We start from the raw sequence: 55,155 nt of genomic DNA, 5'->3' as shown, positions 1-55,155 counted from the left end.
TGGTCGGTGAGGCGGTAGCGGCGGACGATCGTCTCGAAGGTCTCCTCGGCGACCGGCTTGCCCTCCAGGAAGTCGTCGATGTCGTCGTAGGTGACACCGAGGGCGTCCTCGTCGGCCTTGCCCGGGGCGAGGGTCTCCAGGTCGGCGGTCGGGACCTTCCGGACCAGCTCGGCCGGGGCGCCCAGGGCGTCCGCGACGGCGCGCACGCGGCGCTTGGTCAGGCCGGTGAGCGGGACGAGGTCGGCCGCGCCGTCGCCGAACTTGGTGAAGAAACCGGAGACCGCCTCGGCGGCGTGGTCCGTGCCGACGACCAGGCCGTCGTGCGCGCCGGCCACCGCGTACTGGGCGATCATGCGCTGGCGGGCCTTGATGTTGCCGAGCACGAAGTCCTGGTGGCCGGCGTCGCGGAAGGCCACGTCGGCGGCCACGGCGGCGTCGAGCGCGGCGTCGCTGGCGGGCTTGATGTCGACGGTCAGCAGGTGGTCCGGCCGGATGAAGGAGAGCGCGAGCTGGGCGTCGTGCTCGTCGGCCTGGACCCCGTAGGGCAGCCGCATGGCGTAGAACCGCGCCTCGTGCCCGGCGGCCCGGGCGCGCTCGACGGCGAGCTGGCAGAGCCGGCCGGCGGTGGTGGAGTCGACACCGCCGCTGATGCCGAGCACGAGGGCGCGCAGACCGGTGGAGGTCAGCCGCTCGGCGAGGAAGGCCACCCGGCGCTCGATCTCCTTCTCGGCGTGGAAGGTCTCGGCGACCTCCAGCTCCCGGGCGATCTCCTGCTGCAGGGCGATGGACGCCGGCACGCTCACGTCTGCTCCTTGGTCGGGTTCGATGTGCTGTCGCACCCACCCTACTCAGGCCCGATGCCCGGTGGTACGGCCCGCTCGGCCGGTACCGGCGGACGGCCGGGAGGCCGCTCCCGGAGCCGGCGGCCGTGGGAGCCGCCGATTCCCGGCCCGCCCGCTGCCCGCAGGCCCGCTGACGATCCGTCGGGGGCGGTCCGTAGCATGGGCACGCGCTCGGACGGGGGCCCGGTGCCCTCTGGCAGACTGTGCGACCAGTGGGGCTGTTGGGCCGGGGCATGACAGGTGGGGGCAGAGAGCATGAGCAGCCGGGGGACGGTGCTCGGGGGGCGTTACACGCTGACCGAGCGGATCGGCGGCGGGGGCATGGGCTCCGTCTGGCGCGCCGACGACGAGGTGCTCGCGCGGCAGGTCGCCGTGAAGATCCTGCATCCGGGACTGGTCGAGGACGGCGCCTTCGTCAAGCGGTTCCGGCGCGAGGCCCAGCTGCTCGCGGCGCTGAAGCACCCCGGCATCGTAGACGTCCACGACTACGGCGAGAGCGGCGAGGACGCCGGGGACGACCGGGTCGCCTACATCGTGATGGAGCTGATCGACGGGCAGCCGCTGGACAAGGTGCTCGCCGAGAGCGGGCCGATGCCGCCCGAGCGGGCCCTGGGGCTGCTCGCCACCGCGCTGGACGCCCTGCACGCCGCCCACCGGCAGGAGATCGTGCACCGCGACGTCAAACCGTCCAATCTGATGGTCCGGTCCGAGGGCCGGGTGACGGTGACCGACTTCGGCATCGCGCGGGCGGTCGCCAGCACCCGGATCACCGCCTCCCACGCGGTGATCGGGACGGCGCTCTACATGGCCCCCGAACAGGCCGAGGGGCAGGCCATCACCCCGGCCTCGGACCTCTACTCGATCGGCGTGGTCGGCTACGAACTGCTCACCGGACAGCCGCCGTTCGTCGGCGAGAGCGTGCTGGAGGTCGCCCTCAAGCACATCCGGGAGCCCGCTCCGGAGCTGCCGGCGGCCGTTCCGGAGGCGGTGCGCGGGCTGATCGCCACCGCGCTGGCCAAGAAGCCGGAGGACCGCTTCGCCGATGCCGGCGCGATGGCCGCCGCGGCGCGGGCCGCGATCGCCGCCGCTCCCGGCGCCCCCGCGCTGCCGGCACCGCCGGTCGTTCCGGTGATGCCCGCGACGCCCGCCGGAGCCGCGGCCGACGTCGGCAAGGTGGAGTCCCGGGACGCCACCGAACCCGGCACCCGTCGGCGGCGGCGCGGCTTCCTCGTCCCCATCGTCATACCGGTGATCATCACGGCGGGCACCGCGACCGTCCTGCTGATCGACCGCACGCCCTTCACCTCCGAGGCGAAGACGCCCGGGGCGCAGCCGTCCGTCACGGTCTCCGGCCCGGCGAACCCCGGCGGCCCGGCAACGTCGGCCGAGAACGCGACGACCCCGCCGCCGACCACCCCCGCGCCGACCGGCACCCCGACCGCGCCCGGCGCCACCGCGACCCCCGGCGCCCAGCAGTCCACGCCTGCGCCGGGCGGCACCGGTGCGGCGAACGGCGGCGGCGCGACCGGAGCGGGCGGCACCCCGCGCGCGACCCAGCCGCCGGCCGGCGTCCCGGCCCCGGCGGCCGGCACGGCCGGGGCCGGGACCCAGCCCGCTCCCGGAACGCAGCCCGGCACCCAGCCCAATCCCCAGCCGGCGGCCACCAGCGCCCCGCCGCAGACGCCCGTCACGCCGCCGGGCTGCGGCGGCACCAAGTGGGGGCCGATCGTCAGCGTGGCCTCCGGCCTCAAGCTCGGCCTGTCCAAGGACACCCCGTCGGCCGGCCAGTCCGTGATCATGGGCGGCAACACCGCCTACGGCTGGGTGCGTTCGGACCCGGACCCGGGCGGCTGGTACCACCTCTACCCGTGCAACCTGAGCGGCGCGCCGCTCGTCCAGGAGACCGACGGGCGGGTGACGCTCTCGGGCGGCTTCAGCGTCCTGAGCAACTGGAAGGTGAGTGCCGGGAGCACGCCGGGCGCCTTCCGTCTCGCGGACTACATGGGCTCCGCGTGCATGACCGACAACGGCGCGGGCAACCAGGTCACCATGGTCACCTGCACCGCCGGGAACAAGTCCCAGGAGTTCAGGATCCCCTGATCGGAGCCGAAGGGGCGGCGGGCCGGTGGACCGGTGGACCTACGGAGCCGCCGCCCCGGTCACGGTCGGGTCCAGAGGTTGCGGGCGGCGAGCAGCGGCAGCACGCCCTCGCCGAACCAGTACGCCTCCTCCAGGTGCGGGATCCCGGAGAGCACGAACTCGTCGATGCCCAGCTCGTGGTACTCGGTGATGAGGTCCGCGACCTCCCGGTGGCTGCCGACCAGGGCCGTGCCCGCGCCGCCCCGCAGCAGGCCGATGCCGGCCCAGAGCCCGGGGTGGATCTCCAGCCGCTCGGCCGAGCCGCCGTGCAGCGCGAGCATCCGGCGCTGGCCCTCCGACTCGCTCTCGGCGAGGGCGCGCTGGGTCTCCCGGACGCGCGCCGGGTCCATCGACGCCAGCAGCCGCTCGGTCTCCGCCCAGGCCTGGGCGGAGGTGTCCCGGGTGATCACGTGCAGCCGGATGCCGAAGCGGACCACCCGGCCCTGGGCGGCGGCCAGTTCGCGGATCCAGGCGATCTTCTCGCGGACCTGCGCGGGCGGTTCGCCCCAGGTCAGGTAGACGTCGGCGTACCGGGCGGCGACGTCGCCCGCCGCCGGGGAGGACCCGCCGAAGTACACCGGCGGCACCTGGTCCGGGAGCCGGTTCAGGGTGGCCCGCTCGACCCGCAGATGGACGCCGTCGTGGTCGACGGTCTCCCCGGCCCAGAGCCGGCGGGTGATGGACAGGAACTCGCCCGTCCTGGCGTAACGGGCGTCCTTGTCCAGGAAGTCCCCGTACGCGCGCTGCTCGGCCGACTCCCCGCCGGTCACCACGTTGAGCAACAGCCGTCCGCCGGACTGCCGCTGGTAGCTCGCCGCCATCTGCGCGGCCAGGGTCGGACTGATCTGCCCGGGCCGGAACGCCACCAGGTACTTCAGCCGCTCGGTCACCTGGGTCAGCATCGCCGTGGTCAGCCAGGCGTCCTCGCACCACGCGCCGGTCGGGGTCAGCGCCCCCTCGAAGCCCAACTGCTCCGCGGTGCGGGCGATCTGGCCGAGGTAGGCGATGCTCGGCGGCCGGTCGGAGCCGGCCGCGCCGGGCGTCGAGCCGTGCCCGCCGCCGACGATCTGCCGGCTGTCGCCGTTGGTGGGGAGGAACCAGTGAAAGGTGAGGGACATGGACGGACACGCTCCTGGCGGTGGTTGCCGGCTGCTGGTGGACCTGGTTCGCGTCAGCGGCGACAGCCGGCCGTGCACACCCGTCCCAGGTCGACGTGCAGTCGCCGTACAGGGAGGAAGGGGGCCGGAGCGGTCATGGCCCGATTCTCCGGGACTCCCACCCCGCTGGACAAGACATCCGCGTCAGAACACCCGTGCCAGAACACCCACATCAGCCCACCGGGGCCAGAACACCGGGGCCGGAACACCCACGGAACACCCACGCCAGTACTCCCCCGCGACCGCACCGGGAAGGGCCCCCGCCGGACGGCGGACGGCGAACGGCCGCCGGGCCTCCCCTCGGCAGCGGAGGGGAGGCCCGGCGGTTGGTGCGGCAGGGGGGAGGCGGCTCAGACGAGGCCGGCCTTCTCCAGGGCGGCGCAGCAGGTGTTGACCAGGAGGCGGGTCACCACGTACGGGTCCACGTTGGCGTTCGGGCGACGGTCCTCGATGTAGCCCTTCTGGTCGACCTCGACCTGCCACGGGATACGGACCGAGGCGCCGCGGTCGGAGACGCCGTAGCTGTAGACGTTCCACGGAGCGGTCTCGTGCTTGCCGGTCAGGCGCGACTCGATGTCGGCGCCGTACTGGGTGACGTGCTCCAGGACGATCTCCTGCGAGGCGCCGAGCGACTCGCAGGCGGTGATGATCGCGTCGTAGTTCTCGCGCATCGCCTTGGTGGAGAAGTTGGTGTGCGCGCCGGCACCGTTCCAGTCGCCGCGCGCGGGCTTGGCGTCGAGGGTGGCGTCGATGCCGAACTCCTCGGCGGTGCGGTAGAGCAGGTAGCGGGCGACCCACATGTGGTCGGAGGCGGTCAGCGCGTCGACCGGGCCGATCTGGAACTCCCACTGGCCGGGCATGACCTCGGCGTTGATGCCGCAGAGCGAGAGGCCGGCGGCGAGGCAGCGGTCCATGTGCAGCTCGACGATCTCGCGGCCGAAGACCTCCTCGGCACCGACACCGCAGTAGTAGCCGCCCTGCGGGGCCGGGAAGCCGCCCTCGGGGAAGCCGAGCGGGCGGGAGCCCTTGAAGAAGGTGTACTCCTGCTCGATGCCGAAGATCGACTCCTGAGCGGCGAACTGCTCGGCGATCGGGCGCAGCAGCGCACGGGTGTTGCTCTCGTGCGGGGTGCCGTCGATCTCGTTGACCTCGCACAGGACGAGGATGTTGTCGCCGCCGCGGATCGGGTCCGGGAAGGTGGCAACCGGCTCAAGGACGCGGTCCGAGGCGTGACCCTCGGCCTGGTTGGTGGAGGAGCCGTCGAAGCCCCAGGTGGGGATCTTGTCCGCGTTGGCCAGGATCCGAGTCTTGGAGCGGAGCTTGGCGGTCGGCTTCGTGCCGTCGATCCAGATGTACTCGGCCTTGATTGCCACGGGGGTGAACCTCGCAAACTGGGTGGTGGGTGCCCGCGTAGCGTTGCAAGCCGCCGTTTCCCGGTTGTTCCTCCTATGTAACACCCAGGTGAACCAACCGTCCGCGTTGGCACGGTCACGGTGCGGGAGTGCCGTGGATGGCACCCCGCACCGATCGGCGCACCGCGACGGGTGTCCGCCCTTCACCGCGGCGGGCGTGGGCCCTTCACCGCGGCGGGCGTGGGCCCTTCACCGCGGCGGGCGTGGGCCCTTCACCGCGGCGGGTGTCAGTGCTTACGGGCGTGCGCCGCCCGGCGGCGGGTGACCCAGAGCGCGCCGCCGCCGACCGCGACCAGGGCGGCGGCTCCGGCGGCGAGCGGACCGGTCGCGTCACTGCCGCCGGTCGCGGCGAGGTTGCCGCCGGCGGCGGTGGCGGTGGCCTGCGGCCGGGCGGTTCGGCCGGGCGGCGTGGTGGTCGCGTCGACCGCGGGCTGGACGGCCGGGGCGGTGCCGGGCGCCGTCGGCGTGACCGAGGGGGTCGGCGTGACCGGTGCGGTCGGCTTCTCGCAGCTCACCGAGGCGACGGTGATCTTCCCGGTCACCTTGGCGACGTTGAGGTTGAGCGGGTTCACCTCGATCTGCACCTCCAGGGCCGAGGCGGCGGCTGTGGTCGAGGTGGTGGCCCGCTTGGAGAACTCCACCGAGACCCTGCCGACCAGCGGCACGTCCACGTCGGTCGGCCCGTACAGGCTGAGGGTGACCGGCTTGCCGAGCACGGTGAGCTTGGCGGGGGCGGTGACGTCGGCGGTGGGCGGCCCGTCGACCGGGCAGGTCACCGAGGAGCTGAGCGCCTCCAGGCCGAGCAGGGTGGTGGCCGGGAGACCGGGCGCGTGCACGTCGGCGTTGACCAGCTTGACCGAGGCGGCGGTGCCCTTGGCGTCCGACTTCACCACCGAGGTGCCGACGTCGGCCTTGACCAGGGTGACCGGGCCCTGCTGGTCGACGCCGTCGACCTTGGCCGTCAGCAGCGAGCCTTCGCGCTGGGCCGGGCTCTCGACCTTGTTGAGCGCGAGGTTCACCGGCACGTCGACCTTGCTCAACAGCTGCACGTCCAGCGCGAGTTCGGCGGTGACGGCGCGCGCCCTGCCCGCCGTGGCGGTCGGCGCGGCGGCCGCGGCGGTCGAACCGGCGGCCGCGGTGGCGGGCGCGGGAGTGGGGCCGGTCGCGTGCGCCACCGGCGTCACGACCAGCGCCGACGCCACCGCGGCGGCGACGGCGGAGCCGGCGAAGGACGTGGAACGGGAAGAAGACATGGCGGTACCCCCACAGGTGGTGATCTCGGTAGAGCGCGCCTCCGACATCACCCGCGAGGCGGGGCAAGGGGCCGGTGCTCCGTACGACGAGTCGCCAGTCTTCATCGAACAGTGCGTCACATGAGCCACACAGAACGTCATTTCACTCATTCGGGTGAGGTTGACGCCCAAAGCTGCCCGGCGAAGCACTGCGGCAGGACACCTCCGGCAGGACTCCTCCGGCAGGCCCCCTACCGCAGGAGCCCTACGGCAGGAGCCCTACGGCAGTCGCCAGTCCACCGGCTGTGCCCCCTGCCGCACCAGCAGCTCGTTGGCCCGGCTGAACGGCCGCGAGCCGAAGAAGCCGCCGTTCGCCGAGTACGGGCTCGGGTGGGCGGACTCGATCGCCGGCACCTCGCCCAGCAGCGGGCGCAGGTTGCGGGCGTCGCGCCCCCAGAGGATCGCCACCAGCGGGCCGCCGCGCGCCGCCAGGGCCTTGATCGCCTGCTCGGTGACCTCTTCCCAGCCCTTGCCGCGGTGCGCGGCGGGCTTGCGCGGGGCGGTGGTCAGGGCCCGGTTCAGCAGCAGCACGCCCTGCCGCGTCCACGGTGTGAGGTCGCCGTTGGAGGGCTGCGGCAGGCCGAGGTCGGTCCCGTACTCCTGGAAGATGTTGATCAGACTCGCCGGGATCGGCCGCACCTCGGCCCCTACCGAGAAGCTGAGCCCGACGGCGTGGCCGGGCGTCGGGTACGGATCCTGCCCGACGATCAGCACCCGCACGTCGGCGAGGGGCTGTTGGAAGGCGCGCAGGACGTTCGGCCCCGAGGGCAGGTACGTGCGGCCGGCGGCCAGCTCGGCGCGGAGGAAGTCGCCCATGGCGGCGACCCGGCCGGCGACCGGCTCCAGCGCGGTGGCCCAGCCGGGCTCGACGATCTCGTTCAGTGGACGCGGTGCCATGGTCGCCACCCTATCGGCCTACTCGGACAGGCCGTTCACCCGGATGATCACCAAAGCGACCATCGGCCGCACGGCCCCCGGGGTGGACCGCTCAGCCCACCGGCCGCCCGCGCAGCACCACCAGCCGCGGATCGGCGAGCACCCGGACGTCCGCCCGCGGGTCCTCGTCGTACACCACGAAGTCCGCCGACGCCCCCTCCTCCAGGCCCGGTCGGCCGAGCCACCGGCGCGCCCCCCAGGTGGCCGCCGACAGCGCCTCGGCGGGAGCGAGCCCGGCCTTGACCAGCTCGGCCACCTCCTCGGCGACCAGCCCGTGGGCGAGCGAACCGCCCGCGTCCGTCCCGACGAAGACCGGGATGCCCGCGTCGTGCGCGGCCCCGACGGTGTCGTAGCGGCGCTCGTGCAGCCGGCGCATGTGCGCGGACCAGGCCGGGAACTTGGCCTCGCCGCCGGCCGCGAGGGTCGGGAAGGTGGCGATGTTGACGAGGGTCGGGACGATCGCGACGCCGCGCTCGGCGAAGGCCGGGATCAGCTCCTCGGTCAGCCCGGTGGCGTGCTCGACGCAGTCGATCCCGGCCGCCAGCAGGTCCGGCAGCGAATCGGCGGCGAAGCAGTGCGCGGTGACCCGCGCGCCCTCCTCGTGCGCCGCCGCGATCGCCTCGGCCAGCGCGTCGCCGGGCCAGCAGGCGGCGAGGTCGCCGGTGCCGCGGTCGATCCAGTCACCGACCAGCTTGACCCAGCCGTCCCCGCGCCGGGCCTCGGCCCGGACGTAGGCGGCGAGGTCACCGGGCTCGATCTCGTGCGCGTAGTTGCGGATGTAGCGCCGGGTACGGGCGATGTGCCGGCCGGCCCGGATGATCCGGGGCAGGTCGTCCCGGTCGTCGATCCACCGGGTGTCGGCGGCCGAACCGGCGTCGCGGATCAGCAGGGTGCCGGCGTCCCGGTCGGTCACCGCCTGCTTCTCACTGGTCGCGGCGTCGACGGCGCCGTGCGCGTCCAGCCCGACGTGGCAGTGCGCGTCCACCAGCCCGGGCAGCACCCAGCCGGTCACCGTGCGCACGTCCGCGGCGGCCGCCGGGCGGTCGAACGCCACCCGGCCGTCCACCACCCAGAGTTCGTCCCGGACGTCCTCCGGCCCGACCAGCATCCGGCCCCTGACGTGCAGCACCGCACCATCGCTCATGCCCCGCACTCTACCGAGCGGGGTCCCGCCCGGGCAGGGCCTTCCCGGCGCGCGGGGAGGATGAGGCAGACTCGTCCCTGTCCGAACCGCCTCCCCTCCTCCGTCCCGTTCTCCGTCCCGATGCTCCGTCCCGTTCTCCGTCCCGTTCTCCGTCCCGTTCTCCGTTCCGTTCTCCGAAAGGCCGGCCGCCACCGTGAGCCCGTTCCTCGACCTTCCTCCGCTCAGCGCCGCCGACTTCGCGGCGATCGAGGACAAGGTCGCCGCGCTGCTGCACACCTCCGCCGATGTGATCGTCACCCAGGGTGAGGCGCTGCTGCCGCTGGAGGCCGCGATCCGCAGCGCCGCGCGGCCGGGCTCCACCGCGCTGAACATCGTCACCGGCCCGTACGGCCAGACCTTCGGCAACTGGCTGCGCGACTGCGGGGCGACGGTCGTGGACCTCGCGGTGCCGTTCGACACCGCCGTCACCGCCGCGCAGGTCGCCGAGGCGCTGGCGGCCCACCCGGCGATCGACTTCGTCTCGCTGGTCCACGCCGAGGCCGCCACCGGCAACACCAACCCGGTCGCCGAGATCGCCGCCGTGGTCCGCGCGCACGGTGCGCTGCTGATGGTGGACGCCGTCGCCTCGGTGGCCGCCGAACCGCTGCTCACCGATGCCTGGGGCATCGACCTCTGCGTGATCGGCGGGCAGAAGGCGATGGGCGGCCCGGCCGGGGTCTCCGCCGTCTCGGTCTCCGAGCGCGCCTGGGAGCGGATCGCCGCCAACCCGGCCGCGCCGCGCCGCTCCTACCTCTCGCTGCTGGACTGGAAGGAGCGCTGGACGGACGCCGGGCGCACCGCACTCCCGCACGCTCCGGCCCAGTTGGAGATGCTGGCGCTCGGCGCCTGCCTGGACCGGATCGCCGCGGCCGGCCTGCCCGCCGTGATCGCCCGCCACCGCGCCGCCGCCGCGGCGGTCCGGGCGGGCGTCCGCGCCCTGGGCACCGTCGCCCCGTTCGTCCCGGACGACGCCCACGCGGCGCCGGTCGCCACCACCCTGCGCACCCCCGCCGGCCGGTCCGCCGCCGGGCTCGCCGCGGATCTGCTGCGCGTCGACCCGACCCTCCCCGTCCAGCCCGGCGGCGGCGCCCTCGCCGACTCGATGCTGCGGGTCAACCACTACGGCCCGGCGGCCTCGCTCGCCACCGTCCGCGCCTTCCTGACCGCCCTGGCCACCACCCTCGGCGCCGACGGCGGGGCCGACACCGACACCGGGGCGGACGCCGGATCCGCCCTCAAGGCGGCCGACGCCGCCTGGGAGAGCGCCGTCGCCGCCGGCTGAGACCGGTCGCCCGACCACGCCGCGAACCCCTCGGGAGCTCTTGTTCCCGAGGGGTTCACCGTGTGGCCACCCAGATCTCACCGTCTCCCGGCAGGCTCCCGCACGAGGAGAAGTTGGCTATACAACTTCACCAAGCCATCTGCCGACCAGGAGAGACCCATGGCGCTCCCGACCCACCTGCCGCCGTACTGGCTGCGCGACAACTGCCCCTGCGCCGAGTGCCGGGACGGGCGCAGCGGGCAGAAGCTGTTCCAGATCACCGACCTGCCGGCCGACCTCGCCCTCGCCGCCCACGCCGAGGTCGGCGGGAACCTGGAGGTGCTCTGGTCGGACGGCCACCGGTCGCGCTACCCGCTGGAGTGGCTGGCGCGGGACGCCGACGGCGACGGGCGCACCGAGGCGGAGAAGCAGCTCTGGGTCGCGGCCGACTTCCGCCGCGGCATCCCGGAGGCGGCATGGGAGGCCTACCTGGCCGACCCGGCCGAGCAGGCGGCGGTACTCGGGGCCGTCCGGCGCTCCGGGTTCGCGGTGCTGCACGGGGTACCGGCGGTCGAACGGCAGGTACTCGCGGTGGCCCGCTCCTTCGGCCACGTCCGGGTCACCAACTACGGTGAGCTGTTCGACGTCCGGGTCGAGCCGGACCCGAACAACCTGGCCTTCACCAGCGCCGCGATCGCCCCGCACAGCGACAACCCGTACCGGGACCCGGTGCCCACCCTGCAGCTGCTGCACTGCCTGGAGAACTCCGCGACCGGTGGCGACTCCGGGCTGGTGGACGGCTTCAAGGCGGCGGCGCTGCTGCGCGAGGAGTCCCCGGCGGACTTCGTGGTGCTGACCCGTACCCCGGTCCCCTTCGTGTTCCGCGACCGCGGCACCGAACTGCGCGCCGACCGCCCGCTGATCGAGGTGGACGCGCGCGGCCGGATCCGCGAGGTGCGGTTCAACAACCGGTCGATCAGCACCCTGCGCGGGTCCGCCGAGGAGCTGGACGCCTTCTACGCGGCCTACCGCCGGTTCGCCGCGATCACCCTGCGGCCCGAGCTCCGGCTGGACTTCCGGCTCGACCGGGGCGATTGCCTGATCTTCGACAACGTCCGTCTGCTGCACGCCCGGACGGCCTTCGAGCAGGACGGCTCGCGTCACCTCCAGGGCTGCTACGCGGACCTCGACTCGCTGCACAGCACCCTCGCGGTGCTGCACCGGCGCACCGCCGCGCTGGAGACGATCGCCGCGCTGTTCGCGGGCGAGGGCGCCGGCGAGTACCTGGGCGAGGCGGTCACCATGGCCGAGCACATGCTGCAGGCCGGGGCGCTGGCGCAGGCCGCCGGGGCCGCGCCGGAGCTGGTCGCGGCCGCGCTGCTGCACGACATCGGGCACTTCTTCGACAAGCACGGCCATGGAACGTCGCACGGGCGCGACCTGATGAACGGCCAGGACAACCGGCACAGCGACACCGGCGCCGCCTGGCTGGCCCAGTGGTTCGGCCCGGAGGTCACCGAGCCGGTCCGGCTGCACGTGGCCGCCAAGCGGTACCTGTGCACGGCCGAGCCCGGCTACCGCGAGCGGCTCTCCGCGGCCTCGGAGTACACGCTCCAGGTGCAGGGCGGCCCGATGGGCGCGGAGCAGGCCGCCGCCTTCGCGGCCCTGCCCGGCGCGGCCGACGCCGTCGCCGTGCGCCGCTGGGACGAGCAGGCCAAGGACCCGGACGCCGAGACCCCGGGGTTCGAGCACTTCCGCCCGCTGCTGGCCGCCCTCATGCGCTAGGGGGAGTGGGGCGTCGGCCGGTCCGACTCCCCACTCCGGCGCCGGAGTTCAGTCACCCTCCCGGGCGTGCCGCGAAAGGGCCGAGGTGGCCAGCGAGTTGTGGATGCTGAAGGCCACCGTGCCGGGCAGGTAGCGGTCCTGGGACCACTCCACCGGCATCCCGGTCGGGTCGGTGGTCCGGCGCCGCTCGCGCAGCAGCGGGCTGCCCCGGCGGCAGCCGAGCAGCCGGGCGTCCTCCGCGTTGGCGGCGACTATGTCGATGGTGTGGTCGGCGTCCGTGAACAGGATGCCGTGCTCGCGCAGGACTTCGGTGTGCGAGACCACGTCGGCCGGCAGCTGGGCGACGATCTCGCCGACCCGGGGCGGGTAGACCGTCCGCTCCACCATCACCGCCGCGCCGGAGAGCGTGCGCAGCCGGACGGTGACGTACACCTCGGAGCCGGCCTCCAGGCGCAGCTGCTCGCGCTCGGCGGCGTCGGCCGGCCGGCGCACCAGCGAGTCCAGGATGCCGCCGGGCTCCTCGCCCATCGAGTAGGCCCAGTGCGTGAAGCTCAGCAGTTCGGAGAAGCTCTGCACCCGGGCGGTGCCCAGCACCACCCGCCGGGTGCCGCGCCGGGAGGTGACCAGGCCGTCCGAGCGCAGCACGGCGAGCGCCTGGCGGACGGTGCCGCGGGAGACCCCGTACTGCTCGGCCAGCGTGCCCTCGGCGGGCAGCCGGCCGGCCTCGCCGAACGCGCCGGTGGTGATCGCCTCGCGCAGATCGGCGGCGACCTTGCGGTAGAGCGCACCGGCGGCGCGCTCCTGGCCCGGCGCGGCAGGGGCCACGGGGGCAGCGGGGGCCGCGGGTGCCGCAGGGACCGCGGGGCGGTCGGGCTCCAGTGCCACGTCAGTCAATGTCCCTCCTGGGGCGGTGTCCTGCGCAGCCGTACCGGCCCGGACAGCCCGACTTTATCCCGCTGCGCCTTCGAAGCATCGCATTCGGTCGATCACTGACCGAGGCCCTGATTCGACCGTTCCCGTAGCCGCCCCCGGTTCTGGGCCATCCGTTCACCTTCCCGTCACCGGACTCCGGCGTACTTACCTCCGTCAGGCGAAGTTGGCTAGTCAACTCGGACGGTTCCGAACGACTGATCGCCTGGCCCGCCCTTGTGAAGAAGCACCTCTCAGCGAGACGCACCCCCGCGAAACGCACCCCTCGCAGTACGCCCCTGATCAGGAGACTGACCCGTGACCGTGCACCGTGCCCGCGCCGCCGCCTTCGCGGCCGTACTGACCGCCGCCGCGCTCTCCCTCACCGCCTGCGGCTCCGCCGGTTCGACCGCCCCGAAGTCCGGTGACGCCGCCAAGGCCGGCGCGAAGGACGCCAAGGACGCCACCTCGCTCGCCGACTTCGGCGGTCTGGACGGCCTCGTCGCCGCCGCCAAGAAGGAGGGCAAGCTGCACGTCATCACGCTGCCCAGGGACTGGGCCAACTACGGCAAGATCATGGACTCGTTCAAGGCCAAGTACGGCATCGAGATCGAGGACGAGAACCCGGACGGCTCCAGCCAGGACGAGATCAACGCGATCACCTCCCGCAAGGGCCAGGACCGCGCCCCCGACGTCGTCGACCTCGGCAGCGCGTTCGCGCTCCAGGCGGTCAAGGACGGCCTGCTCGCCCCCTACAAGGTGGCCACCTTCGACAAGGTGCCGGACACCATGAAGGACGCGAACGGCGCCGCCGTCAACGACTACGGCGGCTACGTCTCCATCGGCTGCGACGCCAAGAAGATCCCGAACTGCCCGAAGACCTTCGCGGACCTGCTCAAGCCCGAGTACAAGGGCCAGGTCGCCTTGAACGGCAACCCGACCAAGTCCGGCTCCGCGTTCGGCGGCGTCTACGCGGCCGCACTCGCCAACGGCGGTTCGCTGGACAACATCCAGCCCGGCATCGACTTCTTCGGCAAGCTGAAGGCCACGGGCAACTTCAACCCCGTCGAGTCCACCCCGGCCACCATCGAGAAGGGCGAGACCCCGATCTCGATCGACTGGTCGTACCTGAACGCCGGCTACACCGACGAGTTCAAGGAGAAGGGCGTCGACTGGAAGGTCTCCGTCCCCTCCGACGGCAGCTACGCCCAGTTCTACAACCAGGCCGTCAACAAGTGGGCCCCGCACCCGGCGGCCGCCCGCCTGTGGCAGGAGTACCTGTTCAGCGCCGAGGGCCAGAACCTCTTCCTCGGCGGCTACGCCACCCCCTCCACCTTCGAGGCCCTGAAGAAGGACGGCACCCTCGACACCGCGGCCGCCGCCAAGCTGCCCGCCGTCGAGAAGCCGTTCACCACCTTCCCGACCCAGGACCAGATCACGGCCGCCAAGAAGGTCGTCACCGAGAACTGGACCAAGGCCATCGCAGGCTGACACCCGGCCGCAGCAACCCGAAACGGGCTGATCCCACTCATGACCACGGCTCCCGCCCCGGTGCCGACCACCCCCGCCGCCACCGTTCACGGTGGCGGCGCGGGGGCGTCCGCCACCGCTCCCACCCCCACCCCCGCCCGGCCCACCCGCCGGCGCCCGCGCGGCGGATCCTGGCTCGCCACGGTGCCGCTCTTCCTCTTCTTCCTGATCGGCTTCGGCCTCCCCGCCGTCGCCATCGTGATCGGCGCGTTCACCACCTCCAGCGACGCGGAGGGCGGGGGCGGCCAGTTCACCCTCGACAACGTCAGGGACTCCGTCCAGGGCGCGTACTGGACGGCGATGCTCAGCAGCCTCAAGCTGTCCGCGCTGACCGCGCTGCTCGCCACCCTGATCGGCCTGCCGATCGCGCAGGCCGTGGTGACCTCCCGGCAGACCTGGCTGCGCCAGGCGGTGCTGACCGCCTCCGGCGTGCTCGCCAACTTCGGCGGCCTGCCGCTCGCCTTCGCGTTCGTCGCCACCCTCGGCAACGCGGGCGAGGTCACCAAGCTGCTCCACCTGACGGACCACGGCTGGTCGCTCTACTCCTTCACCGGCCTGACCATCGTCTACCTGTACTTCCTCATCCCGCTGATGGTGCTCACCATCACCCCGGCCCTGGACGGCCTCCGGGTGCAGTGGCGCGAGGCGGCCCACAACAACCGGGCCACCACCGTCCAGTACTGGCTGCACGTCGCGCTGCCGATCCTGCTGCCCTCCCTGCTGGGCGGCTTCGTGCTGCTGTTCGGCAGCGCCTTCGCCGCGTACGCCACCGCCGCGGCCATGGTCGGCGCGACCGTGCCGCTGGTCAGCCGCTCGATCGCGGACGCGCTCTCCGGCAACGTGCTGGTCGGCCAGGGCAACCTCGCGCTCGCCCTCAGCCTCAACATGATCGTGGTGGCCGTCCTGGTGATGGCCGTGTACCTCCCCCTCCAGCGCCGGAGTGCCCGATGGCTCAGCTGACCTCCGCCCGCCCCTCCTCGCCGCGCCGCAAGGTGCGCTGGTGGCGCGGTGCCGTCCTGCTGCTCGCGGGCGTCTACTTCGTCGTCCCGCTGGCCGCCGCCGGCTACTTCTCGATCGACGACCCGAAGGGCTACTCCTTCGAGGCGTACACCGGACTGCTCAGCGCCCCCGGCTTCCTGGACAGCCTCTGGCTCACCCTGGGCCTGGCCGTGGTCACCGTCCTGGTGCTGCTGCTCCTGCTGGTACCGGCGCTGATCGCGGTGCGGCTCGGCTCGCCGAGGCTGCGCCCGGTGATCGACGTGCTCTGCACCCTGCCGCTGGTCGTCCCGCCGGTCGCGCTGACCGCCGGCCTGATCGGCGTGCTGCGCTGGGGCCCGGACTACCTGATGGACACGCCGTTCTTCCAGACCTTCGTGTTCATCCAGGACCCGGACTTCCCGCTGGTGCTGGTCATCGCCTACGTGCTGATGTCGCTCCCGCTCGCCTACCGGGCGCTGGACGCCGGTCTGCGCGCGGTGGACCTGCGCACCCTGGTCGAGGCCGCCCGCAACTGCGGCGCGAGCTGGCCGCGCGCGGTGTTCACCGTGGTGCTGCCCAACCTGCGCGGCGCGCTGCTGAACGCCTCCTTCCTCACCCTGGCCCTGGTCCTCGGCGAGTTCACCGCCGCCTCGATCCTCGGCTACCAGCCCTTCCCGGTGTGGATCTACTCGGTCGGCAACAGCCAGGCCCACATGTCGGTCGCGGTCTCCATCCTGAGCCTGCTGATCACCTGGCTGCTGCTGCTCCTGCTGGCCACCGTCGGCCGCGAGCGCCGCCACAAGACCACCACTTCCTGAAGCCCCCGGAGCGATCCCCATCATGACCACGGTTACCGCCCCCGTCGCCGGCACCCACCTCGCACCCGGCGGCGCGACCGTCGAATTCCTCGGCCTCCGCCGCTCGTTCGGTGCCACCACCGCGCTGGACGGCCTCGACCTGACCGTCCGGCCCGGCGAGCTCCTCGCCCTGCTCGGCCCGTCCGGCTGCGGCAAGACGACCGCGCTGCGCATCCTGGCCGGCTTCGAGCAGCACGACTCCGGCCAGGTGCTGGTGGACGGCGAGGACATCACCCGCATCCCCGCGCACCGGCGCGACGCGGGCATGGTGTTCCAGTCCTACAGCCTGTTCCCGCACCTGACCGCCGCCGACAACGTGGCCTTCGGCATGCGGATGCGCGGCACCGGCAAGGCCGAACGCCGCAGGCGCGCCCAGGAGCTGCTGGAGCTGGTCGGTCTGCCGCAGCACGCCGACCGCTACCCGCACCAGATGTCCGGCGGCCAGCAGCAGCGCATCGCGCTCGCCCGCGCGCTCGCCCTGCGGCCGCGCGTGCTGCTGCTCGACGAGCCGCTCTCCGCCCTGGACGCCAAGGTCCGCCTCTCGCTGCGCGAGGAGATCCGCCGCCTCCAGCAGGAGCTGGGGATCACCACCCTGTTCGTCACCCACGACCAGGAGGAGGCGCTCTCGATGGCCGACCGGGTCGCGGTGCTGCGCGCGGGCCGGCTGGAGCAGTGCGCCACACCGTCCGAGCTGTACGCCCGCCCGGCCACCGCCTTCGTCGCCGAGTTCGTCGGCACCATGAGCCGCATCCCCTGCACCCGCACCGCCGACGGCGTCGAGGTGCTCGGCCGCCGCCACGCGGTGGACGGGGCCGCGCCGGCGGACGGCTCGCTCGACGTGCTGGTCCGGCCGGAGAACGTGTCGCTGGTCCCGGCCCCGAACGGCCAGGCGCTGGTGGTCTCCGCGTCCTTCCTGGGCGCCGTCACCCGCCTCACCGTCCGGCTCGACGACGGCACCGAGGTCAAGGCCGACCTGCCGACCGACGCCGCCGCCCTCCTGCCGGTCGGCTCGCGCGCCGCGCTGTCGCTGCCGGAGCGCCCGGTCCTGGTCGACCGTCGTACGGTCTGACCTGTCCGCTCGTCCGACGAACCACCGAAGGTACCGCCATGCCTGATACCGCTCAGCCCGATTCCGCACAGCCGGGTTCCGCACTGCCCGATTCCGCACAGCCCGACACCGCGAAGGCCGACCCCACGAAGGCCGACCCGGCGAAGCCCGGGTCCGCCGCGCCCGCCGCCGTCCTGTTCGACATGGACGGCACCCTCGTCGACACCGAGCACCTCTGGTGGCAGGCCGCCGCCGAACTCGCCGACGAGCTGCGCCATCCGCTCACCGACCAGGACGCGCCCGAGGTGCTCGGCCAGGCCATCGAGCACACCGCCGCCCATCTGCACCGGGTCAGCGGCACCAGCCTCAGCGAGGCCGAACTCGCCGACCGCCTCGGCGAGTCCTTCGCCGGCAAGGTCGCCGCGCAGACCGTCCCGCGGCCGGGGGCGCTCGCCCTGCTCGCCGAGCTCCGGGACGCCCGGGTGCCCACCGCGCTGGTGTCGGCCTCCCCGCGCCGGGTGGTCGACCTCGTGCTGTCCACCATCGGCCGCGACTGGTTCGCCGTGACGCTGGCCGCCGAGGACACCCCGCGCACCAAGCCCGCGCCCGACCCCTACCTCGCCGCCGCCGAGCGGCTGGGCCTCGACCCGACGGACTGCGTGGCCGTCGAGGACACCCCGACCGGCGTCGCCTCGGCCGCCGCCGCGGGCTGCGCGGTGCTCGCCGTCCCCTCGACCGCCACGCCCATCCCCCGGGGATCGCGCGTCACCCTGCTGGACAGCCTGGTGAACGCCGACCTCGCGCTGCTGGGGAAGCTCGGCGCCGCACCCGCGGTGTGACCGGCCATGCCCTATCTCCTGCTCGCCCTCGCCATCGTCAGTGAGGTCTGCGCCACCAGCGCCCTCAAGCTCACCGAGGGCTTCACCCGCCTCTGGCCGAGCCTCGGCGTCGCCGTCGGCTACGTGCTCTCCTTCGCCCTGCTCGGCAGGGCCCTGAAGCACATACCGGTCTCGGTCGCCTACGCCGTCTGGTCCGGCGCCGGTACGGCCGCCGTGGCGGGCATCGGCGTGATCGCCTTCGGCGAGTCGCTGGGCCGGCTCCAGTGGCTCGGCCTGGCCCTGATCATCGTCGGCGTGGTGGTGCTCAACCTGAAGGGCACCCACTGAGCCGCCCGCCCGCCCCGCGCGCACGGCGGCGGGGCGGGCGCCGTGGCTCTTCGCCGTAGCCGCGACGCGTGTGCCGGGCGCGCCGGATGCGACTCCCCCGCCCGTCAACGGCCAGCAATCAACGGCGAGTTGTGCCCCTTCCCGACAGCGTCCACCCCGACACCGTGTACGCCTTCGCCGGCCCGCCCTCCACCGTCGCCCCCGGCGCCACCCGTACCCGCACCTGGAGCGCCGCCGCCACCGACGGCCGGTACGACTTCACCGTCCACGGCCCCGACGGCTTCGTCCGCCGCCACGACCTCGCCGTCACCGCACCCACCGGCACCCGCTTCACCCAGCGCTACGCGGGCACCCTGCACTGACCCGCCCCCCCGGGCGAAGGCGCCCCCTATCCTGCGGGGATGATCAAGCCGATAGAACTGGTGATTTTCGACTGCGACGGCGTGCTGGTCGACAGCGAGCGCATCGCGGCCCGCGTCCAGGTCGCCCTGGGCGCGGAGCTGGGCTGGCCGCTCACCGAGGCGGAGGTGGTCGAGCGGTTCATCGGGCGCTCCCACGCCTCGATCGGCGAGCAGGTCGCCGCCCGGCTCGGGGAGGCCACCGCGGCGCTCTGGAGCAGTCGTTTCGAGCAGCTCCACCGCGAGCAGGTGGACGCCGGGCTGGCCCCGGTCGACGGGCTCCCCGAGGCGCTGGCCGCCCTCACCCTGCCGACCTGCGTCGCCTCCAGCGGCTCGCACGAGAAGATGCGTCACACCCTGGGCCGCACCGGCCTCTACGAGCACTTCGCGGGCCGGATCTTCAGTGCCACCGAGGTCGACCGCGGCAAGCCCGCGCCGGACCTCTTCCTGCACGCCGCCCGGCGGTCGGGCGTCGACCCGGCCGCCTGCGCGGTGGTCGAGGACAGCCGCCCCGGTGTCGAGGCCGCCCGCGCCGCCGGCATGCGCGCCTTCGGCTACGCCGGCGGCCTGACCCCCGCCGAGCGGCTCGCGGGTCCCGGCACCGTCGTCTTCCACGACATGCGCGAACTGCCCGGCCTGCTCGCCGCCCCCTGAGCCCGGGCCGACCGCGGGATCACCCCGAGGAGAAGCCGGCCGGGCGGGTCGGCGCACCCCGCCCGGCCGTCGCACGCTCAGCCCGCGAGGACGCCCGGTAGGTCGGCGATCGACTTCAGGACGTGCGTCGCGCCGTCGGCCCGCAGCCGGGCCTCGTCGTGGGCCCCGGTCAGCACACCGGCCACCACCGAGGCGCCGGCCCGGGTGCCGGTCAGCATGTCGTAGCCGGTGTCCCCGGCGACGGCCATCTGGCGGACGGAGTCCGTGGAGGTCCGCAGCAGGGCGGTGAGCGCCAGGTCCGGGTACGGGCGGCCGCGGCCGGCCTCGGCCGGGCAGAGGGTGAGGTCGGCGATCGACTCCCAGCCGAGTGCCCGCAGGATCCGGTCCTGGGTGGCCCGGGAGAAGCCGGTGGTGAGGACCACCTTGCGGCCCTGGCCCCGGAGTTCGGCGATGGCCTCGGCCGCGCCCGGCAGCGCGGCGCAGTGCCCCGCGTCGACGAGGTCGTGGTAGGCGGCCTCGAAGGCGGTGTTGGCGGCCTGCGCGTTCTCCTCCGCGCCGAACAGGTGGCGGAAGACGGAGATCTTGGACTCGCCCATGGTGAGCCGGACGTGCTGCAGCATGCGGGCGTGCTCGGGGCTGCCGGCCTCGACGCCGAGCGAACCGGCGGCGGCCCGGAAGGCCTGCTCGACCAGGCCGTCGTCGGCGACGGTGGTGCCGGCCATGTCGAGGACGACCAGGCGGATGTCAGCGGACATGTTCACATTCCTTACAGGTTGGCGAGTTCGGCGGTGGTCTCGGCGATGGCCGGCGAGCAGGTCATGCCGCGGCCACCGGGACCGGTGACCAGCCAGACGGCGTCCCGGACCCGCTCCCGGTGGACCACCCGGGTGGTGTCCACGCACTGCGCGTACACCCCGGCCCAGCGGCGGCGCACCCGGGGCAGCGGCCGGCCGAGCAGTTCCTCGGCCACGCCGACCAGGTGGTCGTACGGGTCCTCGACGACGTCGAAGCCGAACGGGTGGTCGTACTCGTGGGTGTCGCCGATGGTGAGGCCGCCGTCCTTGCGCTGGACCATCAGCAGCTGCATCTTGTGCTCGGCGGCGACCGGCGGCTGCGGCTGCGCGGCCTTCAGCCGCTCCAGCGCGTCACCGGCGAAGGCGGGGTAGTAGCGGAAGCTGTCGCCGTCGGCGACCGAGGTGGTGAGCTCCTCGCCGAGCGGGTCGGTCTGCATCATCTGCAGCCGCACCCTGCGGACGGGCAGCTCGGGCGCCAGCTCGCGCACCAGCCCGCCCAGCCAGGCGCCGGTGCAGAGGATCACCAGGTCACCGGTGTGGACGTCGCCGTGGTCGTCGCGGACGGCGTTCTCACCGATCACCTCGCGGACCTCCCGCCCGGGGAGGAAGGTGTACCGGCCGCCGGCCAGCAGTGCGGCGCGCAGCGCGGGCTGGGCGGTGCGCGGCTCGACGGCGGCGTCCCGGTCGCACCGCAGCGCGCCGAGCAGCTTGCCGCGCAGGGCCGGATTGGCGGCTCTGGTCTCGGCCGCGTCGAGCAGCCGGTAGCCGCGCGCGGCGGCGTCCGCCCGGGTCAGCGCCTGTTCGGCGACGGCGAGTTCGACCTCGGTGCGGATCGCGGTGAGCGAGCCGTTGGCCCGGAAGCCGAGCTCGGGCACCCTCGCGCCGATCTCCTCCCACAGTTCGCGGGCCCGCAGCGCGGTGTCCAGTTCCTCACCGCCCGACCGGCCGCTGACCCAGACCAGCCCGAAGTTGCGCACCGAGGCGCCGCGCGCCTCGGACTCGCGCTCCAGGTGGACGACCTCGTGGCCGCGCTCGACGGCCTGCCAGGCGTGCATGCTGCCGAGCACGCCTGCTCCTACGACGATGACTCTCATGCGGCCAGGCTGGTGCCGCGAGGTGGCCGAGGGGAGTCCGAACGGCGGCGCGCAGGTGAACCGACCGAAAAGTTGTACAGCCAACACCGCTCAGGCGGCCGGGCCCGTGCCCGCCCCGGCCGGGGCCGCCGGCGGGAGGCCGGGTCAGCGCACCACGGTCGCCCGCAGGCGGGTGCCCGTCCGAAGGGCCCGCGCCCGGCTCGCCTGCTCTCCCCGCCACCCCGGCCGCACAAGGGCCGGGCAGGTCACGGAACCCGGCGCCGCTGGGTCGCCGGTGACGGCCCGCTGCCGGACGCCGGCGCGACGTCGCCCGCGCCCAGCAGCGGCCGCAGCGCGCCCCGGCGGGCCCGGTCGACCAGCGGTGCGGCCCGGCCGGCGGCCAGCGCGAGCGCGGCCGCCGTCAGAACGCCGACCAGCGCACCGACCAGTACGTCGTGCGGGTAGTGGACGCCGACCCAGACCCGGGAGGCACCCATCAGTGCGGCGGCGGCCACCGCGAACGCGCCCAGCCGCCGGTCCGCGAACCAGAGCGCGGTCGCGGCGGCGAAGGCGATCACGGTGTGGTTGCTCGGGAAGGACCAGTCACCGGCGCCGGGACAGGTCTCCAGCGTGCCGGACACACCCAGCTGGGTGCACGGACGCACCTCCTCGATCACGCTCTTGAACCCGGAGTTGAGGACGAAGGCGACCACCACGATCAGCGGCGAGGCCAGCACCCGCGCCATCACCGCCGGGCCGGCATCGCGGGCCCGCCACCACGCCCGGAGCATGACGACGGCGAACAGCCCCAGCCCCAGCGCGGACCAGATCCGGATCACCTGGTCCAGCCAGGCGGGCGCGGCGTCCGCCCACCCGATCACCCGGCTGTAGAGGCCGCCGTCGATGCCGCTGCCGTCGTAGACGGCCAGCGCACGGGAGGGCGTCACCGGGTGTCACCGCCACGGCGCCGGGCCCTCCGGGCGCGGAACATTTCCAGAACGATCGGGATCACGGAGACAACTACTACCAGACCGATGATGGGGAGGAGGTAACGGTCGATATCAGGCACCGAGGAGCCGAGCGCGTACCCGGCCAGCACCACGCCGACGGTCCAGACCACGCCGCCCACCACCTGCCAGAGGGTGAACGTGCGCACCGGCACCTCCAGCACGCCGCAGAGCGGGTTGAGCACCGTCCGGACCACCGGGATGAAGCGGCCGAGCACGATCGCCTTGCCGTACCCGTACCTGACGAGCAGTTCCTCGGCCCGCTCGGCCCCGTGCCGCAGGCTCTTCCGCTCGGTCCGCCGCAGCAGCGCGCGGCCACCGCGCCGGCCGATCAGGAAGCCGACCTGGGCGCCGATCAGCGCACCGGCCAGGGCGGCCGGCAGGACCTGGGAGAGCTCCAGCCGCGGGCCGTCGGCGCCGCCGGGGGCGCAGAGCAGACCGGCGGTGAACAGCAGCGAGTCGCCGGGCAGGAAGAACCCGACGAGCAGCCCGGTCTCGGCGAAGAGCACGACGGCGATCCCGAGCGCCCCGAAGGCGGCGAGCAGCGACGAGGCGTCCAGCGGGTTCACCGCGAGGGCGTGAACGGCCGGAGTGGCGGACGACTGGAACAAGGCCGGCGGACCTCCCGTACGGGAGGGCGGCGCGGCCGCCCTCGATCGTCTACAGTGCCGTAGACGGTCTACATGACTGTAGACGAATCGGGGAGGAACCGCCGCCATGTCCGACGTACCGCCGGCCCGTCGGCCCGCCGGGGAGCTGGAGGCCGAGGTGCTGGCCGCCCTCTGGGCCGCCCGCGAGCCGCTGACGCCGCAGGACGTCCAGGCGGCCCTCGGCCGCGGCCTCGCGCGGACCACCGTCGCCACGATCCTGGCCCGGCTGCACGACAAGGGCACCGTGGAACGCACCCGGGCGGGGCGCGCCTACGCGTACACCCCGACCGTCCAGGACCGGGCCGGGCTCGCCGCCCGCCGGATGCACACCGAGCTGGGGCGGGAGGCGGACCGGTCCACCGTGCTGGCCCGCTTCGTCTCCGACCTCTCCGGCGAGGACGAGCGGCTGCTGCGCGAGCTCCTCGGCGGCGGCGACGGTACCGGCGCCGGGGCCGACACCGGCGGGGACGGGCCCCCGGACGGGAGCGCGGGCCCGAGGGGCGCCACCGGGCCGGTCACCCCGTGATCCTGACCGTCTGGGTGCCGCTGCCGCTGCCCTTCCTCGCCGTCCGGCCGCCCCGCCGCCCCGCCGCCCCGCATGTGGACATGCGCCCCCCGCGCGCCTCCATGCGCCGAGCGCGCACCGAGGCTGCCCGGGAGACCCGCCGCCCGCACGCCCTCGCGCACCACCTCCGCGCCCCACCTCCGAGCCCTCCGCGTCCGGGCCCGCGCCCTGCCCCACTCCCCCGGACCGCACCGCCCCGGTGGTCGATTTTCGGCCGCGCGGCACTCATAACTTGTTGGCATGTCCACTCTGATACCGGTGACCGGCCCTAGTTGGCCGACCCCGTCCCCAGGACCGGGCGGCCCCCGTACGCTTTCGTCAGCGCGTCGGCCCCGACGCGCCCTCGATCGGCGGCGAGGAGCAAACCGAGTGCGGCAGACCGGACGGCAGAACCGACGGCCAGAGCCCCGAAGTCCGTCGAGCCCGGCGGAGCTCGCCAGGCTGCACGACCGCGCCCTGGCCGAACCCGTCACCCACGGACCGGCCCGGGAGGCCGGCCCGGGAGGCACCGACCCGCTGCCCGGGCCCCGCCCGGAGATCGGCGACTCCTGGGCCCGGCTGCGCCGCCTCGGCCTGGACCCGGACGCCGGCGCCGCCACCGTCCACCTGGGGCCGGCCGAGGTCGAGCACCGCCGCCGCGCCAGCGGCCTCGACATCCTGCTGCCGGTGCTGCGTGACACCCTGCTCGCCCCGGCCGACCACGTCCCGCTGATCCTCGCCATCGCCGACGCCGAGGGCCACATCCTCTGGCAGGAGGGCGAGCGCAGCCTGCGCCGCAGCGCCGACCGGATCGGGTTCCTCACCGGCGCCCGCTGGATCGAGGAGAGCGTCGGCACCAACGGCATCGCCTCCGCCCTGCGCGCCCAGCGGCCGATGCAGGTCCACTCCGCCGAGCACTACCTGCGCAGCCACCACTCCTGGACCTGCGTCGCCGCCCCCGTGCACGACCCGGGCACCGGCCGGCTGGTCGGCGCCATCAACCTCAGCGGCCCGGCCGGCAACGTCCGCCCGTACCTGCTGCAGCTGACCGCCACCGCCGCCCGGCTCGCCGAGACCGAACTGCGCGCCCGCCGCCTGGAGTCGCTGCACCACCTGCGCACCCTGGCCGCCCCGCTCCTGGCCCGGGTGGACGGCCCGGCCCTGGTGGTCGACGCGGCCGGCTGGATCGCCTGCGCGGCCGGCCTGCCGCCCCCGGTCCGGCTGCGGCTGCCCGCCGAGGGCTGGAGCCCGGCCGCGGTGCACTGGCTGCCCGGCATCGGCGAGTGCTCCGTCGAGCCGCTCGCCGACGGCTGGCTGGTCCGGCCGCTGGGAGACGAACGGACGGCCGACGGCGCCGCCGCGGTGACCGCCGAACAGGCCGAGGGGGCCCGGCTCCGGCTCGACCTGCGCCGGCCGGACCGCCCCGAGCTGTCGGTGCGCGGCGCCGCCGGCAGCTGGTCGCACGCGCTCAGCCCGCGCCACGCCGAACTGCTGCTGCTGCTCGCCACCGAGCGCTCCGGGCACAGCGCGGCGCAGCTCGCCGACGCGCTCTTCGGCGACCCGGCGCGGACGGTGACGGTCCGCGCCGAACTCTCCCGGCTGCGGCGCTACTTGGGCGGCCTGCTGGCCCACCGGCCGTACCGGTTCGCCGATTCGGTCCTGGTCACCGTGGACGGACCGGACGACCCGTACGACCTGCTGCCGGTCTCCTCCGCGCCGGCCGTGCGCCGGTTGCGGGCGGCTCTGGCCGCGGGCGCCGTCCGGCTGCCGGGCGGTCCCCCGCTGCCGGCCCCGCGCGCCCCGGGCGACGACGTCGCCCCGGCGTCCCGGCCTCAGCCGCCGGCCAGCAACGCGGACAACTGGGCGTCGGTCGGGCCGTAGGCCTGCTCGGCCTCCTCGGAGACCAGCCCGTACGTCCGGTCCAGCCACGCCTGAACCCTGGGCTTGGAGACCTCCAACAGGGCACTGCCGTGGGGGGATTCGAGGGCCAGGTGCAACGTCGAGCCGTGGCACGGACAGTAGGCCGGCCACAGCTTGACGTCGCCCTGGCCGCTCAGCGAGCGCAGGCCGTCGCGCAGCAGATCACGCGAGAACACCCAATCGGCCTCGTCCGGCCGCCCCAGATGGAACGTCAGCAGTACCTCGTACGGACGCTCGGCATCGAACCGGAATCGCGTCCGCACCTCGCCGACGACTTCCTCGCCCAGCGAGATCCGCAGTGTCAGCACCTCCTCCACCGCCGCCGGAGCGGCGGTGGAGCCTGCCTCATCGCCGCCCGTGGGGGTGGCGGCGAGAGGGGCACTGGAGGGTGCTGACAACGGGTCGGACGGCATGACGGGCTCTCCGGGACGGCGTGGGATTCCCCCACCTTGCGCCACCGGAGCCCGGACCGGCAAGGGTTGCAAGGAGGTTGCAATAATCCGCGCACCGACGGCCCGGGCCGCGCAGGCCTTGTCAGACGGACCGTCAACTTCCGTTCGGGGAAAGGCCGTCCACGGAGTTGATCGATCCCGCACGAGGGCTGGCCAGGGCCCGGGCAGCCGCTGGTACGCTCGTCCCCCTGCCGGCGCGGGCTCCTGCGCGTCCACCGGCGGACCCGCACGAGCGACCCCGGACGAACCCGGGTGAACCGGCGGCAGTCCGCCCATGACGGCGATTCGGGCCTGTCGGCAGCGCATGGGAGAATGCGGCGACTCAGCGACGGCTTCGGGGAGGGAGGGTCGGGTGGCTCTGCGCGAGGAGATCGGGCCGGACGCGCGGCACGAGCGCGACCTGCCGCGCGAGCGGCACGGCCGGCACGGCCGGCCCAAGCCGTTCGGGGGCCGGCTCCGGCTGCCCACCCTGCGGTTCTCCGGCGCCGCGATGGCGATGTCCACCGTGGTCGGCATCAGCATCGCCACCACCTGGCTGCTCCACGAGCAGCAGGGCGTCGGACGCCGCGCCGGAGTGGCCCAGGTCGGGTCGAGCCCGCCGCCCACCCCCGGCGCCGACCGGGCCGACGCCGCCTCCGCGCCCGACTCCTCGCAGGCGCCGGCCGCGCCGCTGCCGTCCGGGCGGCCCACCGTCCGCCCCGCCGGCCCCGCCACGTCCGAGTCGCACGCCTCGCACCCGCCCGTCTCCGGCGTCCCGGCACCCCGCTCGCCCGCCCCGGGCTCGGCCGTGCCGCTCGCCGAGGGCCGGACCGGCGGCCGGAGCGCCTCCGACACCCCGTCGTCCCAGGCCCTCGGCCCCTCCCCGCAGCAGGACGGCCTGACCGCCGCCACCGCGCCGCCGCCCACTGACGGGCCGTCCTACCAGCGGCCCGAGCCCGTGGAGTCCGGCCAACCGCTCGCGGCCCGATCGCCCGAGCCGCCCAAGCCGCTCGCCCCCGCGCCCGGCGCGCAGGACCCGACCACCGTCCCCAAGGACCCGACCGGCGGTACCGCCCCGGGCCCGGGCGACCCCGACGACACGGTCGACCACGCGCTCACCGGCGCCGCACTCGTCCAGTCGCTCGGCCGCGACGGCACCCGGCACGTCCTCACCCTGACCGTCACCGAGCCGCTCACCGCGCTGCAGGCCGAACTCCGGCTCGCGCCGGACGCGGCGGCCCCTGGCGGTCCGGCACCGGACGCCACCGCCGCCACCGCTCCCTCCGGCACCGCCTGGACCGACCTGGCCGGCGCCGTGGTCACCACCCACCACGAACGCGGCACCCTGGTCTACCGCTTCACCACCCCGCCCGGCACCGACGTCCCGCCCGGCCGCTACACCTTCGGCGTCCGGCACACCCGCCCGGCCGCGACGCCGGGCACCGCGGCGCCCGCCACCGGCGCGCCCACCACCGGCGTCCCCGGGGCCGCGCCCGCACCGGCCGCACCGGGGCGCGGGGAGAGCGTGCCCACCGGCCCCGGCAAGGCCGCCCCGGCCGAGAGCTGGAGCGCCTCGGCGTTCGGCATCCACCACCCGCGGGCCGTCGCCGCGCTGGGAGCGTTCGCCGTCGGACCGAACTGACCGACCGTCCGACAACCCGACAGGTCACCGCCTTGATCGGGCTCGTCTCGACAACCCCGTTCGTTACTGTGGGTACCACTCGGCACGGCGCCCCGACTCGGGTCCCGCACGCCGTGCCACCGCATCCGAGGAGGAGTTCGTGTCCACGGTCCTGACCCAAGGCGGCAACGCCCCGCTGACCGCCGCGCGGGTGACCGTCGAGGTCACCGCACCCAAGGCGCTGGACGTCTCCGGCCTGCTGCTGACCGAGGCCGGAAAGGTCCGCTCGGACGCCGACTTCGTGTTCTTCAACGCCCCGCACGGCCCCGGTGTCACCCACCGCCCGGCCTCCGGCGGGACCCCGGACGCGATCACCATCGACACCGCCGCCGTCCCGGCCGGCATCACCAAGATCGTCGTCACGGCGAGCCCCGACGAGGCCGGCGCCACCTTCGCCGGCATCGAGCCGACCGCGACGGTCCGGGACGCCGACTCCGGCCAGGTCCTGGTCACCTTCACCGCTCCCCAGCTGGGCCGCGAGACCGCGCTGATCGTGGTCGAGGTCTACCAGCGCGGCGGCGCCTGGAAGGTCCGGGCGGTCGGCCAGGGCTACGCCAACGGCCTGGCCGGCATCGCCACCGACTTCGGCGTCACCGTGGAGGACGAGCCCGCCCCGGCGGCCGCCATCGCCACCCCGGTCGCCCCGCCGGTCACCGCCCCGGCCCCGGCCCCGGCTCCCGCCCCGGCCCCGGTCGCCCCGGTCGCCCCGCCGCTGCCGCAGAGCGCTCCCCCGATGCCGCCGGCCCCGCCCGCCGGCCCGCCGGCCCTCACCAAGATCACCCTGGACAAGGGCCGGGTGAACCTCACCAAGGGCGGCTCGGTCTCCCTGGAGAAGAACGGCAAGCCCTTCCTCTCCTCCGTCCGGATGGGACTCGGCTGGGAGCCCGCCGGCCGCGGCCGCAACATCGACCTGGACGCCTCCTGCATCGCCTTCGACGCCAAGCGGGAGAAGCTGGACACCGCCTGGTTCATGAAGCTGGGGATCTTCAACGGCGCCGTCGCCCACTCCGGCGACAACCTCACGGGCGCGGGCGGCGGTGACGACGAGTCGATCACCGTCCACCTGGACGGCCTGCCGCCCGAGGTCTGCGGCCTGGTCTTCGTGGTCAACTCCTTCTCCGGCCAGAAGTTCACCGACGTCAAGAACGCCTACTGCCGCCTGGTGGACGCCGGTTCGGACCAGGAGCTGGTCCGCTTCGACCTCACCCAGTCCGAGCCGCACACCGGCGTGGTGATGTGCAAGCTGGTCCGCCAGTACTCCGGCGAGTGGGTGATGACCGCGATCGGCGAGTACGTGGACGCCAAGACCGCCCGCGCCATGGTCAAGCCCGCCGCCTCGATGCTCTGACCCCCCGGGTGCCCGGGCCCGCCGCCCGGGCACCCGAAAACCGCTGGCCGGAGGCCGGTCGGCGTGCCATCCTGTCCGGATGTTGATCAGGGAAGCCACCCCCGAGGACTGGCCGTCCATCTGGCCGTTCTTCCACGTCATCGCCGCCGCGGGCGAGACGTTCACCTACCCGCTCGACCTGACCTTCGAGCAGGGCCGTGAGTGGTGGCTCCTCCCCGCCCCGAGCCGCACCGTGGTCGCGGTCGCCGAGGACGGCACCGTCCTCGGCAGCGCCAAGATGAACCGCAACCACCAGGGCAACGGCTCGCACATCGCGAGCGCCAGCTACATGGTCGACCCGGCGCACTCCGGCCGGGGCGTCGGGCGCGCGCTCACCGAGTACACCCTGGACTGGGCGCGTGCGGCGGGCTACCGCGCCATGCAGTTCAACGCCGTGGTGGCGAGCAACGAGCGCGCGGTGGGGCTGTACCGGTCGCTCGGCTTCGAGATCCTGGGCACCCTCCCCGAGGGCTTCCGCCACCCCGTCCACGGGTACGTCGGCCTGCACGTCATGCACCGCGCGCTCTGAACTCCGGCCCGCCGCCCGCTACTCCTCGATCGCGCCGCCGACCCGCCGCAGGTGCTGCCGGAAGCTGTACGACGGATCGGCGGCCCGCCGCACCAGGTAGTCGTCGAACGCGGTCTGCCGGCGCAGCGTGTCGCCCGAGCGGATCCGCTCGGCCTGCGCGCGCTCCGTCCGCGCGATCCCGCCCGCCACCTCCAGCACCTCGTCGACCCGGGCGGCCGGCACGAACAGCACGCCGTCGGCGTCCCCGAACACCACGTCCCCGGCGCTCACCAGGTGCGTCCCGAACCGGGCGGTGACCAGCGCCTCCGGCTCCCGCTCGTCGAGCCGCAACGGGCCCAGCGGCAGCGCGCCGTAGCTGAACAGCGGCAGCCCGATCTCCACCAGCTCCGGCGTGTCCCGGTGCAGGCCCCACACCACCACCCCGGCCACCCCGGCGGCCTTCGCCTCCAGCACCGCGAGGTCCCCGACGCATGCCTCGTCGACCCGCCCGCCGTTGTCGACGACCAGCACGTCCCCGGGCTCGGCCGCGCCGAACGCCTCCAGGAACACGTCCACGCTCCCGTAGTGCCGCACCGGTAGCACCCGCCCCGCGACCCGCCGCCCCGCCACCACCGGCCCGACCCCCGCCGGAGCCACCCGCAACCCCACCCCCACCCGCACACACGCATCCGCCACCAACGGCGTCGACAACTCCGCGAAGGCCTTCAGCACCTCAGCCACCTGCCCAACTCGACGCGAACCGACCACACTTCACCACCCCCGATCCTAGGCCGCCCCGCCGCCCCCGACGACGGACGACCCGCACCCCCCTTCCACAAGGGGTGCGGGCCGTCCGTACAGCAGGGGCTTCAGCCGCGGGTCGCCATGGCCCGCAGGAAGAAGGTCAGGTTGGCCGGGCGCTCGGCGAGGCGGCGCATGAAGTAGCCGTACCACTCCTCGCCGTACGGCAGGTACACCCGCATGGTGTTGCCCTCGCCGGCCAGGCGCAGCTGCTCCTCGGGGCGGATGCCGAACAGCATCTGGTACTCGAAGGAGTCGCGCTCGCGGCCGTTCCACTGGGCGAGCTGGCCGGCGATCTTGATCATGTTGGGGTCGTGCGAGGCGATCATCGGGTAGCCCTCGCCGGCCATCAGGATCTTCAGCGCGCGGACGTAGGCGAGGTCCACCTCGTGCTTGCCCTGGAAGGCGACCGACTCGGGCTCCTTGTAGGCGCCCTTGCAGAGCCGCACGCGGGAGCCGGGGCCGGAGAACTCGCGGCAGTCGGCCTCGGTGCGGCGCAGGTAGGCCTGGAGCACGACGCCCAGCCAGGGGAAGTCGGCCCGCAGCTCCCGCGCGATGGCGAGGGTGGAGTCCGTGGTGGTGTGGTCCTCCATGTCGAGGGTCACCGTGGTGCCCGCGTCGGCGGCCGCCTCGCAGATCCGGCGGGCGTTCTCCAGCGCGATCTTCTCGCCGTCCACCGGCAGGAACTGGCCGACGGCCGACAGCTTCACCGAGACCTCGGCGCCGGCCGCCAGGCCGGTGTCCTTGAGCGCGGCGAGCAGGTGCTCGTACGCCTCGGCGGTCCCGGCGGCCTGGGCGGCGTCCTTGGTGTCCTCACCGAGGTGGTCCAGGGTGACCTTGCGGCCGGTGGCGACCAGGTCGTCGCAGGCGGTGACGGCGTCGTCGAGGGCCTCGCCGGCGACGAACCGCTCGACTATCGCGTGGGTCGGCGGGAACTTCTCGACGACGGTGCGGACCTGCGGGGAGCGGGAGGCCGCGAGAAGGGCGGAACGGAGCATCGTGACTCCTGGAGCTGGTGCTTCTAAGGGTGGCAGAAGGAGGTGGCGGGGGCGGGCGGCCAGGGGGTGGGGCCGCCCGCCCCCGCGGGGACACCCGGCTGCGGGACCGGGCGTCGGCGGGGCACTCAGCCCATGTGCGGGTAGCGGTAGTCGGTCGGCGGGACGAAGGTCTCCTTGACCGAACGGGTCGAGGTCCAGCGCGCCAGGTTCTGCTTGGCGCCGGCCTTGTCGTTGGTCCCGGACGCCCGGCCGCCGCCGAAGGGCTGCTGGCCGACGACCGCGCCGGTCGGCTTGTCGTTGATGTAGAAGTTGCCGGCCGCGAACCGCAGCTTGTGCATCGCGTCCTGGGCGGCCGCGCGGTCCTGGGAGATGATCGAGCCGGTCAGGCCGTAGGGCGACACCGACTCCATCTGGGCCAGCATCTCCTCGTACTTCTCGTCCTCGTAGACGTGGACGGCGAGGATCGGGCCGAAGTACTCGTCCTTGAAGTACTCGCTCGCCGGGTCCGCGCAGACCAGCACGGTCGGGCGGACGAAGTAGCCCACCGAGTCGTCGTACGTGCCGCCGGCCAGCACCTCGACGGAGTCGTCCGCCCGGGCCCGGTCGATCGCGGCCTTGTTCTTGGCGAACGCGCGGTCGTCGATGACGGCCGACATGAAGTTCGACAGGTCGTTGACGTCGCCCATGGTGAGGCCCTCGACCTCGTCGCGGAAGGCGTCCTTGAGGCCGGCCCAGAGCGAGGCCGGGACGTAGGCGCGGGAGAGCGCCGAGCACTTCTGGCCCTGGAACTCGAAGGCGCCGCGGGTCATCGCGGTCTTCAGCACGGCCGGGTCGGCGGACGGGTGGGCGACCAGGAAGTCCTTGCCGCCGGTCTCGCCGACGATCCGCGGGTAGGTGCGGTAGCCGGAGATGTTCTCGCCGACGGTGCGCCACAGGTGCTGGAAGGTCGGGGTGGAGCCGGTGAAGTGGATGCCGGCCAGCGCCGGGTGCTTCAGCGCGACGGCGGAGACGTCCAGGCCGTCGCCGGTCACCATGTTGATGACGCCCTTGGGCAGCCCGGCCTCCTCCAGCAGCTGCATCAGCAGGTGCGCGGAGAACTGCTGGGTCGGGGAGGGCTTCCAGAGCACCACGTTGCCCATCAGCGCCGGCGCGGTCGGCAGGTTGCCGGCGATGGCGGTGAAGTTGAACGGGGTGATCGCGTAGACGAAGCCCTCCAGCGGGCGGTGGTCGCTGCGGTTCCAGACCCCGTCCGAGGAGATCGGCTGCTCGGCCAGGATCTGCCGGGCGAAGTGCACGTTGAAGCGCAGGAAGTCGACCAGCTCGCAGGGGGTGTCGATCTCGGCCTGCTGCGCGGTCTTGGACTGGCCGAGCATGGTGGCCGCGGCCAGCGTCTCGCGCCAGGGGCCGGCCAGCAGGTCGGCGGCCCGGAGGAAGATCGCGGCGCGCGAGTCGAAGGAGAGCGCCTGCCAGGCCGGAGCGGCGGCCAGGGCAGCGTCGATGGCGTCCTGCGCGTCGGCCTGGGTGGCGTTGCGCAGCGTTCCGAGCCTCGCCGCGTGGTTGTGCGGCTGGACGACGTGGATCTCGGTGCCGCCGCCGAGGCGGCGCTCACCGTTGATCGTCATGGTCAGCTGGACCGGCTCCTGGCCGCCCAGCTCCTTCAGCTTGGCCTCCAGGCGGGCCCGTTCGGGGCTGCCGGGGGCGTAGCTGTGGACCGGCTCGTTCACCGGCGCGGGGACCTGGGTCACAGCATCCATGAGCGCACGCTCTCCTTCGGTTCATGCGGGGGGATGCCGACGCGGGTCGCACGTCGGCCACAGGACGAACGCTATTCCTGCACCGGGCTCCACTTGATTGGCCGGGCGGCTAAAGTCCCCCGTACGGCGTTGTCCGGCCCGACGAAGGGGTCACGGCGCGGTCACGGCCACCGCCGGGCGGGCCACCGGACCCGCCGGCCGCCGGCCGGGCCGCTCGCCCACTCCCGAGGCCTGTCCGCCCCGCTAAAATCGGCGGTACGCGATGGTCCGTTCGCACGATGCTCGACGGTCCGTTCGCACCACTCGCACTGATCCGCCCCGGTTCGCACGAGCGTGAAGGAGCCTCCGGTGTCGCAGCCCGCCGGCCTCCCGCTCCGTCAGCTGCTGATGTCCCTCGGCGAACCGCTGGTCGAGCTCCAGGCCGCCCCGCTGGGCCTGGACGTCGCGGTGCGCGACGTCGCGATCCTCGACCCGGAGGACCCTCCCACCGCCGCTCCCGGCGAACTCGTGCTCGCCATCGGCGCCCGGGGCCGGGCCGCGCTCCCCGCGCTGCGCGCGGCCGGCCGGGCGGGCGCCGCCGCGGTCGCGGTGAAGCTGGACGGCCCCGGCCAGGCCGACGCGCTGCGGGAGGCGGCCACCGAGGCGGGGGTGGCACTGCTCTCGGTCCGCCGGGAGACCCGGTGGGAGCACCTGGACTCGCTCGCCCGGGCGATCATCGCCGGCCCGGACACCGCGGACGCCGCGGGCGCCCCCGAGCACAACGCGGGCGACCTCTTCTCGCTCGCCCAGACCGTCGCCGTGCTCACCCATGGCATCGTCTCGATCGAGGACACCTCCAGCCGGGTGCTGGCCTACTCCCGCTCTTCGGACTCCGACGAGGTGGACGACCTGCGCCGGCTCTCCATCCTCGGCTGGCAGGGCCCCGAGCCCTACCTCTCCAAGCTGCGCGAGTGGGGCATCTTCCAGCACCTGCGCACCTCGGACTCGGCCATCGCGGTGGACCCGCACCCGGAGCTGGGCCTGCGCCGGCGCCTGGCGATCGGCATCCGGACCGGCGCCCAGCCGCTCGGGACGATCTGGGTGCAGGAGGGCGCCCAGCCGCTGGCGCCGCTCGCCGAGCAGGCGCTGGTCGGCGCGGCCCGGGTGGCGGCGGCGCAGCTGGTCCGGCGGCGGCGGGAGCTGTCGGCGGACGTCCGGCTGACCCGCACCCTGCTCACCGGCCTGCTGGAGGGCTCGACCGGGCCGCAGTCGCTCGCCACCCACCTGGGCCTGGACCTGCGCCGGCCCGCCACCGTGCTGGCGTACAGCGCGCCGACCACCGAGGCGCTGACCCGCGCCGAGGTGACCGGCCTGATCTCGGTGCACACCGCCGCCCGCCACCGCAGCGCGCTGCTCGCCCCGATCGAGTCCCGGGTCTACGTGCTGCTGCCCGAGCTGCCGGCCGGCCTGCCGATGACGACGGTCCGCGACTGGGCGCAGGAGGTGGTGGAGGCGGCCCGGGACCACCTGGGCGTCCCGCTGCGGGCGGCGATCGGCTCCACGGTGGACGGCCTGGCCCAGGTACCCGACTCCCGGGCGCAGGCGGACCGGATCCTGGACGCCATGGGCCGGGGCGGGGTGGACCTGGAGGTCGCCGCACTGATCGACGTCCAGGCGGAGGTCCTGGTCAGCGAGATGCTGGCCCTGCTGCAGGAGCGCTCGGGCCTGCGCGACCCGCGGCTGACCGCCCTGACCGCGTACGACCGCCGGCACGGCACCCGGCTCGCGGAGTCGGTGCTGGCCTGGCTGGACGCGCTGGGCGAGGTCCGGGTCGCGGCGGACGCCCTGCACATCCACCCCAACACCCTGCGGTACCGGGTGCGCCGGGCCGAGCAGCTCACCGGTGTCGACCTCGCGCAGCCGCAGCAGCGCCTGCTGGCCATGCTCCAGCTGCGCCTGCCGGAGGAGTGACGCCCGCGTCCGGGGGCTCGGGAAAGCCGGACCGGGCAAACACGACCGGGAAAGCACGACCGGGAAAGCCGGGAGGGGCCCGCCGGAGCGGGCCCCTCCCGGCCTCAGCCTGATCAGGCGCCGTAACCCTGACCGCGCTTGTGCTCGTTCAGGCGGTGCCACGGGCCGGTGATGGCCAGCTGGATGCCCGGGGTCTGGATGTTGGCGAACAGCGTCTTGCCGTCGTCCGAGAAGGTGACGCCGGTGAACTCGCTGAACTCCGGCTTCTCGGCGGAGCCGATGTTGAGCTCGTTGCGGGCGATCGGGTAGGTCAGCCCGTCCTCGGTGGCACCGAACAGGTGCGAGACGCCCTCGCCGTCCTCGGCGATCACGATGCCGCCGTACGGCGAGACGGTGATGTTGTCCGGGCCGTCGAAGTTGTCGTGGTCGCCCCAGACGTCGGTGTTGACGCCGAGCAGCACCTTCAGGGTGATGGTGCGGCGGACGGGGTTGAAGAACCAGACCTGGCCGTCGTGCTGGAGCGGGCTCTCCGAGCGGGCGAAGCTGGAGACGAAGTAGAAGCCGCCGTCACCCCACCACATGCCCTCCAGCTTGCGGGCGCGGGTGACCTCGCCGTCCTTGAACTGCTTGCGGATGGAGACGGTCCTGGCGTCGCGGTCCTGGACCTTGACCCAGTCCACGCCGTAGGTGGTGCCGACCTTGGTGGCGCGCGACAGGTCGTCGATGAACTTGCCCTGCGCGTCGAAGACCTTGAAGGCCTCCAGCGTGCCGGCGTCGTCGGCGAGCTTGCGCAGCTGGTAGCGGCCGTGCTTGAAGCCGGCCGGCGGGGTCCAGCGGAACAGCAGCCCGTTGGGGTTCGAGGCGTCCTCGGTCAGGTAGACGTGGCCGCGCTTCGGGTCCACCACGACGGCCTCGTGCGCGTAACGGCCGAAGGCCTTCACGGGCTTGGGGTCGAGGTTGTACTCGTCGTCGAACGGGTCGACCTCGAAGATGTAGCCGTGGTCCTTGGTGAAGCCGTTCTTGCCGGCCTTGTCCTCGGTCTCCTCGCCGGACAGCCAGGTGCCCCACGGGCTCACGCCACCGGCGCAGTTGGTGGAGGTGCCGGCGATGCCGACCCACTGCTCGACCGTGCCGTTGCGCTTGGCGTGCACGATGGTGCAGCCGCCGGCGGCGCCCGGGTCGTAGACGTGGCCCTCGGTCAGCGGCACCGGGTACGCCCAGCCGGAGCGGGCGCCGCTCAGCTCGTGGTTGACGACCAGCAGGTTGCCGCCGCGCTCGTCCTCGAAGGCGGAGGTGCCGTCGTGGTTGCTGGGCGTGAACTCGCCGGTGCGCAGCCTGGTGACGCCCGCGCGGTTCACCACCTTGTAGCTGAAGCCCTTGGGCAGCGCGAGCAGGTTCTCCGGGTCCTTGACCAGCGCGCCGTAGCCGACCGCGGCACGCTCGGCGTCGGCGGTCGCGGCGTCCCGCACCTCGCCGCCGACCGGGGCGGCGATCGCGCCCGGGGCACTGGCCAGCGCCTCGGCGCTACCGGCGATCAGCACGCCGGCCCCGACGAGGGTGGAACGGTTGACGAAGTCCCGACGGGACAGCGACATGTGAGTCACTCCTGAGAGGTGGGGCGCCGACCGGAGCGGAGCCCGGTACGTGGCGTGCGAGGTGTCGAGGTAGCTCGTCGACGCCTGCAGACTCCGCCGGTGTGATGAACGCCCGGTGAAGCGGACACCGCGTCAGGGTGTTCATTTGCCGACCGTATTCGAATCCATGACCCGTTCTTTGCCCCGTGCACCGCAGGTCACGGCCGCGCCGCAGAACAGAACCGCGGAACAGCGCCACCGAACAGCCGCGGAACGGAGCCGGAGAACGGAGCCGGAGAACAGCCGCGGAACGGAGCGGCACCCGGCGCGGTGGTCCGTCGGCGGCCCTCACCGCCCCGCGCGGGCCGCCCGCCACTGCTCCCAGGCCGCGAGCCAGAGCTGCTCGCCGATCCGCTCCTCCTCCCAGCCGTCGCCCGCCGCGCCGGCACCGTCCGCCCGGTCCCGCCAGAGCTGCTCCCAGGCACGCTGCGCGGGCAGGCTCGCCACCTCGCTGGCGAAGACCGTGTAGCGGATGACCTCCTCGATCGCGGCCGCCCCCTCCACCGTGCCGACCACCCACTGGGTCTGCCGGGACAGCCGGTTGAGGTGGTTGACCATCGCGGTGACCGCCGCGACCGCCTCCTCCCGGCTCTCCGAGCCGAGCCGCATCTGCTGGCGGACCGCGGCCTCCCAGCGCAGCGCGCCGGTCTCGCCGCGCAGCCCGCGCGGCAGCCGCGGCGTGCGCCCGGCCCGGACCTGCGCCTCGATCGCCGCGGACTCGGCGATGCCGTGCTCGATCACCGCCCGGTGCGCCTCCAGCCCGACCGTCGGCGGGAGTTCGCGCTCCTCGACCGGGACGTACCGGGCCCGGCGGGCGGCGAGGCCGCGCAGCAGCGCCGTCCGGCCGCGCAGATGCCGCTCGACGTCCTCGATCGGGGCCAGTTCGAGGCTGCCCGGCACCACGCCGCGCCCGCAGACCGTGACGGTCAGCCCGTCCACCCGGAACCGGCCCGCCCAGACCGGGCCGGCGCCGGGGGTGGCGCCGAGGCCGGGCAGCGGGGCGTCCGGCCGGTCCCAGGGGTCGCGCAGGTCCTCGTGGACCTCCACCGCGCACGGCTCGCCGTCCACGGTGATCCACTCGCGCAGCGCCCGGACCCGGCCGGGGCAGTCGCCCTCGTCGACGCCGAGTTGCTCGTAGACCCGGTCGCGCTCCTCCTCGACCACGTCCTCCAGCTCGGGCAGCGCGCCCGGCCGGTCGGCCCCGGGACGGTAGGTGCGCACGGTGACGTACGGGCCGTCGGCGGAGGTCCAGTCGCCGGAGCAGACCTCGACCCAGGACAGCCGGCCGTCACAGGTCTCGAACGCGGTCAGCGCGTCACCGCCCGGGTCGGCGCCGCGCACGACGCCGTACACCGGGAAGCCGGCCGCGGCCAGGGTGCGGCGGGAGAACTCCTCCTGGTCGGTGAAGCGGTCCTCCCGTCCGCACGGGTCCATCCACCGCGCGCCGTCCCCCCGGAGACCGTCCTGCCTGCCACCGCTCTCCCGCGTCATCCCGCGCCGCACCCCCGTGTCCTCGCCGCCCGCACACCGCCTGCGGGACACGATACGTGGCCCGACCTGCCGGGTCATCAGCTCCTTTGCCCCGCCGGACGGATCGCCACCCGCGCCGTCGTGTCAGGACGCGCGTTTGTCAGTGCCGCTTCCTACGCTGTCGGGCATGACAGCAACCCAGGACTTTCCCGCCCGCATCAGCATCGTCACCCTCGGGGTGACCGATCTCGACCGCAGCGCCCGGTTCTACGAGGACCTCGGGTGGCGCCGTTCGTCGGTCTCCAGCCCGGAGATCGTCTGGTTCCGCACCGCCGACTCGGTGCTCGGCCTCTTCCCGACCGACGAGCTGGCCGCCGACGCCGGGGTCCCCGCCCTCGGCGAGCCGTCGTTCCGGGGCGTCACCCTCGCGGTGAACCTGGAGTCGACCGAGCGCGTGGACGCCGCCCTGCGGACGGCCGTCGAGGCGGGCGCCACGGTGGTCAAGCCCCCGACCGCGACCAGCTGGGGCGGTTACTCGGGCTACTTCGAGGACCCGGACGGCCACCTGTGGGAGCTGGCCCACAACCCGTTCTTCCCGTTCACCGCGGAGGGCTCACTGGACCTGCCGTGACCGGCCGGGCGCCCCGCCCCGGCCGGTCCGGCCCCGCACGCCCCCTGGGCCCTCAGCTCTTCGAACGCGCCTTGAAGGCCGCCTTGCGGGCCTCCTTGGCCACCGTCCGGTCGAGGTGCAGCTCGCCGACCGCCTCCAGCACGTCCGCCGTGTAGGGGTGGTCGACCCGCCAGAGCTCGCCGAAGTAGCTCGCCGGGTTGCCGGTCACCGGCAGGTCGGCGATCAGCTCGCGAAGCAGTTCGGCGTCGCCGCCGGTGTCGAGCAGCTGGGCGGCGAAGGTGTCGATCACCGTCCACAGCGCCATCCCCCGCTCCGGCGCGGGCACATCGGTGGCGCCGAGATCCACCAGCCAGGCCCGCGCGGCCCCGCCCAGCTCCGGGTCGTCCAGCACCTCCCGGACGGCGGGCTCGGCGGGCCGGCCGATCATGCCCAGCGCCAGCCGGCTGAGCATCCGGCGCATCGGGGCGTACGCGTCGTTGCCGCGCGACGCCGCGAGCAGCTCGCGGGCCGCGTCCACCGGCTCCCGGTCGGTCACCCAGACCTGCAGCTCCTCCTCGGGCAGCACGTTGGCGGCCTCGCAGATCCCGCGCAGCAGCTCGGCTGCATCCCCCTGGGCCAGCTCGCCGACCAGCGGCGCGTCGTAGCCGTCCTCCAGCAGCCACTGCCGGATGCCGTACTGGCCGAGCGGGGTGAGCCGGACCAGGCCGAAGCGGGCCGACTCCTCCTCGTCCAGCGGCTCGTCGCCGACCCCGCCGCCGAGGGGCTCCTGCCCCTCCTCCTCGTCGAACAGTTCCGGGTCGATCGGGCGGTAGTCCAGCACGCCGAGTTCGGCGAGGTCGTTCAGCATCGGGTCCAGCGCGACCATCACATCGGTGATGTCGCCGAGCAGCTCCTCGCTCGGCTCCTCTCCCTCCGGGACGACCAGCAGCGCGGCCAGCACGCCCAGCGGCACGGTCTCGGTGCCCGGGTCGGCGAAGGCGGTCGTCTCGTAGAGCACCTGGAGCGCCTCGTCGAGCAGCTCGGCGGCCTCCTCCCGGGCCTCCTCGACCCGCGCCAGCCGCTCCTCGTCGTCGTCATCCTCCGACTCCGGCTCCGGCTCCGCCGCGGCCCCGGCGCGCTCGGCCGCCTCCTCGGCGGCCTCCTCCTCCGGCAGCGAGTCGGCCTCCACGGCCAGCTCCCGGACGATCCCGGCGGCGGTCAGCCAGAGCTCCAGGACGGTCTCCGCGTCCCCCCGCTCGGCCGGCTCCAGGTCCGGCCCGGGAATGGCCACGTGCTCACCGGCGGCGGTGGTGCCGATCTCGATGAGGTCCAGGTCGCAGGCCAGCGACCAGGCCCGCATCGCCTCGACCACGGCCTCCTCCGGCGCCTCCCCCTGCTCGGGCGCGAGGCCGAGCAGCCGGGCGGCGGGCGCCCGGTCCGGACCGGTGAGGTCGCCGAACTCGTCCACCTCCCGGTGCGGGGCCGTCCAGCGGGCCAGCTTCAGCGCGTACCCGAACATCGGCACGGCCTTCGCCTGGTCGGCCAGCTCGGACTCGGCCGGCAGCCGGACCGGCGGCACCAGCACGGCGGCGTCGTCCAGGTCTTCGTCGTCCAGCCCGTGCGCGGCGAACGCCCCATAGAGGTCCTGCAGCTCCAGGTCGGCGGGCAGCACAGCGCCGACCGCCCCCTCGTCCGGCGCACCCGCCGACGAAGCCCCAGCGTTCTTACGACGTCGTCCGGCCATTGTCGCGCGTTCTCCCTACAGCCAGCGGCCGGCCGATCCGTTCCGGCCGCAGTGGATCAGCTCCCTGTGCCGGTCCACTACCTCAGCGTATAGGCCGGGCACCCCCGATGCCCGGCCTCCAGGGGCGCGCGCCGCAACCGTGCGCCCACCCCTTATCCTTCGAATCGGCACCGTGCACACCCCGCGCGGGCCACCGGGCAACGAAGCCCCTCCACCCTCCTCGCCCGGCTCCGGGACGGAGGGTCCCATGCTCACCCGCTCCACCAGGAAGTCCCCGCACCGAGGCCACCACCACAGCGCCACCGGACGGGCGCGCCGGCACACCCCGCCGACCTTGGTGGTGCCCGGCCACAGGAGACCCCTGCCATGGCGGACCTCTCCCCTGCCGGCTCCGGCCTGCGCACCGCGCAGTTCGACGGACGCCGACTGTCGGAGGCCCTGCTTCCCCTGGAGCTCGCCCCGCGCGCCCAGCTCCAGCTCGCCGCGATCAGCCGATGGAACGCGCTCCGCGGCGTCCGCGTCGGCCTCGTCGCCGGCGCCCTCCTCCTCATGCTGATCGGTGCCAACCTGGCCACGCCGATCTACCCGCTGCTCCAGCAGCGGCTCTCGCTGACCGCGCTCGACACCACGATCCTCTTCACGGTGTACGTGTTCGCGCTGGTCCCGGTGCTCGCCGCGGTCGGCCACTGGTCCGACCACCTCGGCCGGCGCGCGCTGATCCTGCCCGCCGTGGCCCTGGCCGCCGCCGGGGACGTCGTCTTCGCCACCTCGGGCAGCTTCTGGCAGCTCGCCCTCGGCCGCGCCGTCCAGGGCGTCGCGGTGGGCCTGTCCACCGGCGCCGCCGGAGCCGCCCTCGGCGACCTGCTGCCCGACCACCCCACGCTGGCGGCCAAGCTCACCCTGGCCTGTTCGGCGGGCGGCGTGGCGATCGGCCCGGTGGTCGGCGCCCTGCTGGCCGGCGGCTCCGACCCGCTGATGACGCCCTTCCTGCTGCATGCCGTCGCCCTGCTCGCGCTCTGTGTGCCGCTCGCCCTGGTCCACCCCCGGATGCCCGGCCGCAGCCGCCCGCCGGCCTCCCCGCCGCGCATCACCACCCCGGCGCACCTGCGCCCGCAGCGCCTCGCCCTGCCGTCCACCGGCCGCCGGGCGTTCCTGCTGGCCTCGGCCGCCGGGTTCATCTCCTACGCGGTCTTCGGCGTCTACCTCAGCCTGGCCCCGGCCTTCTCCGCCAAGCTGCTGCACACCGACTCCCGGCTGACCGGCGCCGTGGTGGCCGCGCTGCTGCTCGGCTCCTCCGCCGTGGCCCAGCTGCTCGTCCCGCCGACCGCCGACCGGCTGGTCATCGCCCTCGGCATGACCGGTCTGGCGACCGGCCTCGGCCTGGTCGTCACCGCCCAGTACACCGGCACACCGGCGCTGCTGTTCATCGGCAGCGTCCTCGGCGGCTCCTGCCAGGGGGTCGCCTTCCGCTCGCTGTTCACCGGCGCGGTGGCCGCGATGAACCCGGAACGCCGGGGCTCCGAGCTCAGCTCCCTCTGGGTCATCGTCTACCTCGGCAGCTCGCTGCCGATCGTCGGCGTCGGCGCCCTCGTCCAGCGCTACGGCCTGCTCCCGGCCACCAGCGGCTTCGTCGGCCTCGCCGCCGTCCTCTGCGTCGCCCTGGCCGTCGCCGTCGCCCGCCGGCCCCGCACCGCCTGACCGACGCGGGAAGGCCGCTGCCCGGTACGGATCCCGTACCGGGCAGCGGCGTTCTCGAGCCCTGCTCCGCCCAGGGCTTCCAGGTCTCCGTGGAGACCTCGAACCCGAACGGCTCCGGGAGCCGAAGCGGCTCACCGAACTTCCACTCGCCGAGCACCCGGTAGCTCCCCTCGCCCCGGCCCGGCTCACCGAACAGCCCGTCGCGGTCGCGGCACCAGCGTGGCCGCCCGCTCGCAGACATACCACTGCCGCGCGAATGATTCCCCCGAAGGAGAGACTCGCGCGGCAGTGGGTTGACGCAGGACGTCCGTCAGACGTTGAAGCCGAGGGCGCGGAGCTGCTCGCGGCCGTCGTCGGTGATCTTGTCCGGGCCCCACGGCGGCATCCAGACCCAGTTGATGCGCAGGTCCTGGACGAGGCCGTCGGTGGCGGTCTTCGCCTGGTCCTCGATGACGTCGGTCAGCGGGCAGGCCGCCGAGGTGAGCGTCATGTCGATGGTGGCCACGTCGGACTCGTCGATGTGGATGCCGTAGATCAGGCCCAGGTTGACGACGTCGATGCCCAGCTCGGGGTCGACGACGTCCATCAGGGCCTCGGTCAGGTCCTCGACGGAGACGGTGCCGGCGGTGGTGCCGACGATGACGGTCGGACCCTCCTCAGCGGAAGGGGCGGGCGTCTCGGTGTCACTCATGTGTCTGTCCTCCTCTTCTGCTTCAGTCGTTCAGGTCGTGCACGGCGGGCTGCTCGGCCAGGGCCTTGGCGGTGGCGTCCTTCCAGGCCATCCAGCTGAGCAGCGCGCACTTGACCCGGGCCGGGTACTTGGAGACGCCGGCGAACGCCACCGCGTCCTCCAGCACCTCCTCGTCCCCCTCGCCCTGGCCCTTGCTCTGCATCAGCTCCAGGAAGGCCTCCTGGACGGCCTGCGCCTCGCCGACGGTCTTGCCGACCACCAGGTCGTTCAGCACCGAGGCACTGGCCTGGCTGATGGAACAGCCCTGCGACTCGTACGAGACGTCCACGACCGTGGCCCCGTCGAGCCGCACCCGCAGGGTGATCTCGTCCCCGCAGGTCGGGTTGACGTGGTGCACCTCGGCGTCGCCGCCCCGCAGCCCCTTGCCGTGCGGGTTGCGGTAGTGGTCCAGGATGATGTCCTGGTACATCGAGTCGAGCTTCATGTCGTGGGCCGTCCCGTCAGCCGAAGAAGTTCCGGACGTGGTGCAGGCCGTCGATCAGGGCGTCGACCTCGCCCGGCGTCGAGTACAGGTAGAACGACGCCCGCGTGGTCGCGGGAATTCCGTACCGCAGGCAGACCGGCCGCGCGCAGTGGTGGCCGACGCGCACGGCGATGCCCTGCTCGTCCAGCACCTGGCCCACGTCGTGCGGGTGGATGTCGCCCAGCGTGAAGGAGATCGCGGCGCCCCGGTCCACGGCCGTGCGCGGACCGATGATCCGCAGGTCCGGGACCTCCAGCAGCCGCTCCACCGCGTACGCGGTGATGGCGTGCTCGTGCGCGGCGATCCGGTCCATGCCGATGTTCGACAGGTAGTCGATGGCCGCGCCGAGCCCGACCGCCTGGGCGATCGGCGGGGTGCCGGCCTCGAACTTGTGCGGCGCCGGGGCGTAGGTGGACGAGCCCATGGTGACGGTCTCGATCATCTCGCCGCCGCCGAGGAACGGCGGGAGGTCCTCCAGCAGCTCCTGGCGGCCCCAGAGCACGCCGATGCCGGTCGGGGCGAGCATCTTGTGGCCGGTGAAGGCGACGAAGTCGGCCTCCAGCGCCTGCACGTCCAGCACCATGTGCGGCGCGGCCTGCGAGGCGTCGATGACGACCAGCGCACCGACGTCCTGGGCCTTGCGCACGATGGCCTCGACCGGGTTCACCGTGCCGAGCAGGTTGGAGACCAGGGTGAACGAGACGACCTTGGTCTTCTCGGTGATCAGCTCGTCGATGTTGGACAGGTCGAGCCGGCCCTCGTCGGTCAGCCCGAACCACTTCAGCTTCGCGCCGGTGCGCTGCGAGAGCAGCTGCCACGGGACGATGTTGGAGTGGTGCTCCATCTCCGTGATGACGATCTCGGAGTCGGCGTCCACCCGGTACGGCTCGTCCGCCCAGGTCAGCATGTTGGCGACCAGGTTGAGCGACTCCGAGGCGTTCTTGGTGAAGACCACCTCGTTGCGGCTCGGCGCGTTGACGAAGGCCGCGACCTTGTCACGGGCGCCCTCGTACAGCGCCGTGGCCTCCTCGGCGAGCACGTGGACGCCGCGGTGCACGTTGGCGTTGTGCCGCTCGTAGTAGGCGTTCAGCGCCTCAAGCACCTGGCGCGGCTTCTGCGAGGTGGCGGCGTTGTCCAGGTAGACCAGGGGCTTGTCGTCGTGCAGCAGGCGCTGCAGGACGGGGAAGTCCTTGCGGATCGCATCGGTGTCGAGCAGACCCGGCAGGCCCGTGGCGGGGCCACTCGTCTCGGGGGTATGGATCACTCGGAAGCGCCACCCTTCACGTAGGACTCGTAGCCCTCTTCCTCCAGCTTGTCGGCGAGCTCGGCGCCGCCGGACTCGACGATGCGGCCGGCCGAGAAGACGTGGACGTAGTCGGGCTTGATGTAGCGCAGGATGCGGGTGTAGTGGGTCACCAGCAGGGTGCCGACCTCGCCGGTCGAGCGGACCCGGTTGATGCCCTCGGAGACGACCCGCAGCGCGTCGACGTCCAGACCGGAGTCGGTCTCGTCGAGGATCGCGATCTTCGGCTTGAGGAGCTCCAGCTGGAGGATCTCGTGGCGCTTCTTCTCACCGCCGGAGAAGCCCTCGTTGACGTTGCGCTCGGCGAAGGCCGGGTCCATCTGGAGGGCCGCCATCGCCGCCTTGACCTCCTTGACCCAGAGCCGCAGCTTCGGGGCCTCGCCGCGGACGGCGGTGGCGGCGGTGCGCAGGAAGTTGGAGACCGAGACGCCGGGGACCTCGACCGGGTACTGCATGGCCAGGAAGACACCGGCCCGGGCCCGCTCGTCGACGGACATCTCCAGGACGTCCTCGCCGTCCAGCAGCACCGAGCCACTGGTGACGGTGTACTTGGGGTGTCCCGCCAGCGAGTACGCCAGGGTCGACTTGCCGGAGCCGTTCGGACCCATGATCGCGTGGGTCTCGCCCTGCTTCACGGTCAGGTCGACGCCCTTCAGGATCTCCCGGGGGCCGTTCTCCGCCTCGACGGTGACGTGCAGGTCGCGGATTTCAAGGGTTGCCATATGTACTCAGGACTCCTGGTTGACGGAGACGAGCACATCGTCCCCTTCGATCTTTACGGGGTAGACAGCGACCGGCTTGGTGGCGGGCAGTCCGGAGGGCTTGCCGGTGCGCAGGTCGAAGCTGGAGCCGTGCAGCCAGCACTCGATCATGCAGTCCTCGACCTCGCCCTCGGACAGCGAGACGTTCGCGTGCGAGCAGGTGTCGTTGATCGCGAACACCCCCTCGTCGGTGCGGACGACGGAGACGGGCACGCCGTTGAGGTCGACGCGCCGGGGCACGTCCTCCTGGAGCTCGCTCAGCGCGCAGGCACGGAGAAAACTCATCGGCCTCAGACCGCCGCTTCCAGCTCGGCCTCGATCTTCTCCATGAGCTGCTCCTGGATCTCGGCGACGCCGATCTGCTGGACCAGTTCGGCGAAGAAGCCGCGCACCACCAGGCGGCGGGCCTCGTCGGCCGGGATGCCGCGGGCCCGCAGGTAGAACAGCTGCTCGTCGTCGAAGCGGCCGGTCGCGGAGGCGTGGCCGGCCCCGACGATCTCGCCGGTCTCGATCTCCAGGTTGGGGATCGAGTCGACCCGGGCACCGTCGGTGAGCACCAGGTTGCGGTTGAGCTCGTAGGTGTCGGTGCCCTCGGCGGCGGCGCGGATCAGCACGTCGCCGACCCACACGGCGTGCGCGTCCTGGCCCTGCAGCGCGCCCTTGTAGACGACGTTGGAGCGGCAGTGCGGGGTGTCGTGGTCGATGACCAGACGGTGCTCCAGGTGCTGGCCGGCGTCGGCGAAGTACAGGCCGAACAGCTCGGCCTCGCCGCCGGGAGCGGAGTAGGAGACCCGCGGGTGGATGCGGACCACGTCGCCGCCGAAGGTGACCACGACGGACTTCAGCGAGGCGTCCCGGCCGACCAGGGCGGTCTGCTGGGCGGTGTGCACCGCGTCGCGGTCCCAGTCCTGGACGGAGACGAAGGTCAGCTTGGCGCCGTCGCCGAGCAGCAGCTCGACGTTGGCCGCGCGGGTGCCCGTCCCGGTGTGGTTGATCACCACGACGGCCTCGGCGAACGGCTTGACGTCGATCACCACGTGGGCGAAGCGGGTGCCGCCCTCGCCGTGCACGTCGATCTTCACCGGCTCGGTGAGCACCGTCTCCTTGGGCACGGTGACCACGAGCGCCTGCTCGAAGGCGCTGAACGCCTGGGCGGCGACCCGGTCGACCGGCTTGCCGGCCTTGCCCAGGCGGGCGTCGTCGCGGCCGACGGTCTCGGCGGTGACGCCGTCCGGCAGGCTCAGCTCGACCTTGTCCGCGCCCTTCTCCGCCTCGGCGGCGCTGCCGTCGTGCAGGCCCTTCAGGCGGTGCAGCGGGGTGAACCGCCAGTCCTCCTCGCGGCCGGTCGGCACCGGGAAGTCGCCGACCTCGAAGGAGGGCTTGACGGCGACGCGGGCGTCGATCGGCTGCTGGACGGTCGCGCGGCCGGTGCCGGGGCCGGCGAGCTGCGCGCCCGCCCCGGCGGTGCCGACCTCGATCGAACCGGCGGTGGTGGAACCGGCGGTGGTCCCAGCGACATTCAAAGGCGTGTCAGCCATGGCTGTCGTAGTGCTCTCTTCCTCAAAGTTGGTGGCTGGACTGCGTGCGGCTGTGCGTCAGCCGACGGAGCCCTCCATCTGCAGCTCGATCAGCCGGTTCAGCTCCAGCGCGTACTCCATCGGCAGCTCGCGCGCGATCGGCTCGACGAAGCCGCGGACGATCATGGCCATCGCCTCGAACTCGGTCATGCCCCGGCTCATCAGGTAGAAAAGCTGGTCCTCGCTGACCTTGGAGACGGTCGCCTCGTGGCCCATCGACACGTCGTCCTCGCGGACGTCCACGTACGGGTAGGTGTCCGAGCGGGAGATGGTGTCGACCAGCAGGGCGTCGCAGAGCACGTTGGACTTCGCGCCCTTGGAGCCCTCGCCGATCTCGATCAGACCGCGGTAGGAGGTGCGGCCGCCGCCTCGCGCCACCGACTTGGAGACGATGTTGGAGGAGGTGTTCGGCGCCATGTGGACCATCTTGGCGCCGGCGTCCTGGTGCTGGCCCTCACCGGCGAAGGCGATCGACAGGGTCTCGCCCTTGGCGTGCTCGCCCATCAGGTAGACGGCCGGGTACTTCATGGTGACCTTGGACCCGATGTTGCCGTCGATCCACTCCATGGTCGCGCCCTCGTACGCCACGGCGCGCTTGGTGACCAGGTTGTAGACGTTGTTCGACCAGTTCTGGATCGTCGTGTAGCGGCAGCGGCCGCCCTTCTTGACGATGATCTCCACGACCGCGGAGTGCAGCGAGTCCGAGGAGTAGATCGGCGCGGTGCAGCCCTCGACGTAGTGGACGTAGGCGTCCTCGTCGACGATGATCAGCGTCCGCTCGAACTGGCCCATGTTCTCGGTGTTGATCCGGAAGTAGGCCTGCAGCGGGATGTCGACGTGGACACCCTTCGGCACGTAGATGAAGGAGCCGCCCGACCACACCGCCGTGTTCAGCGCGGCGAACTTGTTGTCGCCGGCCGGGATGACGGTGCCGAAGTACTCCTCGAAGATCTCCGGGTGCTGCTTCAGCGCGGTGTCGGTGTCCAGGAAGATGACACCCTGCTCCTCCAGGTCCTCACGGATCTGGTGGTAGACCACCTCGGACTCGTACTGCGCGGCCACACCGGCCACCAGCCGCTGCTTCTCCGCCTCCGGGATGCCGAGCCGGTCGTACGTCGCCTTGATGTCGGCGGGCAGGTCCTCCCAGGACTCGGCCTGCTTCTCGGTCGAGCGCACGAAGTACTTGATGTTGTCGAAGTCGATGCCGGTGAGGTCCGAGCCCCAGGTGGGCATGGGCTTCTTGCCGAACAGCTTGAGGCCCTTGAGCCGCAGGTTCAGCATCCACTCGGACTCGCTCTTCTTCGCCGAGATGTCGCGGACGACGTCCTCGCTGAGCCCGCGCTTGGCGACGGAGCCGGCGGCATCCGGGTCCGCCCAGCCGTACTCGTAGGTGCCCAGGCCTTCGAGCTCCGGGTGCGAAACGGTGTCAGTCATGCGAGCTTCCTAACGCGCGGACGCTGAATCTTCGGTGGACGTACCGGCAGTCGGCACTGCACCGGTACCCGGACCCGCGCTGCGCAGGGAGGGCGACGATGCGGCACCGGGTGCCGGCACATAGGTGGTGCAGACCCCGTCGCCGTGGGCGATGGTGGCCAGCCGTTGCACATGGGTGCCCAGCAGTTGGGAGAAGACCTCGGTCTCCGCCTCGCAGAGCTGCGGGAACTGCTCGGCGATGTGCGCGACCGGGCAGTGGTGCTGGCAGAGCTGGGCGCCCGCCGGGGCTTTCGCCGCGGCCGACGGAACCCGCCGCACCGTGGCAGCGTACCCGTCGGCGCTGAGCGCCCGGGCGAGTGCCTCGGTCCGCTCACCGGCCTCGGCCTGGCGCAGGGTGTCCAGGTACTTCTCACCCTGCTTGCCGAACCGGGCGCGGGCAAAGGCGGCGACCGCCTCCTCGCCCGCCGCGCCGCCGCCCACCGCGTCGGAGATCCAGCGCAGCGCGTCGGCCGCGAGTTGGTCGTACGCCTGGTAGAAGGCGTCCCGACCGGACTCGGTGAGGGCGAAGACCTTGGCCGGGCGACCCCGGCCGCGGCTGCCGTAGACCCGCTGTTCACGGGCGTCGACCAGTCCTGCGGCGGCTAGGCCGTCCAGGTGACGGCGGACGGCGGCGGTCGTCAGACCGAGCCGGTTCGCCAGGTCGGCGGCGGAGGACGGACCGTGGTCGAGGATCGACCGGGCCACCCGGTCCCGGGTCGCGCGGTGACCGTCGAGCAGCACCTCGGTCGCGTTCGCGGGCACGGCGCAGCCGGGGGCCGACTCGGCCTCCTGCTGCGGGGAGTGCTCGCGCATGTTTTTCACAACACGATTGTTGCGTAATTACTTCCGCCGGGACAAGCCGTGATGCAGGCCTCACTCGTGTCATCTGTCACGCAGGCAAGCCTTACCTGACCTGCGAAAACGATCACCTGGCGCCGGTTCCGGCGGTCGTTCCGGCCCTCCCCGCCCCCCGGCGGACCCCCTGACGGCCCGCCGACCAGGCCGTCGACCGCTGCACCCACCACCCCTTCGGCCGCCCGTCCGGTGCCGCGTCCGGCCCCGGCGCGGCCTCCCGCCCCGGGCCGCCGTGTTCGCGCCTCATACACTCGCCGGTATGCATTCCGAACCCGCGGTCCGGGTCACCGGGCTGGTCAAGCGCTACGGCACCAAGACGGCGGTGGACGGTCTCGACCTGACCCTCGCGCGCGGCGCCGTCACCGCCGTGCTCGGTCCCAACGGCGCCGGCAAGACCACCACCATCGAGATCTGCGAGGGCTACCGCCGCCCCGACGCCGGCACCGTCCGCGTCCTCGGCCTCGACCCGGTCACCCAGGGCGCCGAGCTCCGCCCGCGGATCGGCGTGATGCTGCAGTCCGGCGGCGTGTACGCGGGAGCGCACGCCGTCGAAATGCTCCGGCACACCGCCAAGCTGCACGCCCACCCGCTGGACGTGGACGCCCTGGTCGAACGCCTCGGCCTCGGCTCCTGCGGCCGGACCACCTACCGCCGGCTCTCCGGCGGCCAGCAGCAGCGGCTCGCCCTGGCGATGGCCGTGGTCGGCCGGCCCGAGCTGGTCTTCCTGGACGAGCCGACCGCCGGCCTCGACCCGCAGGCCCGCCGCGCCACCTGGGAGCTGGTCCGCGACCTGCGCCGGGACGGCGTCACCGTGGTCGTCACCACCCACCACATGGACGAGGCCGAGCAGCTCGCCGACCGGGTCGCCGTCGTCGACCGCGGCCGGGTGATCGCCGAGGGCACCCCGGACGAGCTCTGCCGCGGCGGCGCCGAGTCCTCGCTGCGCTTCGACGGCCCGCCCGGGCTCGACCTCGCCCCGCTGCTCAAGGAGCTGCCCGACGGCGCCACCGCCACCGAGGCCTCCCCCGGCAGCTACCGCGTCGAGGCGCCCGTCGATCCGCAGCTGCTGGCCACCGTCACCGGTTGGTGCGCGGCCTCCGGCGTCCTCCCCGAGCGGCTCGCCGTGCAGCGCCGCAGCCTCGAAGACGTCTTCCTCGACCTGACCGGACGGGACCTCCGCTCGTGACGACCACCGACTACTCGCCCGCGCCCGGCGCCGCCCCGGTCGGCCGGATGCTGCTCGCGCAGACCGCCTTCGAGACGAAGATGCTGCTGCGCAACGGCGAACAGCTGCTGCTGACCGTCATCATCCCGACGGTGCTGCTCGTACTCTTCTCCGCCGTCGACATCGTCGCCGTCGAGGGCCCCGGCAAGCGCGTCGACTTCCTGGCACCCGGCCTGCTGGCGCTGGCCGTGATGTCCACCGCGTTCACCGGGCAGGCCATCGCCACCGGCTTCGAACGCCGCTACGGCGTGCTGAAGCGGCTCGGCGCCAGCCCGCTGCCGCGCTGGGCGCTACTCACCGCCAAGACCGGCTGCGTGCTGGTCACCGAGGCGCTCCAGGTCGCCCTGCTGAGCGTGATCGCGCTCGCCCTCGGCTGGTCCCCGCACGGCGACCCGTTCAGCGTCGTCGCCCTGCTCGTCCTCGGCACCGCGGCCTTCTCCGGCCTCGGGCTGCTGATGGCCGGCACCCTCAGGGCGGAGGCCACGCTGGCCGCCGCCAACCTGGTCTTCGTCCTGCTGCTGCTGGCCGGCGGCGTGATCGTGCCGCTGAGCAGGTTCCCGGCCGCCGTCCAGTCGGTGCTGGAGCTGCTCCCGATCGCCGCGCTGTCGGACGGCCTCCGCTCGGTCCTCCAGACCGGCGCCGGTGTGCCCTGGGCCGACCTCGGCATCCTGGGCGCCTGGGCGGTCGTGGCCCTGGCCGCCGCCGCCCGCTTCTTCCGCTGGGAGTGACCCTCGGGGCGCGCCCCGAGGGTCAGGGCCCGCTCGGCTCGTCCGGGTCCTTGGACCGGCGGTAGCGGGCGATCTGCCGCCGGGTGGTGTGCCACCGCGACCGCGCCTGCTCGATCACGGTGTGCCACTCGCGGCGGATCTCGTCGTCGGGCGGACGCTCACCCCGGGCGATACCGACGAGCTCGTCACGCACCTCCCGCCCGAGCGCGGCCGAGCCGACGGTGACGAGCATGGCGCCGAAGAGTCCCGAGAGCGTCGCGAAGACGGCGCCCACGGCGCCGTACCGGGCGGCCGAGGAACTGAACAGGTGCGGCAGGTAGACCGTCGCACCCACCGAGTAGACCGCCGCCAGGACGCCCCCGACGACACCGAACGGGAGCAGGGCCCGCCAGGCGACCCGCCGCGCGGTGAGGATCCAGCCGCCCCAGACGAGGAAGGCCGCGGTCACCGGCGCCTCGGCCGCGGCCGCCCCCAGCTGCAGGCGCCCCCGGCCGAGGAAGCCGTAGACCAGACCGGTGGCCATCAGGTAGCCGGTGAGACCGGCCACCCACCACAGGTCGTTCAGGGTGTTGCGCACACTGAGCGGTCTGAGCTCCCAGGTCTGCTCGAACAGGCGCTGGACCGCCCGGGCGAAGCTCAGCACCGAGATCACGAGGAACACCGCTCCGAAGACACCGATGGTCGCGGCCGTGCCGGACGAGGCCGCGAACACCTGCCGGATGGCATCGGCGCCCTCCCCGGTGAGCTGGTAGCGGCCGATGATCCGCTCCGCCGTGTCCGCGTGCCCCGTGCGCGCCAGGACGCCGCCGGTGAGGATCGAGAGCGGGACGGTCGCCGCCAGCGCGCCGGCGGCCAGGGCCATCGAGCGGTCGAAGCCCACGAGCTTCTGGAAACGGCTGACGCAGCGCAGGGCGAAGGCCGGGCGAAGCCAGAACGTCAGCGTTCTGATGACGCGTTCGCGGCTGGTCCGGGCCGTCGCGCCCTCCTCGGATCTCCTCGGTCCCGTGCTGGCTGCGAGCGTAGCCCGCCCGGCCGTCGGCGGGAGCCCGCGACGCGGCCTTACCGGCGGGTCCCGCCCTACGGGGCGAAGCCGGTCCCGCGTTCGGCGAAGATGCCCATCGCCTCCCCCAGGAACTCCACCATCCTGGGGTGGTAGGAATTGTGGAAGTCCCTCATGTCGTCGTTCTCCGCGTAGAAGAGCGCCATGCCGACGTAGGCCTTCCTGGTGGGGACGTAGAACCGGCAGGCGATCTCGAAGTGCCTGCCGACGAACTCCTGGATCTGCGGGTCCCCGGGCAGGGAGCCCTCCAGAACGGCCGCGATCTCCTTGTACAGCGCGTCCCAGTCCTGGTGGACCCGGTCCCGGTCCACGTGCTCCCAGTGGTCGGTCTCGGCAAGGCTCTTCGCCTGCTCCCCGGCCAACGCCCGGCGACACTCGTCCTCGTACTGATTCCCCATGGCACCGATTCCCGTGATTCCCGTGCCCCGTCGGCGAATTCCCCGGGGCCCGACCGACCTGCCGACGTTGATCAACTGCTCGGTCCCGGCCGAACAGTGGCACACCCCCGCAGGGGCGGCAATCCGTTTTGTCCGGCCCGGCGCCGAGCGCCCGGCCCGGTTCGGCACCGCCCCCGCCCGCACCGGGTGATGCCGTCCGATACGTTCGACCGCATCCCGTGGCAGGACGGGCCCGGATCTACGCGCGAGGGAAGTCATGGCCGCCATCCACCGCACCACCATGAAGCCCACCAAACTGGAGCTGCTCACCGGCTGGCTGCCGAAGCAGAGCTGGTACGTGGGCACCGCAGGCACCCCGGAACTGACGACGGCCGGCGGGTTCCGGCTGGACGATCCGGCGGGCGAGGTCGGGATCGAGTTCATGGTCGTGGTGGACACCTCCGCGCCGGAACCGGTCGCGTACCTGGTGCCGCTGGCCTACCGGGGTACGGCGCTGGCGGATGCCCCCGCCGAGGCGCTGATCGGCACCTCCGAGCACGGGGTGCTCGGCACCCGGTGGATCTACGACGGCGCCCACGACCCGGTGGTGACGGCGCAGTCGCGCGCGCTCCTGCGCGGCGGGGCCGTCCCGCAGCACCAGAGCCTGAGCGACACCCTCGACCCCGGCGTCACCGTGCACGGCGCACCGGCCGCCGAGGCGTTCGACGTCCGGCTCAACCGCGTCCTGCGGCCCACGGAGGCCGCGGATGCCGCGAAGGGCCCTGCCGCGCGCCTGGTCGCCGGGTGGACCTGGCCGGACGGCACACCCGCCCGGGGCGTCTTCGCGACCGTCACCCCGGGCTAGCAGGCCACGCGGGCCCCGGCACAGAGCACGGTGGCCCCCGCTCGTCGTGCGAGCGGGGGCCACCGTGCGATCGGCCGCGGGCGTCAGCTCTCGCTGCCGCCGCTGCGGCGCTTGCGGGCCAGCAGGACGAGCGCGCCGCCGAGCAGGACGACGCCGCCACCGGCCGCGGCGATGATCGGGGTGGCGTCGCTGCTACCGGTCTGGGCGAGCACCGGGCCCGGGGTGGCGGTGCTCGGCGCCGGGGTGGGCGTCCGGGTCGGGGTGGGCGTCGCCGTGGGGGTCTTGGTGGGGGTCGGCGTCGGGCTCGGCGTCGGGGTCCTGGTGGGCGTAGGGGTCGGGGTGGGCGTCGGCGTCGGGGTTGCCGTGGGCGTGGGCGTGGGCGTGGGGGTGGGGGTCGGGGTCTTGGTGGGCGTGGGGGTCGGGGTGGGCGTCGGGGTCTGGCAGACCTCGATCGTCTTGGTCTCCGTCTTGTTCCAGTCGGCGTTCTTCGGGTCCTCGGTGGTGGTGACCACGAAGGTCGCGCTGACCGGCTTGGCGTGGTCCTTCACCGGGAACGTCCCGTGGAACTCCTTGCCGAACGGCTTCTGGTCGAGCACCTTCTCGCCGTCGACGGTCAGGCTGACGACGTTCTTCACACCGCTCGCGTCGCTGTAGTTGGTCAGATCGATCACGATCTTGTCGCAGGTCACCTGCCACTTGGGCGCGTGCGCCGAGGCGCTGGTCGCCAGTGCCAAGGGCAGCAGGACGGCGGCTGCCGCCGTCCCCGCCAGTGCCGCGTTCCTGATGCCGATCTGCCGCCGCTGTCGCGCCATTTCGTTGTCCCCTCCGAACGGTCTTGCGCAGCAGGCTTGTTGAAAGGCTCGCGGTGGCCCGCCACGACTGTCCGGGGGACTCTACCGGCACACCCTCACCTCCCCACACCCCGCCGTACGACCGGATTTCGACTGTCCGTCCGGCCTCGGTTGTGCAAAGAGCAGCCCATCACGGCGGCGACCTCGCACGACACCCGTTCGGCGAACTTGAACGTATTCCGTCACAGTGGCGCAAACGCACTGCCCCCGGCGGTCGAATCCGACCACCGGGGGCAGCACTACGGTCGCCCGGCGGGCCGTCAGGCCTTCCTGGCCGCCCGGCGACGGGTGGCCACCACGATCGCGCCACCAGCGGCGATCACGACGGCGCCGGCGATCGTCAGCGGGACGACCGGGCCGGAGCCGGTGTGGGCGAGGCCGCCTCCGGTGGTCGCCTCCGCCGACGGGGCGGCCGAGGCGCTCGGCACCACTGCCGCCGACGGGGAGGCGGAGGCCGCCGGGCTGCCCGTGGCGCCCGGGCCCGGTGTGCCGGTCGTCGGAGCGGACGGGCTCCCGGAGCCGCCCGGGGTCACCGAGGCGCCGGGCGTCGCCGGCGTGCTCGGGGTCACCGACGCGCTCGGCGTGGAGGACGGCGACGGCGAACCGCTCGGCACCACCGGCGGCACGGTCGGCACGGTGGTCGGCGGCACCTCGGTGTTCAGGCA

52 protein-coding genes (2 of these 52 running past the window's edge) are annotated in these 55,155 nt (G+C 73.5%); 22 read left to right on the top strand and 30 right to left on the bottom strand.

From position 1 onward, the window contains the following. Window positions 1-803, bottom strand: partial view of an ammonia-dependent NAD(+) synthetase gene (nadE, locus tag ACIF6L_RS22660; RefSeq protein WP_329490068.1) — the 5' portion only. It extends 28 nt beyond the left edge of the window; only the first 803 of its 831 coding nucleotides appear in the window; it begins with the start codon at window positions 801-803; its stop codon lies off the left edge, out of view. 294 nt (window positions 804-1,097) lie between these two features. On the opposite strand from nadE, the gene ACIF6L_RS22655 reads away from it, so the two are divergent. Then, on the top strand, window positions 1,098-2,942 hold the full coding sequence (locus tag ACIF6L_RS22655; protein ID WP_396490023.1) for a serine/threonine-protein kinase: 1,845 nt from the start codon (window positions 1,098-1,100) through the stop codon (window positions 2,940-2,942). Window positions 2,943-3,001: 59 nt separating this feature from the next. On the opposite strand, the gene ACIF6L_RS22650 is transcribed toward ACIF6L_RS22655, so the two are convergent. From ACIF6L_RS22650 to ACIF6L_RS22630, 5 genes are all read right to left on the bottom strand, one after another. Then, the gene (locus tag ACIF6L_RS22650; RefSeq protein WP_352288230.1) at window positions 3,002-4,099 is read right to left on the bottom strand and encodes an LLM class flavin-dependent oxidoreductase; all 1,098 of its coding nucleotides are present in this window, start codon (window positions 4,097-4,099) and stop codon (window positions 3,002-3,004) included. Between the two features lie 389 nt (window positions 4,100-4,488). Next, a complete protein-coding gene (glnII, locus tag ACIF6L_RS22645; RefSeq protein WP_359804397.1) occupies window positions 4,489-5,511 on the bottom strand; it encodes a glutamine synthetase in 1,023 nt (340 codons plus the stop codon). 266 nt (window positions 5,512-5,777) lie between these two features. Beyond that, window positions 5,778-6,803: an SCO1860 family LAETG-anchored protein gene (locus tag ACIF6L_RS22640; RefSeq protein WP_396490021.1), complete on the bottom strand. Its 1,026-nt coding sequence runs from the start codon at window positions 6,801-6,803 to the stop codon at window positions 5,778-5,780. A 258-nt stretch (window positions 6,804-7,061) separates the two neighbouring features. Continuing rightward, the gene (locus ACIF6L_RS22635) at window positions 7,062-7,739 is read right to left on the bottom strand and encodes a uracil-DNA glycosylase (protein WP_329490063.1); all 678 of its coding nucleotides are present in this window, start codon (window positions 7,737-7,739) and stop codon (window positions 7,062-7,064) included. A gap of 91 nt (window positions 7,740-7,830) precedes the next feature. Then, window positions 7,831-8,922 carry an amidohydrolase family protein gene (locus ACIF6L_RS22630; RefSeq protein WP_396490019.1) on the bottom strand — a complete coding sequence of 364 codons (1,092 nt, stop codon included), beginning with the start codon at window positions 8,920-8,922 and terminating at the stop codon, window positions 7,831-7,833. A gap of 193 nt (window positions 8,923-9,115) precedes the next feature. On the opposite strand from ACIF6L_RS22630, the gene ACIF6L_RS22625 reads away from it, so the two are divergent. Continuing rightward, complete coding sequence (locus tag ACIF6L_RS22625; protein WP_396490017.1) at window positions 9,116-10,243, top strand: pyridoxal-phosphate-dependent aminotransferase family protein; 1,128 nt, start codon at window positions 9,116-9,118, stop codon at window positions 10,241-10,243. Window positions 10,244-10,402: 159 nt separating this feature from the next. After that, window positions 10,403-12,007: a TauD/TfdA family dioxygenase gene (locus ACIF6L_RS22620; protein WP_396490016.1), complete on the top strand. Its 1,605-nt coding sequence runs from the start codon at window positions 10,403-10,405 to the stop codon at window positions 12,005-12,007. 48 nt (window positions 12,008-12,055) lie between these two features. Here ACIF6L_RS22620 and ACIF6L_RS22615 read toward each other — a convergent pair whose 3' ends face one another. Then, window positions 12,056-12,832 carry a GntR family transcriptional regulator gene (locus tag ACIF6L_RS22615; protein ID WP_396490015.1) on the bottom strand — a complete coding sequence of 259 codons (777 nt, stop codon included), beginning with the start codon at window positions 12,830-12,832 and terminating at the stop codon, window positions 12,056-12,058. A gap of 402 nt (window positions 12,833-13,234) precedes the next feature. On the opposite strand from ACIF6L_RS22615, the gene ACIF6L_RS22610 reads away from it, so the two are divergent. From ACIF6L_RS22610 to ACIF6L_RS22575, 8 genes are all read left to right on the top strand, one after another. Continuing rightward, window positions 13,235-14,407, top strand: coding sequence for an ABC transporter substrate-binding protein (locus tag ACIF6L_RS22610; protein WP_329490059.1), 1,173 nt, complete (start codon window positions 13,235-13,237; stop codon window positions 14,405-14,407). Window positions 14,408-14,446: 39 nt separating this feature from the next. Continuing rightward, window positions 14,447-15,406 carry an ABC transporter permease subunit gene (locus ACIF6L_RS22605; protein WP_359834530.1) on the top strand — a complete coding sequence of 320 codons (960 nt, stop codon included), beginning with the start codon at window positions 14,447-14,449 and terminating at the stop codon, window positions 15,404-15,406. Further along, a complete protein-coding gene (locus tag ACIF6L_RS22600; RefSeq protein WP_329490056.1) occupies window positions 15,394-16,242 on the top strand; it encodes an ABC transporter permease subunit in 849 nt (282 codons plus the stop codon). The genes ACIF6L_RS22605 and ACIF6L_RS22600 overlap by 13 nt, the downstream gene beginning before the upstream one ends. Before the next feature lie 22 nt (window positions 16,243-16,264). After that, on the top strand, window positions 16,265-17,350 hold the full coding sequence (locus ACIF6L_RS22595) for an ABC transporter ATP-binding protein (protein ID WP_359804403.1): 1,086 nt from the start codon (window positions 16,265-16,267) through the stop codon (window positions 17,348-17,350). Window positions 17,351-17,388: 38 nt separating this feature from the next. Next, window positions 17,389-18,168, top strand: coding sequence for an HAD family hydrolase (locus ACIF6L_RS22590; protein ID WP_396490013.1), 780 nt, complete (start codon window positions 17,389-17,391; stop codon window positions 18,166-18,168). Between the two features lie 6 nt (window positions 18,169-18,174). Continuing rightward, window positions 18,175-18,495 carry a multidrug efflux SMR transporter gene (locus ACIF6L_RS22585; RefSeq protein ID WP_329490053.1) on the top strand — a complete coding sequence of 107 codons (321 nt, stop codon included), beginning with the start codon at window positions 18,175-18,177 and terminating at the stop codon, window positions 18,493-18,495. 131 nt (window positions 18,496-18,626) lie between these two features. Further along, the gene (locus ACIF6L_RS22580; RefSeq protein ID WP_396490011.1) at window positions 18,627-18,857 is read left to right on the top strand and encodes a phospholipase domain-containing protein; all 231 of its coding nucleotides are present in this window, start codon (window positions 18,627-18,629) and stop codon (window positions 18,855-18,857) included. 39 nt (window positions 18,858-18,896) lie between these two features. After that, the gene (locus ACIF6L_RS22575; RefSeq protein WP_396490009.1) at window positions 18,897-19,547 is read left to right on the top strand and encodes an HAD family hydrolase; all 651 of its coding nucleotides are present in this window, start codon (window positions 18,897-18,899) and stop codon (window positions 19,545-19,547) included. Window positions 19,548-19,624: 77 nt separating this feature from the next. On the opposite strand, the gene ACIF6L_RS22570 is transcribed toward ACIF6L_RS22575, so the two are convergent. The 4 genes from ACIF6L_RS22570 to ACIF6L_RS22555 form a co-directional block, all read right to left on the bottom strand. Further along, window positions 19,625-20,302: a phosphonatase-like hydrolase gene (locus ACIF6L_RS22570; RefSeq protein WP_359834519.1), complete on the bottom strand. Its 678-nt coding sequence runs from the start codon at window positions 20,300-20,302 to the stop codon at window positions 19,625-19,627. A gap of 11 nt (window positions 20,303-20,313) precedes the next feature. Continuing rightward, window positions 20,314-21,435, bottom strand: coding sequence for a TIGR03364 family FAD-dependent oxidoreductase (locus ACIF6L_RS22565; RefSeq protein WP_396490007.1), 1,122 nt, complete (start codon window positions 21,433-21,435; stop codon window positions 20,314-20,316). A gap of 245 nt (window positions 21,436-21,680) precedes the next feature. After that, window positions 21,681-22,361 carry a phosphatase PAP2 family protein gene (locus ACIF6L_RS22560; RefSeq protein WP_396490005.1) on the bottom strand — a complete coding sequence of 227 codons (681 nt, stop codon included), beginning with the start codon at window positions 22,359-22,361 and terminating at the stop codon, window positions 21,681-21,683. Beyond that, window positions 22,358-23,032 (bottom strand): DedA family protein, encoded by a 675-nt coding sequence (locus ACIF6L_RS22555; RefSeq protein WP_396490003.1) that lies wholly within the window; start codon window positions 23,030-23,032, stop codon window positions 22,358-22,360. Before ACIF6L_RS22555 ends, ACIF6L_RS22560 begins: the two co-directional genes overlap by 4 nt. Window positions 23,033-23,138: 106 nt before the next feature. On the opposite strand from ACIF6L_RS22555, the gene ACIF6L_RS22550 reads away from it, so the two are divergent. After that, a complete protein-coding gene (locus ACIF6L_RS22550) occupies window positions 23,139-23,597 on the top strand; it encodes a BlaI/MecI/CopY family transcriptional regulator (protein WP_396490001.1) in 459 nt (152 codons plus the stop codon). A 408-nt stretch (window positions 23,598-24,005) separates the two neighbouring features. Then, window positions 24,006-25,496, top strand: a complete 1,491-nt coding sequence (locus ACIF6L_RS22545) for a GAF domain-containing protein (protein WP_396489999.1) — start codon at window positions 24,006-24,008, stop codon at window positions 25,494-25,496. Here the strand turns inward: ACIF6L_RS22545 and ACIF6L_RS22540 are convergent. Then, the gene (locus tag ACIF6L_RS22540; protein ID WP_396489997.1) at window positions 25,448-25,948 is read right to left on the bottom strand and encodes an SsgA family sporulation/cell division regulator; all 501 of its coding nucleotides are present in this window, start codon (window positions 25,946-25,948) and stop codon (window positions 25,448-25,450) included. The two genes, ACIF6L_RS22545 and ACIF6L_RS22540, sit on opposite strands and share 49 nt — an antisense overlap. A gap of 391 nt (window positions 25,949-26,339) precedes the next feature. Between ACIF6L_RS22540 and ACIF6L_RS22535 the strand changes: the two genes are divergently transcribed. The 3 genes from ACIF6L_RS22535 (at window position 26,340) to ACIF6L_RS22525 (ending at window position 29,563) form a co-directional block, all read left to right on the top strand. Further along, window positions 26,340-27,608 carry a hypothetical protein gene (locus ACIF6L_RS22535; RefSeq protein WP_396489995.1) on the top strand — a complete coding sequence of 423 codons (1,269 nt, stop codon included), beginning with the start codon at window positions 26,340-26,342 and terminating at the stop codon, window positions 27,606-27,608. Window positions 27,609-27,759: 151 nt separating this feature from the next. Next, window positions 27,760-28,995 carry a TerD family protein gene (locus ACIF6L_RS22530; RefSeq protein ID WP_396490097.1) on the top strand — a complete coding sequence of 412 codons (1,236 nt, stop codon included), beginning with the start codon at window positions 27,760-27,762 and terminating at the stop codon, window positions 28,993-28,995. A 79-nt stretch (window positions 28,996-29,074) separates the two neighbouring features. Further along, window positions 29,075-29,563, top strand: coding sequence for a GNAT family N-acetyltransferase (locus ACIF6L_RS22525; RefSeq protein WP_359834510.1), 489 nt, complete (start codon window positions 29,075-29,077; stop codon window positions 29,561-29,563). Between the two features lie 18 nt (window positions 29,564-29,581). Here ACIF6L_RS22525 and ACIF6L_RS22520 read toward each other — a convergent pair whose 3' ends face one another. The 3 genes from ACIF6L_RS22520 to pruA form a co-directional block, all read right to left on the bottom strand. Next, the gene (locus ACIF6L_RS22520) at window positions 29,582-30,274 is read right to left on the bottom strand and encodes an RraA family protein (protein ID WP_352288374.1); all 693 of its coding nucleotides are present in this window, start codon (window positions 30,272-30,274) and stop codon (window positions 29,582-29,584) included. A 137-nt stretch (window positions 30,275-30,411) separates the two neighbouring features. Continuing rightward, entirely contained in the window at window positions 30,412-31,341 is a 930-nt protein-coding gene (locus ACIF6L_RS22515; protein WP_352288180.1) for a proline dehydrogenase family protein, read from the bottom strand. Window positions 31,342-31,466: 125 nt separating this feature from the next. Continuing rightward, window positions 31,467-33,095 (bottom strand): L-glutamate gamma-semialdehyde dehydrogenase, encoded by a 1,629-nt coding sequence (pruA, locus tag ACIF6L_RS22510; RefSeq protein WP_359804415.1) that lies wholly within the window; start codon window positions 33,093-33,095, stop codon window positions 31,467-31,469. Window positions 33,096-33,443: 348 nt separating this feature from the next. Here pruA and ACIF6L_RS22505 point away from each other — a divergent pair, with 348 nt between their 5' ends. Further along, the gene (locus ACIF6L_RS22505) at window positions 33,444-35,045 is read left to right on the top strand and encodes a PucR family transcriptional regulator (RefSeq protein ID WP_380386645.1); all 1,602 of its coding nucleotides are present in this window, start codon (window positions 33,444-33,446) and stop codon (window positions 35,043-35,045) included. A gap of 113 nt (window positions 35,046-35,158) precedes the next feature. On the opposite strand, the gene ACIF6L_RS22500 is transcribed toward ACIF6L_RS22505, so the two are convergent. Both ACIF6L_RS22500 and ACIF6L_RS22495 read right to left on the bottom strand, forming a co-directional pair. Further along, the gene (locus ACIF6L_RS22500; RefSeq protein WP_396489993.1) at window positions 35,159-36,640 is read right to left on the bottom strand and encodes an alkaline phosphatase PhoX; all 1,482 of its coding nucleotides are present in this window, start codon (window positions 36,638-36,640) and stop codon (window positions 35,159-35,161) included. A 327-nt stretch (window positions 36,641-36,967) separates the two neighbouring features. Further along, window positions 36,968-38,113, bottom strand: coding sequence for a hypothetical protein (locus ACIF6L_RS22495; protein ID WP_396489991.1), 1,146 nt, complete (start codon window positions 38,111-38,113; stop codon window positions 36,968-36,970). A gap of 223 nt (window positions 38,114-38,336) precedes the next feature. Between ACIF6L_RS22495 and ACIF6L_RS22490 the strand changes: the two genes are divergently transcribed. After that, on the top strand, window positions 38,337-38,780 hold the full coding sequence (locus tag ACIF6L_RS22490) for a VOC family protein (RefSeq protein WP_329490036.1): 444 nt from the start codon (window positions 38,337-38,339) through the stop codon (window positions 38,778-38,780). A 52-nt stretch (window positions 38,781-38,832) separates the two neighbouring features. Here the strand turns inward: ACIF6L_RS22490 and ACIF6L_RS22485 are convergent, their stop codons facing one another. Next, window positions 38,833-40,503 (bottom strand): hypothetical protein, encoded by a 1,671-nt coding sequence (locus ACIF6L_RS22485; protein ID WP_396489989.1) that lies wholly within the window; start codon window positions 40,501-40,503, stop codon window positions 38,833-38,835. 366 nt (window positions 40,504-40,869) lie between these two features. On the opposite strand from ACIF6L_RS22485, the gene ACIF6L_RS22480 reads away from it, so the two are divergent. Continuing rightward, window positions 40,870-42,201, top strand: coding sequence for an MFS transporter (locus ACIF6L_RS22480; protein ID WP_352288165.1), 1,332 nt, complete (start codon window positions 40,870-40,872; stop codon window positions 42,199-42,201). Between the two features lie 310 nt (window positions 42,202-42,511). On the opposite strand, the gene ACIF6L_RS22475 is transcribed toward ACIF6L_RS22480, so the two are convergent. Genes ACIF6L_RS22475 through ACIF6L_RS22440 form a run of 8 tightly spaced genes read right to left on the bottom strand, consistent with a single transcriptional unit; the run spans window position 42,512 to window position 49,342 of the window. After that, window positions 42,512-42,892 carry a metal-sulfur cluster assembly factor gene (locus tag ACIF6L_RS22475; protein ID WP_329490032.1) on the bottom strand — a complete coding sequence of 127 codons (381 nt, stop codon included), beginning with the start codon at window positions 42,890-42,892 and terminating at the stop codon, window positions 42,512-42,514. A 22-nt stretch (window positions 42,893-42,914) separates the two neighbouring features. Then, window positions 42,915-43,376, bottom strand: coding sequence for a Fe-S cluster assembly sulfur transfer protein SufU (sufU, locus tag ACIF6L_RS22470; protein WP_396489986.1), 462 nt, complete (start codon window positions 43,374-43,376; stop codon window positions 42,915-42,917). Window positions 43,377-43,392: 16 nt separating this feature from the next. Further along, window positions 43,393-44,676, bottom strand: a complete 1,284-nt coding sequence (locus ACIF6L_RS22465; protein WP_380386702.1) for a cysteine desulfurase — start codon at window positions 44,674-44,676, stop codon at window positions 43,393-43,395. Next, a complete protein-coding gene (gene sufC / locus ACIF6L_RS22460) occupies window positions 44,676-45,440 on the bottom strand; it encodes a Fe-S cluster assembly ATPase SufC (RefSeq protein ID WP_329490030.1) in 765 nt (254 codons plus the stop codon). Before sufC ends, ACIF6L_RS22465 begins: the two co-directional genes overlap by 1 nt. A gap of 6 nt (window positions 45,441-45,446) precedes the next feature. After that, window positions 45,447-45,764, bottom strand: a complete 318-nt coding sequence (locus tag ACIF6L_RS22455) for a bifunctional 3-phenylpropionate/cinnamic acid dioxygenase ferredoxin subunit (RefSeq protein ID WP_352288157.1) — start codon at window positions 45,762-45,764, stop codon at window positions 45,447-45,449. Window positions 45,765-45,769: 5 nt separating this feature from the next. Continuing rightward, window positions 45,770-47,017, bottom strand: a complete 1,248-nt coding sequence (gene sufD, locus ACIF6L_RS22450; protein WP_329490028.1) for a Fe-S cluster assembly protein SufD — start codon at window positions 47,015-47,017, stop codon at window positions 45,770-45,772. 57 nt (window positions 47,018-47,074) lie between these two features. Further along, entirely contained in the window at window positions 47,075-48,490 is a 1,416-nt protein-coding gene (gene sufB / locus ACIF6L_RS22445) for a Fe-S cluster assembly protein SufB (RefSeq protein ID WP_329490027.1), read from the bottom strand. Between the two features lie 9 nt (window positions 48,491-48,499). Further along, the gene (locus ACIF6L_RS22440; RefSeq protein WP_396489984.1) at window positions 48,500-49,342 is read right to left on the bottom strand and encodes a helix-turn-helix transcriptional regulator; all 843 of its coding nucleotides are present in this window, start codon (window positions 49,340-49,342) and stop codon (window positions 48,500-48,502) included. 301 nt (window positions 49,343-49,643) lie between these two features. Between ACIF6L_RS22440 and ACIF6L_RS22435 the strand changes: the two genes are divergently transcribed. Next, a complete protein-coding gene (locus ACIF6L_RS22435) occupies window positions 49,644-50,570 on the top strand; it encodes an ABC transporter ATP-binding protein (protein ID WP_396489982.1) in 927 nt (308 codons plus the stop codon). A 47-nt stretch (window positions 50,571-50,617) separates the two neighbouring features. Continuing rightward, window positions 50,618-51,337: an ABC transporter permease gene (locus tag ACIF6L_RS22430; RefSeq protein ID WP_329492288.1), complete on the top strand. Its 720-nt coding sequence runs from the start codon at window positions 50,618-50,620 to the stop codon at window positions 51,335-51,337. Window positions 51,338-51,359: 22 nt separating this feature from the next. Here ACIF6L_RS22430 and ACIF6L_RS22425 read toward each other — a convergent pair whose 3' ends face one another. Both ACIF6L_RS22425 and ACIF6L_RS22420 read right to left on the bottom strand, forming a co-directional pair. After that, window positions 51,360-52,217, bottom strand: a complete 858-nt coding sequence (locus ACIF6L_RS22425) for a YhjD/YihY/BrkB family envelope integrity protein (protein WP_396489981.1) — start codon at window positions 52,215-52,217, stop codon at window positions 51,360-51,362. A gap of 197 nt (window positions 52,218-52,414) precedes the next feature. Beyond that, a complete protein-coding gene (locus ACIF6L_RS22420; protein ID WP_396489980.1) occupies window positions 52,415-52,795 on the bottom strand; it encodes a TipAS antibiotic-recognition domain-containing protein in 381 nt (126 codons plus the stop codon). Window positions 52,796-53,051: 256 nt separating this feature from the next. Here ACIF6L_RS22420 and ACIF6L_RS22415 point away from each other — a divergent pair, with 256 nt between their 5' ends. Further along, complete coding sequence (locus ACIF6L_RS22415) at window positions 53,052-53,639, top strand: 1,4-alpha-glucan branching protein (RefSeq protein WP_396489978.1); 588 nt, start codon at window positions 53,052-53,054, stop codon at window positions 53,637-53,639. 83 nt (window positions 53,640-53,722) lie between these two features. Here the strand turns inward: ACIF6L_RS22415 and ACIF6L_RS22410 are convergent, their stop codons facing one another. Together ACIF6L_RS22410 and ACIF6L_RS22405 are read right to left on the bottom strand one after the other, a co-directional pair. Then, window positions 53,723-54,451 carry an LAETG motif-containing sortase-dependent surface protein gene (locus ACIF6L_RS22410; protein ID WP_396489976.1) on the bottom strand — a complete coding sequence of 243 codons (729 nt, stop codon included), beginning with the start codon at window positions 54,449-54,451 and terminating at the stop codon, window positions 53,723-53,725. A 299-nt stretch (window positions 54,452-54,750) separates the two neighbouring features. Further along, window positions 54,751-55,155, bottom strand: partial view of a choice-of-anchor A family protein gene (locus ACIF6L_RS22405; RefSeq protein WP_396489975.1) — the 3' portion only. The gene runs 942 nt beyond the window's last position; the window shows 405 of its 1,347 coding nt (coding positions 943-1,347); its start codon lies off the right edge, out of view; its stop codon occupies window positions 54,751-54,753.

The sequence above is a fragment of the Kitasatospora sp. NPDC086009 genome, assembly GCF_044540385.1.
Taxonomy (GTDB): Bacteria; Actinomycetota; Actinomycetes; order Streptomycetales; family Streptomycetaceae; genus Kitasatospora.
Note: the sequence above shows the minus strand (reverse complement) of the source record. Positions and strands in the feature narration are given on the sequence as shown.

What these genes read in the sequence shown, in the direction of transcription:
- pruA (WP_359804415.1), bottom strand. Translation starts at nt 33,095, where the DNA reads ATGGATGCTGTGACCCAGGTCCCCGCGCCGGTGAACGAGCCGGTCCAC.
- ACIF6L_RS22435 (WP_396489982.1), top strand. Translation starts at nt 49,644, where the DNA reads ATGCATTCCGAACCCGCGGTCCGGGTCACCGGGCTGGTCAAGCGCTAC.
- ACIF6L_RS22570 (WP_359834519.1), bottom strand. Translation starts at nt 20,302, where the DNA reads ATGTCCGCTGACATCCGCCTGGTCGTCCTCGACATGGCCGGCACCACC.
- ACIF6L_RS22455 (WP_352288157.1), bottom strand. Translation starts at nt 45,764, where the DNA reads ATGAGTTTTCTCCGTGCCTGCGCGCTGAGCGAGCTCCAGGAGGACGTG.
- ACIF6L_RS22420 (WP_396489980.1), bottom strand. Translation starts at nt 52,795, where the DNA reads ATGGGGAATCAGTACGAGGACGAGTGTCGCCGGGCGTTGGCCGGGGAG.
- ACIF6L_RS22590 (WP_396490013.1), top strand. Translation starts at nt 17,389, where the DNA reads ATGCCTGATACCGCTCAGCCCGATTCCGCACAGCCGGGTTCCGCACTG.
- ACIF6L_RS22655 (WP_396490023.1), top strand. Translation starts at nt 1,098, where the DNA reads ATGAGCAGCCGGGGGACGGTGCTCGGGGGGCGTTACACGCTGACCGAG.
- ACIF6L_RS22565 (WP_396490007.1), bottom strand. Translation starts at nt 21,435, where the DNA reads ATGAGAGTCATCGTCGTAGGAGCAGGCGTGCTCGGCAGCATGCACGCC.
- ACIF6L_RS22485 (WP_396489989.1), bottom strand. Translation starts at nt 40,503, where the DNA reads ATGGCCGGACGACGTCGTAAGAACGCTGGGGCTTCGTCGGCGGGTGCG.
- ACIF6L_RS22575 (WP_396490009.1), top strand. Translation starts at nt 18,897, where the DNA reads ATGATCAAGCCGATAGAACTGGTGATTTTCGACTGCGACGGCGTGCTG.
- ACIF6L_RS22640 (WP_396490021.1), bottom strand. Translation starts at nt 6,803, where the DNA reads ATGTCTTCTTCCCGTTCCACGTCCTTCGCCGGCTCCGCCGTCGCCGCC.
- ACIF6L_RS22480 (WP_352288165.1), top strand. Translation starts at nt 40,870, where the DNA reads ATGGCGGACCTCTCCCCTGCCGGCTCCGGCCTGCGCACCGCGCAGTTC.
- sufC (WP_329490030.1), bottom strand. Translation starts at nt 45,440, where the DNA reads ATGGCAACCCTTGAAATCCGCGACCTGCACGTCACCGTCGAGGCGGAG.
- ACIF6L_RS22475 (WP_329490032.1), bottom strand. Translation starts at nt 42,892, where the DNA reads ATGAGTGACACCGAGACGCCCGCCCCTTCCGCTGAGGAGGGTCCGACC.
- ACIF6L_RS22490 (WP_329490036.1), top strand. Translation starts at nt 38,337, where the DNA reads ATGACAGCAACCCAGGACTTTCCCGCCCGCATCAGCATCGTCACCCTC.
- sufU (WP_396489986.1), bottom strand. Translation starts at nt 43,376, where the DNA reads ATGAAGCTCGACTCGATGTACCAGGACATCATCCTGGACCACTACCGC.
- ACIF6L_RS22440 (WP_396489984.1), bottom strand. Translation starts at nt 49,342, where the DNA reads ATGCGCGAGCACTCCCCGCAGCAGGAGGCCGAGTCGGCCCCCGGCTGC.
- ACIF6L_RS22540 (WP_396489997.1), bottom strand. Translation starts at nt 25,948, where the DNA reads ATGCCGTCCGACCCGTTGTCAGCACCCTCCAGTGCCCCTCTCGCCGCC.
- sufB (WP_329490027.1), bottom strand. Translation starts at nt 48,490, where the DNA reads ATGACTGACACCGTTTCGCACCCGGAGCTCGAAGGCCTGGGCACCTAC.
- sufD (WP_329490028.1), bottom strand. Translation starts at nt 47,017, where the DNA reads ATGGCTGACACGCCTTTGAATGTCGCTGGGACCACCGCCGGTTCCACC.
- ACIF6L_RS22630 (WP_396490019.1), bottom strand. Translation starts at nt 8,922, where the DNA reads ATGAGCGATGGTGCGGTGCTGCACGTCAGGGGCCGGATGCTGGTCGGG.
- ACIF6L_RS22430 (WP_329492288.1), top strand. Translation starts at nt 50,618, where the DNA reads ATGCTGCTCGCGCAGACCGCCTTCGAGACGAAGATGCTGCTGCGCAAC.
- ACIF6L_RS22415 (WP_396489978.1), top strand. Translation starts at nt 53,052, where the DNA reads ATGGCCGCCATCCACCGCACCACCATGAAGCCCACCAAACTGGAGCTG.
- ACIF6L_RS22495 (WP_396489991.1), bottom strand. Translation starts at nt 38,113, where the DNA reads ATGGACCCGTGCGGACGGGAGGACCGCTTCACCGACCAGGAGGAGTTC.
- ACIF6L_RS22410 (WP_396489976.1), bottom strand. Translation starts at nt 54,451, where the DNA reads ATGGCGCGACAGCGGCGGCAGATCGGCATCAGGAACGCGGCACTGGCG.
- ACIF6L_RS22635 (WP_329490063.1), bottom strand. Translation starts at nt 7,739, where the DNA reads ATGGCACCGCGTCCACTGAACGAGATCGTCGAGCCCGGCTGGGCCACC.
- ACIF6L_RS22595 (WP_359804403.1), top strand. Translation starts at nt 16,265, where the DNA reads ATGACCACGGTTACCGCCCCCGTCGCCGGCACCCACCTCGCACCCGGC.
- ACIF6L_RS22650 (WP_352288230.1), bottom strand. Translation starts at nt 4,099, where the DNA reads ATGTCCCTCACCTTTCACTGGTTCCTCCCCACCAACGGCGACAGCCGG.
- ACIF6L_RS22620 (WP_396490016.1), top strand. Translation starts at nt 10,403, where the DNA reads ATGGCGCTCCCGACCCACCTGCCGCCGTACTGGCTGCGCGACAACTGC.
- ACIF6L_RS22500 (WP_396489993.1), bottom strand. Translation starts at nt 36,640, where the DNA reads ATGTCGCTGTCCCGTCGGGACTTCGTCAACCGTTCCACCCTCGTCGGG.
- ACIF6L_RS22550 (WP_396490001.1), top strand. Translation starts at nt 23,139, where the DNA reads ATGTCCGACGTACCGCCGGCCCGTCGGCCCGCCGGGGAGCTGGAGGCC.
- ACIF6L_RS22585 (WP_329490053.1), top strand. Translation starts at nt 18,175, where the DNA reads ATGCCCTATCTCCTGCTCGCCCTCGCCATCGTCAGTGAGGTCTGCGCC.
- ACIF6L_RS22515 (WP_352288180.1), bottom strand. Translation starts at nt 31,341, where the DNA reads ATGCTCCGTTCCGCCCTTCTCGCGGCCTCCCGCTCCCCGCAGGTCCGC.
- ACIF6L_RS22600 (WP_329490056.1), top strand. Translation starts at nt 15,394, where the DNA reads ATGGCTCAGCTGACCTCCGCCCGCCCCTCCTCGCCGCGCCGCAAGGTG.
- ACIF6L_RS22605 (WP_359834530.1), top strand. Translation starts at nt 14,447, where the DNA reads ATGACCACGGCTCCCGCCCCGGTGCCGACCACCCCCGCCGCCACCGTT.
- ACIF6L_RS22525 (WP_359834510.1), top strand. Translation starts at nt 29,075, where the DNA reads ATGTTGATCAGGGAAGCCACCCCCGAGGACTGGCCGTCCATCTGGCCG.